Origin of the sequence: Bacillus sp. NSP9.1 (assembly GCF_000465465.2) — a bacterium.
GTDB classification, from domain to species: Bacteria; Bacillota; Bacilli; order Bacillales; family Bacillaceae; genus Bacillus; species Bacillus sonorensis_A.
Window position 1 is genome coordinate 3,388,210 of the sequence record NZ_CP048273.1, and the last position, 57,671, is coordinate 3,445,880.

General features: G+C 47.0%; 53 protein-coding genes, 1 pseudogene and 1 other annotated feature. Of the genes and pseudogenes, 9 read left to right on the top strand and 45 right to left on the bottom strand.

Annotation, left to right across the window (positions count from 1 at the left end; all coding sequences use genetic code 11):
* Positions 1–5: 5 nt before the first annotated feature.
* The 3 genes from pheT to M654_RS17700 form a co-directional block, all read right to left on the bottom strand.
* Positions 6–2,420 (bottom strand): phenylalanine--tRNA ligase subunit beta, encoded by a 2,415-nt coding sequence (gene pheT, locus M654_RS17690; RefSeq protein WP_026588186.1) that lies wholly within the window; start codon positions 2,418–2,420, stop codon positions 6–8.
* Between the two features lie 15 nt (positions 2,421–2,435).
* Complete coding sequence (gene pheS, locus M654_RS17695) at positions 2,436–3,470, bottom strand: phenylalanine--tRNA ligase subunit alpha (RefSeq protein ID WP_026588187.1); 1,035 nt, start codon at positions 3,468–3,470, stop codon at positions 2,436–2,438.
* A gap of 364 nt (positions 3,471–3,834) precedes the next feature.
* Entirely contained in the window at positions 3,835–4,581 is a 747-nt protein-coding gene (locus M654_RS17700; RefSeq protein ID WP_026588188.1) for a TrmH family RNA methyltransferase, read from the bottom strand.
* Positions 4,582–4,698: 117 nt separating this feature from the next.
* Here M654_RS17700 and sspI point away from each other — a divergent pair, with 117 nt between their 5' ends.
* Positions 4,699–4,911: a small acid-soluble spore protein SspI gene (gene sspI / locus M654_RS17705; protein WP_026588189.1), complete on the top strand. Its 213-nt coding sequence runs from the start codon at positions 4,699–4,701 to the stop codon at positions 4,909–4,911.
* A 35-nt stretch (positions 4,912–4,946) separates the two neighbouring features.
* On the opposite strand, the gene cstA is transcribed toward sspI, so the two are convergent.
* Positions 4,947–6,743 carry a carbon starvation protein CstA gene (cstA, locus tag M654_RS17710; protein ID WP_026588190.1) on the bottom strand — a complete coding sequence of 599 codons (1,797 nt, stop codon included), beginning with the start codon at positions 6,741–6,743 and terminating at the stop codon, positions 4,947–4,949.
* A 164-nt stretch (positions 6,744–6,907) separates the two neighbouring features.
* Here cstA and M654_RS17715 point away from each other — a divergent pair, with 164 nt between their 5' ends.
* Genes M654_RS17715 through M654_RS17725 form a run of 3 tightly spaced genes read left to right on the top strand, consistent with a single transcriptional unit; the run spans position 6,908 to position 9,426 of the window.
* Entirely contained in the window at positions 6,908–7,504 is a 597-nt protein-coding gene (locus tag M654_RS17715; protein ID WP_026588191.1) for a TetR/AcrR family transcriptional regulator, read from the top strand.
* Positions 7,505–7,514: 10 nt separating this feature from the next.
* Positions 7,515–7,994, top strand: coding sequence for a PH domain-containing protein (locus M654_RS17720; RefSeq protein WP_026588192.1), 480 nt, complete (start codon positions 7,515–7,517; stop codon positions 7,992–7,994).
* Entirely contained in the window at positions 7,981–9,426 is a 1,446-nt protein-coding gene (locus M654_RS17725; RefSeq protein ID WP_026588193.1) for a PH domain-containing protein, read from the top strand. The genes M654_RS17720 and M654_RS17725 overlap by 14 nt, the downstream gene beginning before the upstream one ends.
* Before the next feature lie 139 nt (positions 9,427–9,565).
* Here M654_RS17725 and M654_RS17730 read toward each other — a convergent pair whose 3' ends face one another.
* From M654_RS17730 to M654_RS17780, 11 genes are all read right to left on the bottom strand, one after another.
* Positions 9,566–9,838, bottom strand: coding sequence for a hypothetical protein (locus M654_RS17730; protein ID WP_026588194.1), 273 nt, complete (start codon positions 9,836–9,838; stop codon positions 9,566–9,568).
* Positions 9,839–9,933: 95 nt separating this feature from the next.
* Positions 9,934–11,442, bottom strand: coding sequence for an arabinosylfuranosidase ArfA (gene arfA / locus M654_RS17735; RefSeq protein WP_026588195.1), 1,509 nt, complete (start codon positions 11,440–11,442; stop codon positions 9,934–9,936).
* Between the two features lie 35 nt (positions 11,443–11,477).
* A complete protein-coding gene (locus tag M654_RS17740) occupies positions 11,478–12,320 on the bottom strand; it encodes a carbohydrate ABC transporter permease (protein WP_026588196.1) in 843 nt (280 codons plus the stop codon).
* Positions 12,320–13,264, bottom strand: a complete 945-nt coding sequence (locus M654_RS17745; RefSeq protein WP_026588197.1) for an arabinooligosaccharides ABC transporter permease AraP — start codon at positions 13,262–13,264, stop codon at positions 12,320–12,322. Before M654_RS17745 ends, M654_RS17740 begins: the two co-directional genes overlap by 1 nt.
* 31 nt (positions 13,265–13,295) lie before the next feature.
* Entirely contained in the window at positions 13,296–14,576 is a 1,281-nt protein-coding gene (locus M654_RS17750; protein ID WP_372709695.1) for an arabinooligosaccharides ABC transporter substrate-binding protein AraN, read from the bottom strand.
* Positions 14,577–14,606: 30 nt separating this feature from the next.
* Positions 14,607–15,797 (bottom strand): sn-glycerol-1-phosphate dehydrogenase, encoded by a 1,191-nt coding sequence (locus M654_RS17755; protein WP_026588199.1) that lies wholly within the window; start codon positions 15,795–15,797, stop codon positions 14,607–14,609.
* 16 nt (positions 15,798–15,813) lie between these two features.
* Positions 15,814–16,500, bottom strand: coding sequence for an L-ribulose-5-phosphate 4-epimerase (gene araD, locus M654_RS17760; RefSeq protein WP_026588200.1), 687 nt, complete (start codon positions 16,498–16,500; stop codon positions 15,814–15,816).
* Between the two features lie 27 nt (positions 16,501–16,527).
* The gene (gene araB / locus M654_RS17765) at positions 16,528–18,207 is read right to left on the bottom strand and encodes a ribulokinase (RefSeq protein ID WP_026588201.1); all 1,680 of its coding nucleotides are present in this window, start codon (positions 18,205–18,207) and stop codon (positions 16,528–16,530) included.
* Positions 18,208–18,218: 11 nt separating this feature from the next.
* A complete protein-coding gene (gene araA, locus M654_RS17770; RefSeq protein ID WP_026588202.1) occupies positions 18,219–19,700 on the bottom strand; it encodes an L-arabinose isomerase in 1,482 nt (493 codons plus the stop codon).
* Between the two features lie 272 nt (positions 19,701–19,972).
* Positions 19,973–20,896, bottom strand: coding sequence for an arabinan endo-1,5-alpha-L-arabinosidase AbnA (locus M654_RS17775; protein WP_152520992.1), 924 nt, complete (start codon positions 20,894–20,896; stop codon positions 19,973–19,975).
* Between the two features lie 192 nt (positions 20,897–21,088).
* A complete protein-coding gene (locus tag M654_RS17780; RefSeq protein WP_026588204.1) occupies positions 21,089–22,174 on the bottom strand; it encodes a M42 family metallopeptidase in 1,086 nt (361 codons plus the stop codon).
* 171 nt (positions 22,175–22,345) lie between these two features.
* Between M654_RS17780 and M654_RS17785 the strand changes: the two genes are divergently transcribed.
* Positions 22,346–22,747 (top strand): hypothetical protein, encoded by a 402-nt coding sequence (locus M654_RS17785; protein ID WP_026588205.1) that lies wholly within the window; start codon positions 22,346–22,348, stop codon positions 22,745–22,747.
* Between the two features lie 13 nt (positions 22,748–22,760).
* Here the strand turns inward: M654_RS17785 and M654_RS17790 are convergent, their stop codons facing one another.
* From M654_RS17790 to M654_RS24440, 5 genes and pseudogenes are all read right to left on the bottom strand, one after another.
* The gene (locus M654_RS17790) at positions 22,761–23,027 is read right to left on the bottom strand and encodes a DUF1294 domain-containing protein (protein WP_026588206.1); all 267 of its coding nucleotides are present in this window, start codon (positions 23,025–23,027) and stop codon (positions 22,761–22,763) included.
* A 100-nt stretch (positions 23,028–23,127) separates the two neighbouring features.
* Positions 23,128–23,487 carry a 50S ribosomal protein L20 gene (rplT, locus tag M654_RS17795; RefSeq protein ID WP_003222420.1) on the bottom strand — a complete coding sequence of 120 codons (360 nt, stop codon included), beginning with the start codon at positions 23,485–23,487 and terminating at the stop codon, positions 23,128–23,130.
* Between the two features lie 33 nt (positions 23,488–23,520).
* Positions 23,521–23,721, bottom strand: coding sequence for a 50S ribosomal protein L35 (gene rpmI / locus M654_RS17800; protein ID WP_003184267.1), 201 nt, complete (start codon positions 23,719–23,721; stop codon positions 23,521–23,523).
* A gap of 17 nt (positions 23,722–23,738) precedes the next feature.
* Positions 23,739–24,257 carry a translation initiation factor IF-3 gene (gene infC / locus M654_RS17805; RefSeq protein ID WP_111304963.1) on the bottom strand — a complete coding sequence of 173 codons (519 nt, stop codon included), beginning with the start codon at positions 24,255–24,257 and terminating at the stop codon, positions 23,739–23,741.
* A 68-nt stretch (positions 24,258–24,325) separates the two neighbouring features.
* Positions 24,326–24,457 (bottom strand) — a sequence feature (ribosomal protein L20 leader region).
* A 140-nt stretch (positions 24,458–24,597) separates the two neighbouring features.
* A pseudogene (locus tag M654_RS24440) lies at positions 24,598–24,752 on the bottom strand (LrgB family protein); the annotation flags it as partial.
* A 238-nt stretch (positions 24,753–24,990) separates the two neighbouring features.
* Between M654_RS24440 and M654_RS17810 the strand changes: the two are divergent.
* Positions 24,991–26,544, top strand: a complete 1,554-nt coding sequence (locus tag M654_RS17810; RefSeq protein ID WP_026588208.1) for an alkaline phosphatase D family protein — start codon at positions 24,991–24,993, stop codon at positions 26,542–26,544.
* Between the two features lie 177 nt (positions 26,545–26,721).
* Here the strand turns inward: M654_RS17810 and M654_RS17815 are convergent, their stop codons facing one another.
* Positions 26,722–26,874 carry a hypothetical protein gene (locus M654_RS17815; RefSeq protein ID WP_163170537.1) on the bottom strand — a complete coding sequence of 51 codons (153 nt, stop codon included), beginning with the start codon at positions 26,872–26,874 and terminating at the stop codon, positions 26,722–26,724.
* Positions 26,875–27,005: 131 nt separating this feature from the next.
* Between M654_RS17815 and M654_RS17820 the strand changes: the two genes are divergently transcribed.
* On the top strand, positions 27,006–27,803 hold the full coding sequence (locus M654_RS17820) for an HAD family hydrolase (protein ID WP_026588209.1): 798 nt from the start codon (positions 27,006–27,008) through the stop codon (positions 27,801–27,803).
* A gap of 46 nt (positions 27,804–27,849) precedes the next feature.
* Here the strand turns inward: M654_RS17820 and thrS are convergent, their stop codons facing one another.
* The 9 genes from thrS to M654_RS17865 all read right to left on the bottom strand — a co-directional run bounded on the left by thrS (position 27,850) and on the right by M654_RS17865 (position 36,833).
* The gene (gene thrS, locus M654_RS17825; protein ID WP_026588210.1) at positions 27,850–29,781 is read right to left on the bottom strand and encodes a threonine--tRNA ligase; all 1,932 of its coding nucleotides are present in this window, start codon (positions 29,779–29,781) and stop codon (positions 27,850–27,852) included.
* A 345-nt stretch (positions 29,782–30,126) separates the two neighbouring features.
* Positions 30,127–30,969, bottom strand: a complete 843-nt coding sequence (gene ytxC, locus M654_RS17830; RefSeq protein WP_026588211.1) for a putative sporulation protein YtxC — start codon at positions 30,967–30,969, stop codon at positions 30,127–30,129.
* A gap of 78 nt (positions 30,970–31,047) precedes the next feature.
* Positions 31,048–31,680 carry a TVP38/TMEM64 family protein gene (locus M654_RS17835; RefSeq protein WP_026588212.1) on the bottom strand — a complete coding sequence of 211 codons (633 nt, stop codon included), beginning with the start codon at positions 31,678–31,680 and terminating at the stop codon, positions 31,048–31,050.
* Between the two features lie 22 nt (positions 31,681–31,702).
* Positions 31,703–32,632 carry a primosomal protein DnaI gene (gene dnaI / locus M654_RS17840; RefSeq protein ID WP_026588213.1) on the bottom strand — a complete coding sequence of 310 codons (930 nt, stop codon included), beginning with the start codon at positions 32,630–32,632 and terminating at the stop codon, positions 31,703–31,705.
* Positions 32,633–32,650: 18 nt separating this feature from the next.
* The gene (locus tag M654_RS17845) at positions 32,651–34,072 is read right to left on the bottom strand and encodes a replicative helicase loading/DNA remodeling protein DnaB (RefSeq protein WP_026588214.1); all 1,422 of its coding nucleotides are present in this window, start codon (positions 34,070–34,072) and stop codon (positions 32,651–32,653) included.
* Positions 34,073–34,169: 97 nt separating this feature from the next.
* Positions 34,170–34,628: a transcriptional regulator NrdR gene (nrdR, locus tag M654_RS17850; protein ID WP_026588215.1), complete on the bottom strand. Its 459-nt coding sequence runs from the start codon at positions 34,626–34,628 to the stop codon at positions 34,170–34,172.
* A gap of 16 nt (positions 34,629–34,644) precedes the next feature.
* Positions 34,645–35,034, bottom strand: coding sequence for a hypothetical protein (locus M654_RS17855; RefSeq protein WP_026588216.1), 390 nt, complete (start codon positions 35,032–35,034; stop codon positions 34,645–34,647).
* Between the two features lie 158 nt (positions 35,035–35,192).
* Positions 35,193–35,579 carry an adenosylmethionine decarboxylase gene (gene speD / locus M654_RS17860; RefSeq protein ID WP_026588217.1) on the bottom strand — a complete coding sequence of 129 codons (387 nt, stop codon included), beginning with the start codon at positions 35,577–35,579 and terminating at the stop codon, positions 35,193–35,195.
* Between the two features lie 231 nt (positions 35,580–35,810).
* Entirely contained in the window at positions 35,811–36,833 is a 1,023-nt protein-coding gene (locus M654_RS17865; protein ID WP_026588218.1) for a glyceraldehyde-3-phosphate dehydrogenase, read from the bottom strand.
* A 254-nt stretch (positions 36,834–37,087) separates the two neighbouring features.
* Here M654_RS17865 and M654_RS17870 point away from each other — a divergent pair, with 254 nt between their 5' ends.
* Positions 37,088–38,572, top strand: coding sequence for a pectate lyase family protein (locus M654_RS17870; RefSeq protein ID WP_026588219.1), 1,485 nt, complete (start codon positions 37,088–37,090; stop codon positions 38,570–38,572).
* A 29-nt stretch (positions 38,573–38,601) separates the two neighbouring features.
* Here the strand turns inward: M654_RS17870 and coaE are convergent, their stop codons facing one another.
* The 10 genes from coaE to M654_RS17920 all read right to left on the bottom strand — a co-directional run bounded on the left by coaE (position 38,602) and on the right by M654_RS17920 (position 51,035).
* The gene (gene coaE, locus M654_RS17875; protein WP_026588220.1) at positions 38,602–39,198 is read right to left on the bottom strand and encodes a dephospho-CoA kinase; all 597 of its coding nucleotides are present in this window, start codon (positions 39,196–39,198) and stop codon (positions 38,602–38,604) included.
* A gap of 18 nt (positions 39,199–39,216) precedes the next feature.
* Positions 39,217–39,849, bottom strand: coding sequence for a sporulation membrane protein YtaF (ytaF, locus tag M654_RS17880; RefSeq protein ID WP_026588221.1), 633 nt, complete (start codon positions 39,847–39,849; stop codon positions 39,217–39,219).
* A 188-nt stretch (positions 39,850–40,037) separates the two neighbouring features.
* On the bottom strand, positions 40,038–40,865 hold the full coding sequence (mutM, locus tag M654_RS17885) for a DNA-formamidopyrimidine glycosylase (RefSeq protein WP_026588222.1): 828 nt from the start codon (positions 40,863–40,865) through the stop codon (positions 40,038–40,040).
* A gap of 17 nt (positions 40,866–40,882) precedes the next feature.
* Complete coding sequence (gene polA, locus M654_RS17890) at positions 40,883–43,522, bottom strand: DNA polymerase I (RefSeq protein ID WP_026588223.1); 2,640 nt, start codon at positions 43,520–43,522, stop codon at positions 40,883–40,885.
* 254 nt (positions 43,523–43,776) lie between these two features.
* On the bottom strand, positions 43,777–45,534 hold the full coding sequence (pnpS, locus tag M654_RS17895; RefSeq protein WP_026588224.1) for a two-component system histidine kinase PnpS: 1,758 nt from the start codon (positions 45,532–45,534) through the stop codon (positions 43,777–43,779).
* Entirely contained in the window at positions 45,527–46,249 is a 723-nt protein-coding gene (locus tag M654_RS17900) for a response regulator transcription factor (RefSeq protein ID WP_026588225.1), read from the bottom strand. The genes pnpS and M654_RS17900 overlap by 8 nt, the downstream gene beginning before the upstream one ends.
* Before the next feature lie 337 nt (positions 46,250–46,586).
* Entirely contained in the window at positions 46,587–47,525 is a 939-nt protein-coding gene (gene mdh, locus M654_RS17905; protein WP_026588226.1) for a malate dehydrogenase, read from the bottom strand.
* Positions 47,526–47,576: 51 nt separating this feature from the next.
* Positions 47,577–48,848, bottom strand: a complete 1,272-nt coding sequence (gene icd, locus M654_RS17910; protein WP_026588227.1) for an NADP-dependent isocitrate dehydrogenase — start codon at positions 48,846–48,848, stop codon at positions 47,577–47,579.
* 154 nt (positions 48,849–49,002) lie between these two features.
* Positions 49,003–50,121, bottom strand: coding sequence for a citrate synthase (citZ, locus tag M654_RS17915; protein WP_026588228.1), 1,119 nt, complete (start codon positions 50,119–50,121; stop codon positions 49,003–49,005).
* Positions 50,122–50,570: 449 nt separating this feature from the next.
* Entirely contained in the window at positions 50,571–51,035 is a 465-nt protein-coding gene (locus M654_RS17920; RefSeq protein ID WP_026588229.1) for a DUF441 domain-containing protein, read from the bottom strand.
* A gap of 98 nt (positions 51,036–51,133) precedes the next feature.
* Between M654_RS17920 and ytvI the strand changes: the two genes are divergently transcribed.
* Entirely contained in the window at positions 51,134–52,252 is a 1,119-nt protein-coding gene (gene ytvI / locus M654_RS17925; RefSeq protein ID WP_026588230.1) for a sporulation integral membrane protein YtvI, read from the top strand.
* Positions 52,253–52,292: 40 nt separating this feature from the next.
* Here the strand turns inward: ytvI and M654_RS17930 are convergent, their stop codons facing one another.
* The 5 genes from M654_RS17930 to accD all read right to left on the bottom strand — a co-directional run bounded on the left by M654_RS17930 (position 52,293) and on the right by accD (position 57,620).
* On the bottom strand, positions 52,293–52,679 hold the full coding sequence (locus M654_RS17930; RefSeq protein ID WP_026588231.1) for an FxsA family protein: 387 nt from the start codon (positions 52,677–52,679) through the stop codon (positions 52,293–52,295).
* Positions 52,680–52,800: 121 nt separating this feature from the next.
* On the bottom strand, positions 52,801–54,558 hold the full coding sequence (gene pyk, locus M654_RS17935; protein WP_026588232.1) for a pyruvate kinase: 1,758 nt from the start codon (positions 54,556–54,558) through the stop codon (positions 52,801–52,803).
* A 23-nt stretch (positions 54,559–54,581) separates the two neighbouring features.
* On the bottom strand, positions 54,582–55,541 hold the full coding sequence (gene pfkA, locus M654_RS17940) for a 6-phosphofructokinase (RefSeq protein ID WP_026588233.1): 960 nt from the start codon (positions 55,539–55,541) through the stop codon (positions 54,582–54,584).
* Between the two features lie 241 nt (positions 55,542–55,782).
* Positions 55,783–56,760 carry an acetyl-CoA carboxylase carboxyl transferase subunit alpha gene (gene accA / locus M654_RS17945; RefSeq protein ID WP_026588234.1) on the bottom strand — a complete coding sequence of 326 codons (978 nt, stop codon included), beginning with the start codon at positions 56,758–56,760 and terminating at the stop codon, positions 55,783–55,785.
* The gene (accD, locus tag M654_RS17950) at positions 56,745–57,620 is read right to left on the bottom strand and encodes an acetyl-CoA carboxylase, carboxyltransferase subunit beta (protein ID WP_026588235.1); all 876 of its coding nucleotides are present in this window, start codon (positions 57,618–57,620) and stop codon (positions 56,745–56,747) included. The genes accA and accD overlap by 16 nt, the downstream gene beginning before the upstream one ends.
* Between the last annotated feature and the right edge of the window lie 51 nt (positions 57,621–57,671).

Genomic DNA, 57,671 nt, shown 5'->3' on the forward strand with positions numbered 1-57,671 from the left:
GTATTTTATCCTCTCAGCACAGCCTGATGTGTTTCCTCCAGCGCTTTCAACACTGTGTCGTGAACTTTCGTCACTTCTTCTTCAGTAAGCGTCTGTTCAGGATTCAAATATTGCAGGCTGAAGGCGACGGATTTTTTGCCTTCTTCCATGTGCTCACCTTCATAGACGTCAAAGACGTGCACTTCCTTCAACAATGCGCCGCCGGCTTTTCGAATGACATCCTCAAGCTGGCCGCTGGCGATGTCTTTGTCTACGACCAGCGCGATATCGCGGGTGACGGACGGGTATTTCGGAATGGCCGTATACGTAATCTCCGGCACATCAACCGCGAAGAGCTCATGGAGATCAAGCTCGAATACATAAGTCTCATGGAGATCAATCTCTTTTTCAACCGATGGATGAAGCTGGCCGATGAAGCCGATTAAAGAGCCGTTGTACAGAATGTTGGCCGTTCTCCCCGGATGGAGCTCTTTTCTTTCAGACTGGACGAACTCAACGCCCTCTTTGATGCCGAGCTTGTCAAATAAGCCTTCGACTATGCCTTTTACAACAAAGAAATCGACCGGCTTTTTCTCCCCTTGCCAGAGGTTTTTGTGCCACAGACCTGTCACAGCTCCGGCGACGTGTTCTTTTTCGACCGGTTTTGTCTGTTCTTCGGCTTTTAAGAAAACCGAACCGATTTCATAAAATGCTGCTGAATCGGTTTGTCTTGCCAGGTTGTAGGATAACGAATCAAGCAGATTCGGCAGCAGGCTGTGCCTCAAGACGCTTCTTTCCTCACTCATCGGCAGTGAAAGGATCGTTTTAAACGATTTCTCCAGCGCGTATGCGGTCGCTTTTTTGTCGCTTGTCAGTGAGTAAGTGATCGCCTGAGAAAGCCCGGCTCCCTCCAGGAAGCGTCTGACTTTTCTCCGTTTTTCCTGATAAGGGGTCAATCCGCCGCTAAAGCCGGTCAGTTCAGGCAGTGATGACGGAATGTTGTCATATCCGTACAATCTTGCAACCTCTTCAATCAAATCTTCTTCGATCGTGATATCGCCTCTTCTTGAAGGGACGGTGACGATCAGCTCGCCGCCCGTTTCTTCAACGGAAAACCCGAGTCTTTGAAAAATGCGGACCATTTCCTCTTCACTGATGGACATCCCGAGAACTTTTGTGACTTTTTCAGCGGACAGGCTGATGACTCTGTCTTTCACGTCAAGGTGTTTTTCCTGAACCGTGCCCTCTAAAACGGTGCCCCCCGCATAGCGGCTGATCAGGTGTGCTGCACGTTCTGCGGCAGGGAGAACACGAGCTGGATCGATGCCTTTTTCAAAGCGGACGCTTGATTCACTGCGCAGTCCAAGATCTTTGGAAGCTTTGCGGACAGTCTGTCCGTTAAAATATGCCGCTTCCAGCAAAATCGTCACCGTATCTTCGCGGACTTCGGAATCCGCTCCCCCCATGACCCCTGCGACGGCTTGCGGAAGAGAGCCGTTTGTAATGACGAGATGGTCGGCTGATAGAGTTCTTTCTTCATCATCAAGCGTGACCATTTTTTCATTTTCCTCCGCTTTGCGGACGACGACCTCTTTTGAGCCGAAGCGGTCATAATCAAAAGCGTGCAGCGGCTGGCCGTATTCCAAGAGCACAAAGTTGGTAATGTCGACGACATTGTTGTGCGGCCTGATTCCGGCGTTGATCAGCTTCGTCTGCATCCACAGCGGGGACGGCCCGATTTTGACGTCTTTAATGATTTTCGCCGCGTATAAAGGATTGGCTTCTGGATCTTCAATTTTGACGGAAATATAGTCTGCCGCTTTTTCGGCGCCTGCTTGATAAGCCGTCTCAGGGAGCTTGACTTCGCGGCCGAGAATCGCAGCCACTTCATAAGCGACACCGAGCATATTCATGGCGTCGGCGCGGTTTGGCGTCAGTCCCAGCTCCAGCACCGCATCATCGAGCGCAAGGCTGGTGAGCGCATCCGTGCCGATCTCGGCATCGCTCGGAAATACGAAAATACCTTCCGCATATTCTTTTGGTACAAGCTTTCCTTGAATGCCGAGCTCCTCTAAAGAGCAGATCATGCCGTTTGAAGCTTCGCCGCGAAGCTTCGCTTTTTTGATTTTAAAATTGTCCGGCAAAACCGCGCCGACCGTTGCGACGGCTACTTTTTGCCCTCTGTCCACATTCGGGGCTCCGCAGATGATTTGCACCGGCTCCTCCGCGCCGATATCGACAAGACATTTATTTAATTTATCGGCGTTCGGATGCTGCTCGCGTTCGAGAACATGCCCGATGACAACACCTTTGATTCCTTCCCCTTTATATTCAACGCCTTCCACTTCAATCCCGCTTCTTGTGATCTTTTCAGCGAGAATATCCGGCGTCATTCCGTCTAAATCCACGTATTCCTGCAACCATTTATATGAAACAAACATCACGCGTCCTCCTCTTTAAGCCTGTTTAAATTGAGATAAAAATCTGACATCGTTTGTATAGAAATGGCGGATATCATCAATTCCGTACTTCAGCATCGCGATCCGCTCAACACCCATTCCAAAAGCGAAACCCTGATATTGTTTGGAATCGAAACCGGCCATTTCAAGCACGTTCGGATGCACCATTCCCGCGCCGAGGATTTCAATCCAGCCGGTCTGCTTGCAGACTGAGCAGCCTTTTCCTCCGCATTTGAAGCAGGAGACATCGACTTCGACAGACGGTTCTGTGAACGGGAAAAAGCTTGGTCGAAGTCTGATTTCGCGATCTTCGCCAAACATTTTCTTCGCTACGGTTTCAAGCGTGCCCTTCAAATCGCTCATGCTGATGTCGCGATCGACGCAAAGCCCTTCAATCTGCATAAATTGGTGGGAGTGTGTCGCATCATCATTGTCGCGGCGGTATACTTTTCCCGGACAGATGATTTTGACCGGGCCTTTCCCTTCATGCTTCTCCATCGTACGCGTCTGAACAGGAGAGGTCTGTGTTCTCATCAGCGTATCTTCGGTGATGTAAAAGCTGTCCTGCATATCCCGGGCCGGGTGCTCCTTCGGAAGGTTGAGCGCTTCAAAGTTGTAGTAGTCCGTTTCCACTTCCGGTCCTTCTTCAACTGAATACCCCATGCTGATAAACAGGTCTTCAATATCCTCGATGACGATCGTTAACGGATGGCGCGCACCCGTTTTGACCGGACTTCCCGGAAGCGTGACATCAATCGTCTGTTCTTTCAGCTTTCTTGCCACTTCTTCTTCTTCAAGACGGGCATTTTTTTCAGCGATCGCGCTTGCAATCGTCTCCCTCACTTCGTTTGCCAAAGCGCCCATTTTCGGTCTTTCTTCAGCAGACAGCTTTCCCATCCCGCGAAGCACTTCTGTAATCGGTCCTTTTTTTCCGAGATATTGAACGCGGACATCGTTGACTTCCTTTAATGATCCTGCGGCTGCGACTTTTTCAACCGCTTCTTTTTCAAGCCGTTTCAGCTCTTCCTGCATCTTAATAATTCCTCCTTTTATGTAGCTCACATTGTTTCGCTGCAATAAAAAAAGCCCCTTTCTTCATGAAAGGGACGACTTGTGGCCCGTGGTACCACCCTTTTTTAAACAAAGCGAAAAAAAGCTTTGTTACTCACTTCATTGGCATAACGGATTTGAATCCGGTTCACCTTTACACACCTTTTAAGAAAGATGTGGTCCCGGTGACAACTCAAGAGGTGAAGCGTTTTGACACCGGCCATAAAAATGCTTTCAGTCTAAGGCATTTTCTCCCTTGATGGCGGAGTGGTCAAAACAGTCCTCTGTCACTGTTTTTAAACATATTAAATTCATTATAGTGAATTCCTTTTTCTTGTGCAACCGGTTATCCGCGGAGATGGTATAACAGCACCGCTGCGGCGGCTGCCACATTCAAGGACTCCGCTTTCCCGTAAATGGGAATGTAAAGATTTCTGTCCGTCTGTGCGAGCAGTTCGGGATCAACCCCAGAACCCTCATTTCCGATCAGCAGCGCAAACGAGTCTGACGGCTCTGCTTCTTTAAATGGAACGGCATGTTGCAGCGCAGTTCCATAGACGGGGATTTGTTTTTCCTTCAACTCTTTCATCAGCCCTGAAAGCTCAGCTTTGATAATCGGAATATGAAAATGTGATCCTTGCGCAGATCTGAGCGTTTTGGCGTTATAAGGATCAACCGTCCCATGGCCGACAACCACGGCATCGATTCCCGCGGCATCGGCCGTGCGGATGATCGTTCCTAAATTGCCGGGGTCTTGGATAGCATCTGCAAGGAGCAGTTTTTCATACTGAAAAGGACCGCTGTCGGGCATTCGGCAGACTGCGGCGACAGACTGGGGAGTCTCGGTTTCTGAAATGGCAAGAAACGCGTCGCGGCTGACAAGATAGCAGGCTATATCCGGATCCAGCCCGTCCGGCATATCAGCTTCATCTAAAATGATGATTTCCTTGACAGTGCCCGGTGTTTTCAGCGCTTCTTCAAGAAGATGCTCCCCTTCTATTAAGAAAGTATTGGTTTTTGTTCGTTCTTTTTTCGTGTGAAGTTTTTTCCAATCCTTCACTTTTTGGTTTTTGGCTGATTCAATATGTTTCAAATCGGTTTGGCTCCTTTTGTTTCGCGAATAGTCACATTATATCTCATGAATGGTACATAATAAACCCGATAGTGAGGCAGAATATAGAAAACCAGAAGATGAAATGGAGTGAAAAAGATGGATTTGAATTTGCGCCATGCGGTGATTGCCAATGTATCAGGAAATTCACAGGATGAGCTTGAACATACGATTGTCGATGCGATTCAAAGCGGTGAAGAGAAAATGCTTCCCGGTTTGGGCGTATTGTTCGAGGTCATTTGGCAGAACGCATCAGAAACAGACAAAACCGAAATGCTTGAAATGTTGGAGCAAGGGTTGAAGACGAAATAAACCGGACGGCCGAACAGGCCTCCGGTTTATTTTGATCAGCCGGGAATGGAAGGCTCCATCCTTAAGGAAGGATCGCGCCAAATCTCCGTCCACTTTTTAATGGCGGCCGCCATAATCACCAATCCCAAAACGAGCATCACAATCGATAAAATGCCGTTCAACACGCTGTAGCCGCCGGCTTCTGCATTGAAGTAAACGTGTCTGATCATCCAGTACCCCGCATAATTGACGGTCACATACAAATAGGCGAGCGGAATAAGACACGTCAGCATATATCTTCGTTTATCCGCGATTTTTAAAATGACGGTCGCCCCGATGATCAGTCCGACGGATGCCATTAGCTGATTGGATACGCCAAACAGCGCCCAAATGGAGCTGATGTCCCCGGAATAAAGCAAATACCCCCACATGAAGCAGGCAAGAGCGCTTGCTATTACTGACCCCGGCAGCCAATCCGTTTTTTTGAGCGGTTTGTACACTTCACCGAAAAAGTCTTGAATCAAATAGCGGGCCACCCTTGTTCCGGCATCAATCGCCGTTAAGATAAAGACCGCCTCAAACATAATCACAAATTGAAAGAAATATGAGGCCAAATGGCTGAAAAACGGGATATCTGTAAAGATATAAGCCATGCCGACGGCGAGCGTAACAGCTCCGCCCGTTCTTCCTTCCAAATCAAGCCCGATCTCCCGGCTGAGCTCCGGCAGATGGACGGTATCCATGCCAAGCGTCCGAAAAACCTCAGGTGCGCTGTTGATCGCAAAATAATCGCCTGGCTGCAATGCAGTCGCCGCGATCAACGCCATAATCCCGACGAGACATTCGACAAGCATGGCGCCAAAGCCGACAAATTTCATATCGCTCCATTTGTCGAGCATTTTCGGCGTTGTGCCGGAACCGACAAAGGCGTGAAAGCCGGAAATGGCTCCGCAGGCAATCGTAATCGAAATAAACGGCCACACTGGTCCCGGCGAAACGGGGCCTCCCCCGCCCGTAAACTCGGTGAATGCCGGAAACGGGATCGCCGGATTCACGATGAATACACCGGCTATCAAAGCAATGAATACACCGATTTTCATAAAGCTGCTCAAATAGTCGCGCGGTGCGAGCAGCAGCCAGACAGGCAGGGCCGCTGCGAAAAACGCGTAGACCGGAAGCGCGATGGAGAGCGTTTTCATATCAAGCGTCAAGGCCTCTCCCAGCGGCGTATTGGCGACTGACGGTCCGATGAACACGCCGGCCATAAGCAGAATAAACCCGACCGTTGACGCGAGCTTCAGGTTTCCTGTCTTTTTATAAAATAAACCGACACCCATGGCGATCGGTATCGTGATCGCGACCGAGAACGTCCCCCACGGATTGCGCTCAAGCGCGTGGAGGACAACCATCGACAGTCCCGCCATCGTGATCGTAATAATAAACAGCATCGCCAGGCCCGTACAAAACCCGGCGACAGGTCCGAGTTCTTCTTTAGCGACTTCTGAAAGCGATTTACCATTCCTCCGCATCGACGCGAATAAAACGACAATATCGTGGACGGCTCCCCCGATGACCGCCCCGATCAACAGCCACAACAGCCCCGGCAAATAGCCGAACTGCGCAGCCAAAATCGGCCCGACGAGCGGCCCCGCGGCCGCGATCGCTGCAAAATGATGACCGAAAGACACCCATTTGTTTGTCGGCACATAATCTTTGCCGTCTTTTTGGAGATGGGCAGGAGTCGGTTTGTCGTCATCCACCTTCAGCACTTTCACCATCATAAACGTTCCGTACAAACGGTAGGCGATCGCCAATATACAGATGGAAGCGATCACAATCGTAATGGCATTCATCCAATTCCTCCCTCCTTGTTGTCCTTTTTAACATAGCTTATATTTTTTGTAAGCGCAATCATCTTTTTTTCAAAAAAGACCTCCCCTCATTCTTCGATTTATATAACAGTTAAAAATGGATGTTTTAGATTGACGCTTTAGCACGATCGTACTAAAATGAGGTCATGAATACAAAAACACAAAAAAGGCGACTGCAAATTATTGAAGATGCTATTCAAGTGCTTGTGGAAGAAGGTTATGCGAATGCCTCTATCGGCAATATCGCAAAAAAGGGGGGAATCAGCAAAGGGGTTGTAACGTATCATTTTCCAAATAAATTACAGCTTATGAAGGCTGTTGTGGAGCATTCCTATGGACTTGCAGCACCTTATATGGAAAAATTCATGGACGGTTTAGACAGTGCTCCGGCCACACTCCGCGCGTATATTGAATCAAATCTCAGATTCATGTATGAACATCGAAAATACGTGACCGCAATCATTGAAGTGGTTTCCAACTTACGAACAGAAAGCGGTGATCTGTTTTATCAGAATGAAGATGAATCAATATATGAGCCGCTGATTGAAATTTTTAAGTGGGGACAGGAAATAGAAGGGAGTTTCAGAGAGTTTTCCCCGCAAATTATGGCTAGAACCGTGCGAAGCGTCATCGATTCATTGGGACCCAAAATCGCAAATCATGATATATCAGATATAGAGTGCACGATATCTGAAATTGCAGATACGTTCGATTATGCAACGAGAAAAACACCTAAATTATAGGGGGGCTATCGTGATTACTGACGAATTTAAGAAAATAGACGAAAAAATTGTTGTCGTAAGGAAGCTTGAAGGTATGATCACATTATGCGTCTATGCATGCACAATCCTTGTAGTGCTTTACTTTACTTTAACATTCGGCTGGCCGAAATGGATATTGGCTGTCATCACATGTTTCGCTATAGTCTCTGTACCGTTTGAACTTTATTTTTTACCGAAGTGGAAATATGAATTTTGGCGATATCGTCTAAGTGACTTAAGCATCCAAATCCATAAAGGAATCATTTTCAAGCGAAAAATATTAGTTCCTGTGGGGAAAGTCCAGCATGTCGAAGCAAAACAAGGTCCTATTTTAAAAAAGTACAACTTATATACAGTGACGTTATCCACGGCAGCCGGCAGCCACGAAATTTTGGGATTAGCCGAAAAAACAGCCGATTCCGTACGTAAGGATATTGAAACATATGCGAGGTTAAGCGATGAACAAGTCTGAAAAATTAATAAAACATCTCCATCCCATTTCGATTCTTTATTTTATGATGAAGGCGGGCAAGGAATCTTTATCATTTATTTGGTTATACCCGCTGCTCATTTTATTGATTCATAAACAGTTAGGCAGCCAAATTCCCGCTTTGATCATCGGCGTCTTTCTCGTTATTTTTCTCATGATGGTATTGATCATGATTGGTGTATTAAGGTGGCGGGCATTCACCTACCAGATACGCGAGAAATCGATATATATAGAATATGGTTTGTTTATAGTCAAGAAAAGATGGGTGCAGCCGGACCGCATTCAGTCCATTGATTCTACGGTCCGTCTATATGACCATTTATTTTCTACACGAACTTTAACGATTGAACTTGCCGGAGGAGATGAATCCAGCAACACACTCAGTTGTATTTCAAGAGAAGAAGAACAGCGCATTCGAACGGTTTTAAATGCAGAGTCAAAAAGCAAGCCGATCGAGCATGGCGGAGCGTCAATGTTTCAATTGTATAAAAAAGATCTCATTTTACACAGTCTGCTTTCCCCTAAATTCGGGATTGTGCTTTCATTATTATCACTAGGATTATTGAAATATTTGGATATATCGAAAGAAACAGATCGATCCGCTTTATTTACTAACTTATCAAGCTGGTTCGGTTCTAACTGGATCATCGTCGTGATGGTCATCATCGTACTTCTCTCGTTTGCACTTTCATTGTTATTAACATTTGTAAGTGATTATCATTTCACATTAAAGAGGAACAGCAAAGGCGAACTCGAAATCGAACAAGGCCTGTTTGAGAAGAAAAAACGAACGATCGACGAAAACAGGATACAGGCCATTCTAATCATCGAGCATCCGCTTCACCGCCTCCTGGGATTTGCATCAATCAAAGCTGTTGTGATTCGTAATCGGCCAAATGAACAAAGCAGTAAAACGATCACCCTCCTTCCTTTTGTTAAAAAAGAAAAAGTCTGTTCCATTCTTGAAACGTATACCGGCTACCGGAAAGGCAACCATTTGCACATGCTCACAAAGGAAGCCAAACATTATTATATGGTTCTGCCATTTATAGCAGGTTGTGTTCTTGCCATACCGCTATGGATGTTTGTGCCCGGTTACTATCATTATCTGGCTGCGGTTCTGCCGCCTGGATTATTATGTCTGGGGACGATGGTATATCGAATGATTGGCTGGCATCAAAGCCGCTATTTTTTCACTTTGCAATATGGCTCCTTATCCCGCAAAACGGCACTTATTAAACGCGGGCGCATTCAATGGGCATCATTAGGCCAAACATCTGTACAAGAGAGAAAGAATTTGGCATCCATTAAGCTGGCCGTTGCTTCAGGAAAAGAAAATGTGAAGTTTTCGATAACCCACATCCCAATAGAGGATGCAACAATGATTTATCAACATGCCCTTAAAACAAGCTGAGGATGTTTCAAAACGTTTAGCACATGATAAAACCAAGTTGACAAATATGAATAATAAGAATAAAATGACATTAAACTTCACCTCCTGTCTCAATAGACGGATTTAGCGGGGATCATCTGATCTCCGCCCTTTTTTGCTTTCAGCATAACGGAACGACATAAAAATGAATGGCCATGACAAGAAGAAACGCAGCGATTCCCGTGATACGACTGCTGTTTGTTTTTACGAGCGAAGCTTTGAGATGATAAACGAGGGATGAAAACAAAAGCATGCCGATAAAGATGGCGCCTCCCTTTAAAAATGAGTTGGTAAAAGGGGAGCGATCAATCACTTCCGTCATAAACAAAAGCAAAAGGTATGCTAAAAATCCGTACATCAAAAAGCAGTGAGCAGCTGACATAAACGTCTTCATATATCCTCCTCCCCTTGTTGATCTTATTCTCCGGCATGAATGTGTAAACCTTTTTACACCTGAAAAAAACCGGCACAGCGGCCGGTTTTTTAAAATCATTGTTTCTTCAGTCTGATTACATTCCAGGAAAGTTTCGGAAGATGAGCTGTCAGTCTGCCGTCACATACTTTGGCGTCTCCGCCGCAGTGAGGGACGACATTGTTTTTGTCTTTCTCATTTGTCGCTTTATTGTCTTCGTGCTCAAGGACGATATGCTCTGTCACAGTGTATCCCTCAAAGCTTCTCATATCAGCCTCCATTTCCAGGACGCCGTCTGTCGCGCGGTTTACAGCAAACACCGTTAGTTCCTCTGCTTCTTCATTGAAAACAGAAACGGACTCCAAATACGGAACATCTGTGAAGTCTTTACTGTCATACTTCGGTGATGAAACTGCCGTCTGCAATACGGTTCCCCGGCCGTAAACAGAGGCGTGCATGAACGGATAGAAGATCGTTTGCCGCCATGCTTCACCGCCTTTGTCTGTCATGATCGGCGCGATGACATTGACGAGCTGGGCGAGGCAGGCGATTTTGACGCGGTCGGCGTGCTTCAGCATCGTGATCAGCATGCAGCCGACAAGCAGCGCATCTTCGAAGTTATAGATATCTTCGAGGAGGTGCGGCGCTTTCGCCCAGCGCTCGGCTTCTTTGTCTTTTTCATTGGAATGATACCAGACATTCCATTCATCGTAGGAAAGATGAATCGTCTTTTTGCTGCGTTTTTTCGCCTTCATATAATCACAGACAGAGACAACCGTTTTGATGAAGTGATCCATATCAAGCGATCTCGCTAAATAGTTCGGCAGGTCATTGTCGCGATTGCCGTAGTACGAATGAAGCGAAATATACTCAACATGCTCATACGTATGGTCAAGCACTGTTGTTTCCCAGTCGATGAATGTCGCCATGCCGCTTCCGGAGCTGCCGCAGGCGACAAGCTCGATCGATGGGTCCGTCCATTTCATGACTTTTGCTGCTTCAGCGGCAATCCTTCCGTATTCTTCGGCTGTCTTGTGGTCGATTTGCCACGGACCGTCCATCTCATTGCCGAGGCACCAAGTTTTGATCTTATGCGGCTCTTTATAACCGTGCGATTTTCTCAAATCGCTGTAGTAAGAACCTGACGGGTGATTGCAATATTCAACAAGATTGCGGGCCGCATCAATTCCTCTCGTACCGAGGTTGACGGCCATATTGACTTCGGCGCCGACAAGCTTCGCCCAATCCATGAATTCATTCGTACCGATCAGATTCGGTTCTGTCGTCGCCCATGCCAAATCAAGCCTTGTCGGCCGGTTTTCAACCGGACCGACGCCATCCTCCCAATTATACCCGGATACAAAGTTGCCGCCGGGGTACCTGATAAATGGAACCTTCAGCTCTTTGACCAGTTTGATGACATCCTTGCGGAAACCCGATTCATCAGCCTCAGGGTGGTCCGGTTCATAGATTCCTTCATATACCGCTCTGCCAAGATGCTCGATAAACGAACCGTATATCCGTTTGTCAATTTCTGCAACCTTCAATTCTTTGTCAATCGTCATTTTCGCCTTTTTTTCCGTCATTAAAAAATCATTCCTTTCAAATTAAATATGTTGAATCAGCCTTTGATTCCGCCTGCGGTCAGCCCTGATACAAAATACTTCTGGAAGAACAGGAATATCAAAATCACAGGCAAAATCGCCAGCACCGACCCCGAGATCAGCATGTCGTAGTTATTTCCATAAGGACTAAGCAAAGCGGACAGCCCGATTGGAAGCGTAAACATTTCTTTTGACCGTAAAACGATCAGCGGCCATAAAAAATTGTTCCAGCTGTTTAATGACTGCAGGATGACCATCGCCCCGAACGCCGGTTTCATAAGCGGCGCCATAATCCGGAAAAAAATGCCGAATTCGGTGCAGCCGTCCATTCGCGCCGAGTCAAGCAAATCTCTCGGCAGACCGAGCGCATACTGTCTGAAAAAAAATACGGCGACAGGCGACACGATAAACGGGAGTATCACACCGGCATATGTGTCGACAATGTGCAAAGAAACCGTCATTTTAAATAAAGGCAGCATTAAAATTTCGATCGGCACCATCATGATCAAGAGCACAAACACAAACATCAGGTTTTTCCCTTTAAAATCGTATACGGCAAGACCGTAGCCGACCATCGAAGAAAACAGAAGCGTCAAAACAGTTGAAATGACAACGAGGATCAGGCTGTTCGAAAACCATTTAAAATAAATGCTTCCACCGTTAAATAAATAAGTATAGTTGTCAAGGCTCAGGATGTCAGGACTCAGCTTTAAATTCAGCCCGAAGCGCAGCAGCTCCGAAGATGGCTTAAGCGAGCCGAGCACAAGGCATAAAAGCGGGAACACAAACAAAAAGCCCAAAATAGCAAACAGCAGAAATAAAGCGATTTTTGCGATGTTTAAGCCTCTGGCAGGACGCATTAATAGCCCTCCTTTTTAAATGATCCAGACAGCTTTAATGAAATAAGGCTGGCGATGAAAATAATGATCAAGAGCACGATGCCGAGCGCCGCGCCGTAGCCCATGTTGTTGTAGGCAAGCCCCTGCTGGTAAATGTATCCGACCATCGTCAGGCCGATATTGCCAGGCGAGTTGTTCTGCCACAGCACATAGCTTTCTTCAAACATCCGAAAGCCGCCGATGATGCTGATCGTCAGCACGTAGACGGTGACCGGTTTGAGGAACGGAAGCGTGATATGAAAAAACTTTTTAAACGTGCCGGCGCCGTCGATTTCCGCCGCTTCATACAACTCTTTGGGCACGTTTTGCAAGCCGGCCAAAAAGTAAAGCACATTGATGCCCATCCATCTCCACGATGCGAGCATGACCATTAAAAACATTCCGGTATGCTCATTGTTCAGCCAGTTTTGCGGTGCAGCCCCTAGCTTCGTCAAAATCGAATTCGCCAGTGATGTATCCATTTCCCCGAAAATCAGCCGGAAAATGATGCCCGCCACAATCGTTGAAGTGAGAGCCGGGATGAATAATGCGGATTTAAACACGTTTTTAAACTTCACCAGCTTCGAATCCAAAAAGACGGCAAGGATAAGCGGAACCGGTATTAAAATCAACAATGTCCAAAAGGTATATTTCATGGTGTTAAAAAGTGCAGTATAGAAAGTAGGATTGTTTAATGCTTTATAGTTCTCCACCCCGATGAAGCGGATGTCGCCGGGGAGAATGCTTTGAAAGCTCATGATGACGACGCTGATAAGCGGATAAAGAAAAAATATGCAAAAGGAGAGTACGAAAGGTGCTGTGAAAATATAGGGTGCGGCTTTTGCTGAATATAGCAAATTTCTGATCTTTCTTTTTCTCGCTACCGGCGGAAACGAATGCACTGTATCTGTTTTAACAGTCTTCAAGTTATCGCCTCGCTTTAACAGTAATGAAAGACTATGGCCCCTTCACTTCAGCGGCTGCTTTGTCCAATGCTTCTTTCGGCGTTTTACTTCCGGTTTTCAGCGCTTCATATAATACATTTTTGTTCACCAAGTCGGAAGTTTTCGCATAATCCTCGTGTAAATAAAGCGGGTTGATTTCATCTTTAATGTCAAGAAGCATCGAAAAAATATCGCTGCCGTTTTGAAAATATTTCGTGTATTGATTCGGTTTTTTCAATTCTTTAGAATCCCACACATCCCATCTGAGCGGATCGAATCCGAGCACTGTCCACAGTTTGATATTGCCTTCTTTTGATGCTTTCGCGAACTTTAAAAAGTCCTTGGCCAAATCGACGTGTTTCGCTTGTTTCGGAATGGCGGTGGCTGTGCCCCCCATGCCAGCCGACCGGTCTCCTCCTTCTTCGAAGGCAGGAAGCGGTCTGATCGCGATTTTCCCTTTTAAGTCAGGCATATAATCCAAAAACCTGCCCATATACCAGATCGGCATTAAGACGGATGCCGCCCCGCCCTGGTTCATAAATCCGTAGTATTCCTCGCTGTGATGGTTACCTCCAGGCGTGGTGATCGCGATTTTATCTTTTTCGATAAGCTCTTTCAAAAATTCAAGTGTTCTCACATTTGTTTCATTATTTAATGTCAAATTTCCGTTTTGATCAAAGTATCCTGAACCTTGCTGGGTTAGCAGCGGCAAAAAGGAATTCGGATCGGTTGTTTCGATCGTCGTCATCGGTTTGCCGACGGCTTTGACAACCTTTTTGCCCGCTTCCCTGTAATCCTCCCAGGTTTTAATGTCGTCCGGATCGACCCCGGCTTTGTTTAAAATGTCCATGTTGTAGTACATCACGGTCGTTCCGACATGCGTGCCAAGTCCATACAGCTTTTCATCCTTGCTGTAGAGGGTCAGCCTCGCTTCAACGAACTTGTCGCGCTCCTTCTCAACCAAGGAAGTTAAATCTGTCAGAGGAATATCCGATCCTTTCAAAAAATTGGAGAATCGTCCGAGTTCAATATCGGCGAGATCTGGGACGCCTTTCCCCGCCAGCAGTGAAATTGACAGGTTGTCATGCATTTGTCCATATGGATACACAACCGTATTCAGCTTAATTTTGCGCTTAGGGTATTTCTTGTTCCATTCTTTCACCATTTCTGCGTAAAACTGTTCATGGAGCCCATTAAACGTCCAAAAAGTCAGCTCGGTGGCATCCTGTGTTTGCTCAGAGGCAGGGCTTGCCCTGCACCCCGTCAAAAGCAAACTTGCGGAAAGCGTCAGCATCAGAACATATGAAAGGAACTTTTTCACGTTTTACCCCCTTTCATGGAATGGCCTCAACTCAGGTAAAAGGCCGTATTGATTGATGATTTTGAGTCCCGTATACCGATCTCTGAGGTGGTGGGCGTTCTTCAGCGCTTCATTAAGCAGATGCTGATCGACATCCAGTTCTTGAAATGATACGGGCCCGCCGATTCGCCTCATCCAGTCGGCCATTTTGTCACCGGCGGGAAGGTTTTGATAAGCAGAGGAAACGGCTTTCCCGACTTGTTCATCATCCCATGTGAGATCTTTAAGGGATCGATAAACATCGGCCAGCATAATGGCGGCGCAGCCCACTTTTGCACCGTGAAGCAACTGCCGCTTCCCATCTTCAAGCGCTTTCATTTCCAGGTAATGTGAAAGGTGATGCTCGCCGCCAGATGCCGGTCTTGAATGATCAAGCACCAGCATGACAAGGCCGGAAATAACGAGCGATTCCATCAGTTTTTCAATGCCTGCGCGCGTTTTTGCCGCAATCTCATCTATACTGGACAGACACTGTTCAAGCGCTTCTTTTGTGGCGGCGCAAGCGGCCGGACAGTGGGGCTCATCTGCAAGCAGACGGGAAATGTCCCAGTCTGCAAGCGATGTCACTTTGCCGAGCATATCGCCGAACCCCGCAGCGATCATTTTCTGCGGAGCATTTCGCAAAATCTCAAGGTCGGCAAATAATGCAAGCGGCGCAACCGTTTGAATCGTCTGCTTCTTCCCCTTCAAAATCAGCGGCGCACCGGCTGAAGTAAACCCGTCAACCGATGGCGCCGTCGGCACGGAAATAAACGGAATCCCGCGCTGGCAGGCGCAAAATCTGACGATGTCATGGATCGTGCCGGAGCCGGCGGCGATCAGCACATCCGTGTCCATCGGCACGCTGATCAGCGCACTGACCAACGTTGTTTCATCTGCCGTGACATCGCCGGCTTCATTCGCCTTCAGCTTGACCGGGACGGTTCTCACTGTGCTCTTCAGAAGATGCAGCAGCCTTTTTCCGGCGATTTGCTCAGTCGTTTCGTCGCAGATGATGGCAGCTTTTTGAAAGCCAGCCGATTTCACGTATTCCGGGAGCTCCTCGTCGACGGCATGTCCGCCAATGGCCATTTTTTCGACTGTCAGCGGATGATGAACAGATCCGCACTCGCATGAACCTAAAGTATTGTTGATATAAGAAATCAGGTCCTTCATTGAACAGTTGCCTCCTCTATTGGCCGTAATACGCGTCAGCTCCATGCTTCCGGAAAAAATGCCGATCCTGTAAAGCACTGCTGATCGGGTGAAGAGACGGATTCAGCATCAGAGAGTGATAGGCCATTTTGGCCACCTCTTCTAGAACAACGGCGTTGTGGACGGCTGTCAAAGCATCCTCCCCCCAGCAAAACGGCCCGTGGTTGTTGACGAGAACCCCCGGAACATCGCGATAATCAAGGTGCTGAAATGTTTCCGCAATCACCTTTCCCGTATTCAATTCGTATTGGCCGGAGATTTCCTCGGCGTACATCTCCCTTGTACATGGAATATCACCGTAGTAATAGTCGGCATGTGTCGTACCCAATGACGGAATATCCCTGCCGGATTGCGCCCAGCTCGTCGCCCACGGGGAATGGGTATGGACAATACCGCCTATCGTCGCAAATTGTTTGTAAAGATAAAGGTGTGTCGGTGTATCGGAAGACGGCTTCAGTTTGCCTTCTACGACCTCGCCTTCCAAGTTCAAAACGACTAAATCTTCCGCTTTTAACTCGCTGTATTTCACACCGCTCGGCTTAATAACCACCAGCCCTTTCTCGCGGTCGACGCCGCTCACATTCCCCCATGTAAATGTGACGAGGCGGTGCTCCTCAAGCTGTAAATTCGCTTTTAAAACCTGTTCTTTTAACGCTTCCAGCACAAGTTTCCCCCTCCTTTTAATGATCGTTTAGCGGACGGCCGGGCTGACGGACTGGATGTTTTTCAGTTTTTTGAGACGCTTCATGACATCGTTTTGTTTTCCGAAATACGTATACAGCGCCTTGTATTCCTCATATAGCTGATCATACAATGCGACGTTTGCCGGTATCGGTTTGTACGTATGCTCTTTGATTTTGCCCATATGTCTGACAGCATCTTCGATATGATCATACCCGCCGTTTTCGCTTCCGGCAGCAAGGGCTCCGAATATCGCAGATCCTAAAGCGGGAGCCTGCGGAGAGCCGGAAATTTTGATTTCCATGTTTGTCACATCAGCGTAGATCTGCATGATGAACGGATTTTTTTCGGCAATTCCGCCCGCGGCATACAGCTCTTCGATCGGTACGCCGCTTTGTCTGAACGTTTCAATGATAATTCTCGTGCCGTAGGCGGTCGCTTCCACCAATGCCCGGTATATGTCTTCCGGCTTTGTGGCGAGCGTCATCCCCAGCATCATTCCCGTCAAGTCCGCATCGACCAGTGTCGAACGGTTGCCGTTCCACCAGTCCAATGCAAGCAGCCCGCTTTCGCCAATGCGCAGCTTGTCGGCTTTTTCGCTCAACAGCTCAAAAATCGTGATCCCTTTTGCTTCCGCTTCTTTCATATAGGATTCCGGTACAAAGTGCTCAATCATCCAGTGAAAATGATCGCCGACACAGGACTGACCCGCTTCATAGCCGACATATCCCGGGAGAATGCCGTTTTCAACGACACCGCACATGCCCGGCACCATCCGGATATCCTCGCCGAGCAGCACATGGCAAGTGGATGTCCCCATGATCATCAGCATTTTTCCCGGTTCCGTGATTCCGACGGCCGGCACTGAAACGTGGGCGTCGACATTTGCGACGGCAACCGCCGTTCCCGGTAAAAGACCTGTTTTGGCCGCCATTTCCGCAGTCAATCCGCCAGCTTTTTCTCCAACCGAATAAATGTCTTCCGCTAATTTTTCCTGAACGATTGTTTCCAGCTTCGGATGCAAAGCCGCGAAAAAGTCGCCGGATGGATAGCCGGTCTTATTGTTCCAGATCGCTTTATAACCGGCTGTACAGTTGTTTCGTTTTCTGTTTCCGCAAAGGGTGAAGACGATCCAGTCGGCCGCTTCCATCATTTCGGCCGCCGCGTCATAAATGTCAGGCGCTTCTTCTGCGATTTGCATCACTTTCGGCACAAGCCATTCAGAAGAAATTTTCCCGCCGTATCTTTTCAGAAAATCTTCATTTCTCTCCTCTGCGATTTGATTGAGCCGGTTTGCGTGCTCCTGTGCAGCATGGTGCTTCCAAAGCTTCACATAGCTGTGAGGTTCTGCGGCGTATTCAGCCCTCATGCATAGCGGTGTCCCGGCTTCATCAACCGGCAGAATCGTGCATGCGGTAAAATCGATGCCGATGCCGATGATGTCTTCCGGAGCCGTTTTCGATTGCGCCAAAAGGCTTGGAATCGTTTCTTCCAGCACTTCAATATAGTCCGCCGGGTGCTGAAGCGCCCAGTCCCTCGGAAGCTTCCGTTTTGTTCCGGGCAGTTCATGGTCAATCACGCCGTGCGTGTACTCTTTTACAGCAGTCGCAACCTCCTCACCGGTCCTGACATCGACCAAGACAGCTCTCCCCGATAACGTTCCAAAGTCAACCCCGATTGTGTATGACATATGCTCACCCCTTAAAACATGCGAAGCCGATGTGCAGCTTCACTCCATTTGAGTTCGTTCCGCAGGTTTGGAATCGTTGTGCCGCGATTGATCAAAACTGCTTCAATACCTGACATTTCAGCCCAGTCGAGCAATTGTTCAGCGGTCAGCTGATAAGAAAGGCATGTATGATGCGCTCCACCTGCCAAAATCCAGGCCTCCGCAGACGTTCTGAGAGACGGCTCCGGCTTCCAAAGGACGCGGGCCACCGGAAGATTCGGCATATCATGCTCCACTTTTTGAGCTTCCACTTCATTAATCACGAGCCGGAAGCGCCCGCCCAAGTCGACGAGAGAGGCATTAACAGCGGAACCCGCGATTCCGTCAAACACGAGCCGGGCCGGATCATCTTTGCCACCCATTGACAGAGGATGGACTTCAATTCTCGGCTTGCTGTCGGCAATTGAAGGACATACCTCAAGCATGTGCGAGCCAAGAATCATTTCATTGCCCGGTTCAAAGTGATAAGTGTAATCTTCCATGAATGATGTCTCTTTTCCGTCTGCCATCACTTTCATCATGCGGACGAGAGCCGCCGTTTTCCAATCTCCTTCTCCTCCGAAGCCGTAGCCCTCAGCCATGAGCCTTTGGACAGCCAAACCCGGCAGCTGCTTCATGCCGTACAGATCTTCAAAGGTCGTCGTAAAGGCGGTGTAGCCGCCGCCTTCGAGAAAGCGCTTTAATCCAAGCTCAATCCGGGCCTGCTCTTTCACGGATTCACGGACGCCATCTCTTTTCGGCCAGTCGTAGAGCTCCTCATATTCGGCCAGCAGCTCGCTTAAGCTTTGTTCTGATACCGCGTCGATCTCCCGGACGAGATCGCCGATTCCATAGCCGTCAACAGTCCAGCCGAACTGAATTTGTGCTTCGATTTTATCCCCTTCCGTCACAGCAACATTGCGCATGTTGTCGCCGAAACGGGCCACTTTGATATGACGGCTTTCAATGTAAGCCACCGCAGCGCTCATCCAGCGATCGATCGACCGTTTCACATCCTCGTCTTCCCAGTAGCCGGCAATGACCTTACGCGGAATGCCCAGTCTTGTTCCGATAAAGCCATATTCGCGGTCGCCGTGGGCAGATTGATTGATATTCATGAAGTCCATATCGATTTGGTCCCATGGAATGTCCCTGTTGAACTGTGTATGAAAATGAAGGAGCGGTTTATTCAGCTCAGAAAGGCCCGGAATCCACATTTTTGCCGGTGAAAATGTGTGCATCCATGTGATGACGCCGGCGCATGTCTCATCCCTGTTAGCCTCTTCAAAGAGCTTTCTGATGCCATCAAGCGAGGTCGCAACCGCCTTGTACTTGATGTTGAACTTCAATTGGCCGTCATTTAATCCTTTGCAGATGATGTTTGAATGATCTTCAACTTCCCTTACGGCCTCTTCTCCATATAAATGCTGACTGCCCGTCACAAACCAAAATTCATGCGTTTTTGACTGAATCAAGATGTTGCCTCCTTTGCATTTAAGGTATTGTGGAACATTAGTAAACTATTAAAACGCTTACATAAACATCTGGCCAATCTATTCGGTACCGATGATGATGATTCTATATGTACGTACAATTAATAATAAAAAATGTATTTGTACGAACAAGTTTATTATATTAATAAGACCACATACTGTCAATTTAATTTCCGGTTTGTTTGGCAATTTTTTTTGACAATTCGCAAACAAAAAACGCCAAGCAGCAGAATACCGCTTGGCTCTAAGAACGATTAATACCTCGGCCACCCTTGGGAATCCCAGTACAAATCGTTGATCAGCAATTTGGAAACCCCATTGTCAAGAGCGTCATAGCCGTGTCTGACAATAATGGAGTTGTTCAGCACATCCTGATGTCCAGGTCCTTTCCAGCGTTCGTTTCCGGCGTCCAATATCGTCCCCCCGCCGTTCAGCATGTTTCGGCCGCTCTTGTCATAATAAGGCCCCGTAATATTTTTCGAACGGCCGTAGGCAATTTTATACGTGCTGTCGATCCCCTGGCAGCAACGGTCAAATGAAACGAATAAATAATAGTAGCCGTCTTTGTACGTAATGTTCGGAGCTTCAACAGCTCCGCCATTATTCGGCCTTGAAGCGATCGAATACAGCTCCCCCGTTGGCTTCATCGTATTTTTATCAAGCTTTGTCAACTTGATGCCGCTCCAAAACGAACCGAAGGAAAGCCATGGATTCCCGTCTTTATCAATCACCAAGTCTCCATCTATCGCATTATAATTGTTTGCAGAAGTCGACCTGATGACAAGCCCGTCATCGCGCCACTGGCCGGAAGCGATCCGGTCTGTTGAAGCCAGCCCGATCGCAGAAGTGTTTGAGCCGAATGAAGAAACGGAATAGTAAAGCCAATACCGCCCGTTATAGTAACTGATATCAGGCGCCCATTGATGCGCTTCGTGATTTGGTACGTACATCTTCCACCATGACAATGGAGTTGGAAAGATGCTCGGCGCTGCGCTCCATGTGATTCCGTCAGCTGATTTGATGACGCGCAGTCCGCTGCCAAGACCGGTTCCAAAGGTGTACCATGTATTCCCTTCTTTAATGATGGAAGGGTCATGAATAAAGTTGTCTCCTTTCGTATCCCAAAATGCAGCCGAAGCTGCTTGAGGCGTTGAAAAAGCCGTGATCAAACCAATCATCAAAGCCGCCGTCAAAGAAATTCCTTTCAAAACGCGCTTCACTAAACCACACTCCTATCCATCATATTGCACGACAAAAACAAACGGTCCCCCTCCCTTGTAATTTTTTGGAACATTGTTATATATGTAAGCGTTTTCTAAAATATTCTAAAAAAAGCAGACAGCTTACAAAACTGTCTGCTTAATCACCATTCAATCAAATGTAATATGTTGAACTGTTTCTTTGTCTAACCTTTTGACGACTTCGGTAATTAATTTCACCGCATTTTCATAATCATCGCGATGGAGCATAGCCGCATGTGTGTGGATATAGCGGGTCGCAATCGTAATCGACAGAGCGGGCACTCCGTTTGCTGTCAGGTGGATTGAACCCGAATCGGTTCCTCCGCCTGAAAGAGCGTCAAATTGATATGGAATCCCGGCTTCGTCCGCTACTTTTGTGACAAAATCGCGAAGCCCTTTATGCGATACCATTGAGGCATCGTACAAAATGATCTGCGGTCCTTCGCCCATTTTACTAGTCGACTCTTTTTCTGTAATTCCCGGTGTGTCCCCGGCGATTCCGACGTCAACACCAAAGGCGATATCAGGCTTGATTGTGTGTGCGGCCGTTTTTGCGCCGCGCAGTCCGACTTCTTCCTGAACGGTGCCGACACCATAGACCACATTCGGGTGATCGGCTCCTTTCAAATTTTTCAAGACGTCGATGGCAATCGCACAGCCGATGCGGTTGTCCCATGCTTTGGCAAGCAGCATTTTCTCATTGTTCATGACCGTAAATTCGAAGTAAGGCACAATTTGGTCTCCCGGAAGAACGCCCCATTCCATCGCTTCCTCACGGCTTGAAGCGCCGATATCGATGAACATGTCTTTGATGTCGACCGGTTTTTTGCGCGCGTCAGGCGACAGGACATGCGGCGGTTTTGAACCGATCACACCGGTGATGTCCCCTTTTTTGGTTACGATCGTTACGCGCTGTGCCAGCATGACCTGGGACCACCAGCCACCTACCGTTTGAAACCGGAGATAGCCTCTGTCATCTATGCGTGTCACCATAAAACCGACTTCATCAAGATGACCGGCGATCATGATTTTCGGCCCGTCAGCTTGTCCGGTTTTTTTCGCAATCAGGCTTCCCAGTCTGTCTGTCGTTACCTCGTCTGCAAACGGCTCTATGTATGACCTCATCACTTTTCTCGGTTCTTTTTCATTTGCCGGTATTCCTTTTGCATCTGTTAATTCCTTTAGCATGGCCAGTGTTTCATCGAGTTTTGCCATCAATACATTGCCTCCTTTATTAACCCTCATTACTATTATACAAAAACATGCCTTTTCAATACGGTCAATATTGCCTCAAGCTTTTTTCATAAAAAATGAAACCTTATGTTAATCGGGTCGTATATATTCAGATATACTCATTTTCTTTCAAAAGGGAGGGCTTTTTTAAATATGTTGGTGATCATGATAAGGCTCGCTTTGCTGGCGCTTTTGATTTATGCCGTATACAGGATCGTTCAGTTTTTAGGAAGTCCGGACCGGAGATTGAAAACAGCACAGGCAAAAAAACATTTTTACTTTTTTGATGAACGAAAAAACACGCGCAAAAATTTCAGATTAACCTTTAAAGGCGTGCTTTTCGAAGGAGAAAAACACATTCCGTCCAAAGACCATCCGTTGTTTATTCACACGGTTTTCGTCTGGACCGAAAGCCCTGAAGAAAAGCTCGGCGCATTTACAGCCGCGGATTTCAGCGAATTGGAAGAAAAGATTAAACAGCGCTTCCCCGACTGTAAAATCGATTGGGATTCGTCCATCCTAAAGTGGCGAAACAAACAGGCAGAGCAGCAATAGCTTCTCTGCCTGTTTAGTTAAAAGTATAAAAGCCCGTCAAAACAACGTGCGCAATCAGCAAAAGAGGAACCCCGATCTTGAAGGAAAGGTGTTTCGTCTTATGCCTGAACAGGAGCATGCCGCCCCAGACACCCAGGGAGCCGAAAACAGCCGCTGTCAGCCAGATCCGGCGTTCAGACACCCTCCATTTGTTTTTGACGGCTCTTTGCTTATCGCTTTTCATCAATAAAAAACCGTATCCGTTGATGAGGATTACGTATATCAGCAAAATCGTATTCATTTTTTGACTGCTCCTTCATGTTCTTAAGAAAGACGGGACATTCGCCGCGGAAACGCCCCCCCTGAAAGCATAAGAAAAAGGCCGAAACCGGCCTTTTTCATTATTTATTCAGTTGCGCTTTAGCAGCATCAGCAAGCTGATTGAATGCAGTAAGATCGTTTACAGCAAGGTCAGCAAGCATTTTGCGGTTCACTTCAATGCCGGACAGTTTAAGACCGTGCATTAAACGGCTGTAAGAAAGACCGTTCATACGTGCTGCAGCATTGATACGAGTGATCCAAAGTTTGCGGAAATCGCGCTTTTTCTGACGACGGTCGCGGAAAGCGTAGTTTCCTGACTTCATAACCTGCTGGTTAGCTACTTTATATAATGTATGTTTTGAACCAAAATAACCTTTTGCTAATTTGAGAACCTTTTTACGACGTTTGCGTGTAACAGTTCCGCCTTTTACTCTTGGCATTTGATTTCCCTCCTAATTATACCTTTTCCGAAATTACTTAATGTTGGCAAGCTGCTGCTTGATGCGTTTGAAATCGCCGGCGCTGACGACTGCGCTTTTGCGAAGCTTGCGTTTTTGTTTTTGAGATTTATTTGCGAACAAGTGACTTGTATATGCATGAGAACGTTTCAGTTTCCCGGAACCTGTCTTTTTAAAACGTTTCGCAGATCCGCGGTGAGTTTTCATTTTTGGCATGGATGTTTCCTCCTTAATTACTTTTCAGTTTTAGGTGCGAGCACCAGGAACATGCTGCGGCCGTCCATTTTCGGCTTCGTTTCAACAGTCGCCACTTCCGCACAGGCTTCTGAAAAACGGTCAAGCACGCGCTGTCCGATTTCTTTATGCGTGATCGCACGGCCTTTGAAACGGATGGACGCTTTCACTTTGTCCCCTTTTTGCAGGAACTTGATGGCGTTGCGAAGCTTTGTATTGAAGTCGTGTTCTTCAATACCAGGGCTCAGCCGAACTTCTTTTAAGTTAATGATTTTTTGATTTTTGCGTGCTTCTTTTTCCTTCTTCTGCTGCTCGAATCTGTACTTTCCGTAGTCCATGATCCGGCATACAGGCGGTTTTGCATTCGCTGCAACCAACACAAGGTCAAGATTTGCGCGACCCGCAATTTCCAGTGCTTCCTGGCGGGATTTGATCCCAAGCTGATCGCCATTTTGTCCGATCAAACGGACTTCACGCGCACGGATACCCTCATTAACCAATTGATCTTTGCTAATAATGAGCCACCTCCATAGAATCTTTGAATTGATTTCACAACTCATTTTGACCGTTTCTTTGCATTTCCACAGGCAAACAAAAAGTGTGGGCATAAAACACCCACACTGCGAACATCTGCATAAAAAATAAGAAATGTACGTTTAACCTGCCAACTACAAGAATGTGTCAATCAGGTGAGAAGCGGGTGCTTCTGCTTGTTGATATATATTCAATTCATTATCCATCTTACATAAACAAATCCTGCAAGTCAAGATATAAAATTTATCACAACATTTGCTATTATAACAGGCCGGTTTTGAAATAGCAACGGTGATTTTCATATTTTTCATTCTAACCGGCGATCTGGACGAACAGCGGAATCGCAAATCCGATTGTCGCCGGCTTTAAAAAGACTTCATGATGTCCCCTTCGCTTTTGTCATCCTCATATGTAAAACCGCCTGCTCTCGGAAAGGCGATCCCGGGAATCACAGCGACGAACAAAGGTGTAACCAGAAAAGCCCGTTCGTTTTTTTCTGCTCACTTCTTTTGGCTTGCCGGCTTCATTGTATTCAAAACGATTTTACCGGCACTTGCAGGATATCGGGGCCTGCTGCAGAAAAGAGGCGCTGAAATACAAAATAGCGGAAAGTGAGATCTTTTCGCACGGCAATCAATTCCAATATGTGCTAATTAGCCAATATCAATCGTATAGTGATTAATGTGAACCACATGATGAATAAAGGAGTGGCAGTCAATGAATGATGGAAGACAGCATTTTATTCCTGCTGCGGCATTCAGCTCATCCGTCAAGCGCGGTTTGCTGCCGGAAGACGCTTCTCTTGCCGCCGAAGCGCCGAGATTTGCGGATCATCCGTTTAAGCTCGCCGTTGCCTCAGGGGACCCGCACCCGGACGGATTTGTGTTATGGACGAGGCTTGCGCCTGATCCGCTCGCTGAAGACGGCTTAGGAGGGATGCCGAGCCGGAATGTCCCGGTTCGCTGGGAGGTAGCTGAAGACGAACACTTTCACCGGATCGTCAAACGAGGAACAGCAGCCGCACTCCCTGAGCTTGCCCACTCAGTTCATGTTGAAGTACACGGTTTAAAACCGGGTCGATATTACTGGTACAGATTTAAAGCAGGCCCCGAGATCAGCCGCACAGGCAGGACAAAAACAGCGCCTTCCCCATTTGAAAATCTCAAAGGCATGTCGTTTTCTCTTGCCTCATGCCAGGCATGGTATCACGGATATTTCACCGCCTATCGGCATATGGCAAAAGACCATCCGGACGTTGTCTTTTTCCTGGGCGACTATATTTACGAATATCCCATCAATGCCAAGAACCTTTACCGGGATGTCGAACTGTCGAGCGCACACAACGCCAAAACGGTCACATTAAGCCAATACCGGCTGCGGTATTCCCTCTTCAAAACAGATCCCGACCTTCAGATGATCCATGCGTTGGCGCCTTGGATCGTCACGCCGGATGACCATGAAGTGGAAAATAATTATGCCGGCCCACATTCGCAATACAATACATCACCCGAAGCGTTTCTCCGTCAGCGCGCTTCTGCCTACCAAGCATTTTATGAAAACATTCCGATCCGCGCCGCCTCGATTCCGAACGGTCCTGATATGCTGTTGTACCGGCGGTTCTGCTACGGAAATCTGGCGGAATTTAATGTCCTCGACACCCGGCAGCACCGCGACAACTATCCGGCAAATGAAGAGGAGCGGCTTGATCCAAAAAGGTCGATCCTTGGAAGCGCCCAAGAGCGGTGGCTTTTTGACGGTCTCAGCAAGTCAGATGCGATCTGGAACCTGCTGGCACAGCAAGTCGTCGTCGCGCAAATCGATCGCGACACAGGGCCCGGGGTCGAATACAGTACCGATCAGTGGGACGGATTTCCCGCCTGCCGCGACAGGCTTTTCTCCGCATACAAAGCGTACGGCATCAAAAACCCGGTCGTATTGACGGGAGATATTCACAGACATGCAGCCGCAGACTTAAAAGCCGACTTCAATGATATTCAATCTGAGACGATCGGTACTGAATTGATCACAACATCGATCGCTTCTGACGCCGACGGGTCGGAGACGGATTCTCTGGCGCCGATCTGGCTCGGAAATCCCCATGTCAAATTGTACAATGCCCAGCGGGGGTATGTCCGCTGCACGATGACCCGGTCACACATACAAGCCGACTTTCAGGTTCTTCCTTATATCACCCGGCCAGGCGCTTCAGCCTCAACATATGCCAGCTTTGTCATTGAAGCGGGCCGTCCTGGACTGGAACGAGTACTGTAATACCGTCTGCTTCATAGCAAATGAAGCAGTTTTCAGCTCTTTTGCATAGGTGCGGCTGACCGAACCATTGAACCTTCTTTCACGAAGAGATTATGTCTCGAATGAAGGCGGTCACCAAAAAACCTTGGACTCTCTATTTGCTCCAGAGCGGCCAATGTATGATGGACGGCAGCTCTCTCATTCAGCCTCTGGCGGAAAAAAGGGGGACGTCTGAGCAGCGATTGACAGCACCCGATAGGTCTGCACAGCCTTTGCCTGCTCTTCTTTCCGAATAAAAGATTGGATGAGCGACAGAAAGATAGGCTCATTCCATTTGATCACCATCGGCAAACCGAGGCGTCCCCTTGCTTTCCTTTGATACTGCGTTACATCACAATCCTAAAATCACCGCTTTCACATCCTATTTATCTATTGTAAAATAAATGAGAGAATTCTATAAACTAAAGGCAGAGGAGAAGATCATGAAAGCCGTATTTTTTGATTTAGACGATACATTGCTCTGGGATGAAAAAAGCGTCAGTACTGCATTTTCCAAAACATGTCATAAAGCCGAAGAAAAATACGGAATCAATGCGGCTGAATTTGAAGCAGCCGTCCGCCAGGCTGCGCGCGATCTTTACACGTCTTATGAAACATATCCTTACACGGTGATGATCGGCATCAACCCGTTCGAAGGACTGTGGTCGAACTTCAGCGAACCGATCAGCGAAGGGTTTCAAAAGCTCAACAAAATCGTTCCTGAATACAGAAAGAACGCCTGGACAAACGGATTAAAGGTGTTTGGCATCGACGATCCCGCCTTCGGGGAAGAACTCGGCGAATATTTTGCGGCAGTTCGCCGAAAAAGCCCTTTTGTGTATGAAGAAACATTTGCCGTTTTGGATGAGCTGAAAGGAAACGTTGAGCTTCTGTTACTGACAAACGGCGATCCGAGCCTGCAAAAAGAAAAATTGGCTGGTGTACCGGAACTTGCTCCTTATTTTAATGAAATCGTCATTTCCGGTGATTTCGGCAAAGGAAAGCCGGACCCGAGCATTTTCGAACACTGCCTCGGTCTTCTCGGCATTACAAAGGATGAAACAGTGATGGTCGGAGATAACTTGAACACCGATATTCTCGGCGCTTCAAGAGCGGGAATTCAAACCGTCTGGGTCAACCGCAAAGGCAAAGTCAATGAAACCGATGTGAAGCCGGATTATGAAATCAGTGATTTACATGAACTGTTTGACATCCTCGCCGAAAAACAGCAGTCAAGATAAACGAAAAAAGCATGACTCCGAATGGAATCATGCTTTTTTTCATGTGTTATTTTTTCGCTTCAGCGACGGCTTTTTTCACGAAATCCTCAAGTGAAACCGTTTCTGATTTTTGCTCACCGTATTTGCGGACATTGACCGCTTCATTTTCGACTTCCTGATCCCCCACGACAAGCATGTAAGGGATCTTTTGCATCTGCGCCTCACGGATTTTGTAGCCGATTTTTTCGTCGCGGCTGTCGACTTCAACGCGCAAACCTTCACGCTGCAGGCGTTCCTGCACTTTTTTTGCATAGTCGAGGTGTGCGGACGGCGACACAGGGATGACCTGGAACTGCACCGGAGCAAGCCATGTCGGCAGCGCTCCTTTATGCTCTTCAATCAAGAAGGCGACAAAGCGTTCCATTGTCGATACGACACCTCTGTGAATGACGACCGGACGGTGCGGTTTTCCGTCTTCTCCGACATATGTCAGATCGAATTTTTCAGGTAGCAGGAAGTCAAGCTGAACAGTTGACAGTGTTTCTTCTTTGCCGATTGCTGTTTTGACCTGCACATCAAGCTTCGGTCCGTAGAACGCCGCCTCGCCTTCAGCTTCGTAATAATCATGGCCGATCTCGTCCATCGCTTCCTTCAGCATCGATTGTGCTTTGTTCCACATTTCATCGTCATCATAGTACTTCTCCGTATCCTCCGGATCGCGGTAAGACAGGCGGAATGAATACTGTTCAAGACCGAAGTCTTCATACACTTCCTGAATCAGGCGGACCGTGCGGATGAATTCGTCTTTGATTTGATCAGGGCGGACGAAAATGTGGGCATCATTCAACGTCATCCCGCGGACGCGTTGCAGACCTGAAAGAGCGCCTGACATTTCATAGCGGTGCATCGTCCCGAGCTCTGCGATCCGAATCGGCAGCTCACGGTAGCTGTGAATGTCATTTTTATAAATCATCATATGGTGCGGACAGTTCATCGGACGAAGCGTCAATGTTTCATTGTCCATTTCAATCGGCGGGAACATTGTGTCCTGGTAATGATCCCAATGTCCTGATGTTTCGTAAAGCTCTTTGCTGCCAAGCACAGGCGTATAGACATGCTCATAACCGAGAGCGAGCTCTTTATCCACAATATAGCGCTCGATGACGCGTCTGATGGTCGCGCCCTTCGGCAGCCAAAGCGGCAGCCCTTGTCCGACCTTTTGTGAAATCGCAAACAGCTTCAATTCTTTGCCCAGTTTTCTATGGTCGCGCTCTTTCGCTTCTTCCAACAGCCGGAGATGCTCTTCAAGCTCGGCTTTTTTGAAGAAAGCCGTCCCATAGATGCGCTGCAGCATCTTGTTGTTGCTGTCCCCGCGCCAGTATGCTCCCGCAAGGCTCAGCAGCTTAAATTCCTTGATTTTTCCAGTCGAAGGAACATGAACACCGCGACACAGATCGAAGAATTCGCCCTGCTCATAGATCGATACCGTCTCGCCTTCCGGAATCGCGTCAAGCAGTTCCAGTTTCAAGTCATCGCCGATTGCGGCAAACCGCTCTTTCGCTTCTTCGCGGCTGACTTCTTTTCTTTCGATCGGCAGATTTTCGCCGACGATTTTTTTCATTTCCTTTTCAATCTTTGGAAGGTCTTCCGGAGTCAGCGCTTCCTCCAGATCGACGTCATAGTAGAAGCCGTTTTCGATCACCGGACCGACGCCAAGCTTGACGTTTTTATACAGTCGCTTGATCGCCTGAGCCATTAAATGCGCGGTGCTGTGGCGCATGATGTCAAGCGCTTCTTCGCTGCCTTCCGTAATGATTTCGATGGCGCCATCCTCAAGGATCGGTGCGCGCAGATCGATTTCTTTGTCGTTTAATTTTCCGGCAATCGCTTTTTTCTTTAAGCCGGGACTGATTGATGCCGCGATATCTTCTGTCGTCGTCGCTTTGGGAAACTCCTTAACCGCTCCGTCAGGAAATTTGATTTTTACCATATCTGACATCCTAGTCACTCCTTTTTTTTACAAAATAAAAAATCCCCGTCTCCCTGTGAAAGGGACGAGGATTTGATAAACGGAATTCGTGGTTCCACCCTTTTTCCCGAAAAGCGCAAAAAACCCTTGGGCGCTTTCGGCTTTAGGTTCTGTAACGGGAAGTCCCGTCAGCCATTACTTGACATTTCGTCTTTCACAACTGATGTTCAAAGGCGGTAAAAAAATGATCCTTGGTTTAAGAGACTTGCAGCCTTGGTCTCCCTCTCTGTCAAACCGGTGTTCATCTTTTCATGTCCTTATCAACACATAGATCTTTAAGTTTATACCGTATTATAAATCGTTTTTCATGCAAAATCAAGAATGCTCTTCAAAAATGTTCTCCTCAGGATGAAAGGAATCAAGTGATAAAATCCGCACCCGCTCCTGGAAAATATTTTGAATCGTCTGCACCATAGCATGCTCTCGATTCTCTGTATAAAGGTCGATTTTCCTCGGAGCTATCGATACGAGCGGCGCCAGCAGGCGGGAATCAATATACATCGGGTGTTCTCTTATGAATCGTCTGTCTATGTATTTTTTTTGTTCCCGTTCTGAAACAAATTTTAGCTCCCACAATACAAAATAATCATCATGGACAATATGAACTCGCTCAATCATCGGCTCCTTCGCCATGACATACTCTCTCAGCGACTGAATAAACGTCTGGTATTCCTGTTCCATTTTATATTCATCGATCGCCGCTTCGACATAGCCTCTCAGGCGCTCATAATATTTGCCGAGCCGAAACGTCATAAAGGAGCGGATCGACAAGACGTTTTCTTCAAGACAGATCGTTTTGAGCTCCTGGATGATGTAATGCTCACGAGGGGTATCGTCCTGATTGAGAGGCAGCCCCTCCAGTTCACCCTCCATAATGCTGTGGGCCAATTGAAGAATTTGCTGCTGCTCATCCCGATCCAAAAAGTAATAATCACCTTCAATGACCGAAAGCATATATTCATCTTCCTTGCATTCTGTAAAAAACCTCGTCAAAATCGGCTGAATAAAAGCCTGGATACTGACAGAGGAATGGGTTTTTTCAATTCCGATCTTTCCTGGCGCTTTGTGAACCTTGATATGCCGGCTTTGATCCGCATTGCGAAGCAGATGCAAAAACGCGGCTGTATCATAATCATCTTCAAATGTAATTTCGAGCATGTTTGTCCCCCCTAACAACATCTGATACATGTATATGGGCGGGACAAAAAAAATAGACTTAAAAAAAGGACTCCGTGTTCAATCAAACAGCTCCTGCACCTTTTTTCTGAACAACAAGGGAACGGTAATGAACAAAAGATAGATGGCGGCGATGATCACAATCGCGGCGATGTCTCCGGACAAGAGGCTTGACCCGAGCGCATTTAAAATAACCGTACCAGGAATGATCCCCGCGGCAGTGGCCGCCAAAAAAGCGAGAGGCTTGACTTTCGAGACGCCGGCCGCATAGCTGACCGCATCAAAATGAATCGGTGCGAGCCGCAAGAGGAGGATGCAGAAAAAACCGTTCTTTTGCAAAAGAGCCCGAAAACTTTCAAGTTTCAGAGGCGCTTTTTTCATACCGCCGCCAAGCCTGTAAGCGAGGGCGAATGATAAAAAAGCCCCGCCGGCGGCTCCAATAAACGAATATAAAGATCCGAACAGCGGACCGAATGCCAAACCGCCGCCGACGGCAAAAACCGAGGCGGGAAGCAGCAAAAACGGCCGGATCATTAATAAACCGATGTAGATCAGCGGGGCAAAAACGCCGAAGGATAAGACGGCTTCCCTGATATGGCGCGGGCTGAGATTCAAATACTTTGTATTAAACCATATTCCGGCGGCAAGAAGCGCGGTGATCACCGCCCATTTGCCCAAGCCTTTTTTTTGCATGCTCTTCATCTCCCTGTCGTCACTAACGGCGGTTTTTCCCATTCAGCCGGACGGGTGTAGCCAAATACCGCACCCTTTCCATCAGCCTTGCCGCCTTCACGTCCTCTTTTTCTCCCCTTTGGGAATATGTGAAATGATGCTTCAGCTCGTCCGGGTCAAAATTTGATGAAAAGAACGTCGGCAGCTGCCGGCTCATTCTGTGCTGAAGGATCGTGCCGAACACTTCATCCCTGACCCAGCTGGACATCGATTCTGCTCCGATGTCATCGAGCATGAGAACCGGCGTCGATTTGACCATATCGAGTTTTTCCTCCAATGACTGATCGTGAATTGCGTTTTTCAGCTCCCTGACAAATTCGGGAACATAGACAAGGATGGACGGGTGATCCTTTGCCGCAAGTTCATTGGCGATGGCCGCCAGCATAAAGGTTTTTCCAACGCCGAACTGCCCGTGGACATAAATTCCTTTTCCTTTTCCTGTCTCGTTGTAGTCATGAAAGAATTCAGTCGCCAGCTGAATCACCTTCAACCGGCTCGGGTCGTCACCGTCAATGTCGGCAAATGTGGCATCCAGAAGATCCTCCTGAATATAGATGCTTTTGATGAGCGACCGCTGTCTCTCCCTTTCATCAGCTTTTCGTTTTTCCGGACAGGTGTCATACTGGACATCGATCGTTTTCCCGTTCAGCACAAGCTTCGGATGGTATCCCTGGATCAGGTTTTTGCATTCCATTAAACTTGGGCAGTCCCCGCAGGCTTTGCTTTGCTGTGTATACTCGTAAAGCTTGTTTAAGCTTCTCTCGATCATACGATCATCCACTACAGCCTGATGCTGGTCGATAAATTGCCGAACATCTTTGTCAGAGAGAACCTTTTCTTTCATATCTTCCAGGCGTTTCTTAAAGTCAGGCCTTTTCGTCACACCTTCGAGTGCGCGTTTAATCGGCTCCATATTCGTTCACCTCACATGTTAAAGGGCGGAATGTTTCCTCAGTTTCTTCACTTCTTCAAGCAGCTTCTGCTTCTCCAGTTCAAAATCTTCCATGCTTGCCGCAGTCTGCATTGTTGGCTCAGACGAATCCTCAGCTTTGCTTTCCTTGAGCCAATCCGGCAGTTTTTCCTCTCTGATGACTTTTTTGTTCCGTGAGGTCTGCTTTTTCTTGCCTTCCGCCCACTCAAGATATTGGCGGTTTTCTGCTTTGGCGAGCTGCATGGCTTCCCTTACCGTCCGCACTTTTTTTCTGGCCCAGTGGGAAGCGATTTTTTGAATGTAGTTTTTGGAAAGCTTCATATCGGTTTTCAGCATCGCATAGTAGATCAAAACATTGATGACGCCAGGCTCCAGTTTTTGGTCAAGCATGATTTCCTCTATGATTTTCAAATCGGCTTTCGACGGCTCAGCGCCTCCCCCGATATCCTGAAGCAGCTTCCTTGGCGATACTTGTTCAAGCAGAGAGATTAAGTGATCTTCCTTCGAATTGTTGGACGGCTGTTCATTTGGATGTTCACGGAGCTTGAGAGGCTGCACTTTGTCAACAAGTTCAGGAAGCAAACCGTTTCTTTCGATTTGATACCAGTCGCTCGCCGCTTTTCTGAGCGCTTCCGATGTAATGGCATCATGCTCATCTACGGCTGACATGACAACGTTCTGCATATCGAGCGGGTCGATTCCGTATAGAAAGGCCAGTTTTTTTATCGTTTCCTTTACCTGATCTGTCAGCGCTTTTCTCGGTATAAGCGTTTCCGATAAACCGGCCAGAAACAATTGAAAATCGAATTCATCTTCAGTGACTGTGACAGACCGGCCTGTTCCCTCTTTCATGAATTCCTGTTCATCGCCAAGCTTCATCGCCTCGGCCATATCTTCTGACATCTTCCACTCATTCGGCTGAACGGATGCAAAAACTTCGTTGAACGAACGGGTAATGTCACGGGCATCTTCAGGGACTGATGCATGTACGAAATATTCTTTCAGCTGCTGATACCTCGTCTTTCCGACGCGGTTGTATAGGAACACATTCAGCATTCCGTCCTGGAAAAACTCATCCGGCCTTAAAGGCGGGATCAATTCATATATAAATAAACGTTCCTCATCTGTTTCTTTCATATATGTCTTTAACAGTCCGATTCCTTCAAGCTTTTCCTTTTCGGCGTGAATCATCTTCAGATTGGCCTGCATCGCTCCCATCAGCTGTCTGTGGGTCGAGCTTTTTCCCCATACCCTGTTTTGTTCCAGCTCTCCCCAAAGCGTAAAAAACAAGCTGAGTGAAAAGGAGCCGATTAAAGGCTGATACAATAGCGTGATAATTTGCCGGTCTAAATCCTGAAGCATGCCATAGCTTTTGACCATGTAAGGATCGACAGGAAGCAAATCTTTCCAATAATTACTCATATTTTATGTCAACCTTCCACTTTGTTTCTTGTCCTCATTTTACACCTTTTCCCGATGTTTTTGTCATGAGAAAAGAGCTGGATATATTTACAGCTCTTTACCGTTCTTTCTTTATTAAATCTTTCAGCTCGTCGATAAATACGTTGATATCTTTAAACTGACGATATACTGAAGCAAAGCGGACATATGCGACCTCATCGATTTTCGCCAAACGATCCATCACCATTTCTCCGATCATTTCGCTTTTCACTTCAGAGACGCCTTGATTTCTAAGCTCTTTTTCAATTGCAAAACAAATATCTTCAAGCTCTTTTAAAGCGACAGGCCTTTTTTCACAGGCTTTGATCAGGCCGCGGAGCATTTTCTCCCGGCTGAATTCTTCGCGTATTCCTTCTTTTTTGACGACGATCAGCGGAATTTCTTCCACTTTTTCAAATGTCGTAAACCGATAATTGCATGATTCGCATTCGCGCCTTCTGCGAATGGATCTGCCTTCGTCAACCGGGCGGGAGTCCAAAACCCTCGTCCCATTATGCTGACATGCTGGACATTTCATTTTTTCAGCTCCCTATTCAGTTGTTTGGTTTTGCCTTGGTCAGCTTTCGGTCCAGTTCCTTATAAAACGTTGAAACCATGCCGCGGCTTGAGCCAAAATCGGTCGGCAAAAACGTTTCCGTCGATACATTAAAATCGACCGCTGTTTCAAATGGACGGACGGAAACGACTGTCGCGACCACAAAAGACTTTCTCGGTTTTTTGGCTTCCGCGTTTACTTCTCCTCTTTCCTCCGACACCGAGATCACGGTGCAGCCGTCAAGCCCTTCCAGCGTGTCTAAAACAGCTTCGAGCGCCTGTTTTGCCGTCGCTTTGTAATAGCGGCTTTTCAGCTCGTCGACGGGATGGCGGTCAGATGTCTCGGCATGGGTTGAAAAAAATCCCTGAATTTTTTGCAGAACACTCATTTCCTTTGTCCCCTTTGCCTTTCTTCTCTATATTTTATTAAAAAAACAGTCCATTTCCAAGGGAAAATCAAACAGCCTGAAAATGCAGGAAAAAATCATGAAGGGAAAGAAAAAGGAGCGGATGTTCAAGCGATATCCGCTTTTTCATCCAGCTCCCTTTAAAGTGCCTGTGCTTTGGCTTTAGCCTGTTTGATTTGAACAGGCCCCATGCCTCTCGGTATTTCAATGTTCTCTCTTGTTTCCGCTTTTAACTCTTCTGCGATATAATCCGCAGCTACGTTCGGATCTAGATCTCCGCAAGTATAAACATCAATGCTGGCATACCCGTGTTCAGGAAAACTGTGAATGGTCAGGTGAGATTCGGAAATGATCACGACCCCGCTTACACCTTGCGGAGCAAACTTATGAAAAGCAACCTCACGGACCTCAGCACCTGATTTGAGTGCCGCATTTACAAACGTTTTCTCAATAAAATCCATGTCATTCAGCTTATCAAAATCGCATCCCCACAGCTCGGAGATGACGTGACGCCCCATTGTTTCCATAGCATGGACCCCCCTTAACAAGAATTAAAAAAGTGAATTTCCAAGCAACTGAACCGGTCAATTACCACGGGGGAAAGTTAGTCCGGAGAGGTCCTAACCCTTTAAGTAATGCCGAAGCGCTCACGAACTAGAAGTTCACGAAAAATAGTATACTTTGTTTGAATATTTTTTGCAAGGCGGTTTTATCAATTGGTGGTTAAGGGGTTTTTTTTATCCGTCCATGCTTTTATTTTATACAGCTGATGGATGTTTCATTCTTGAAGCGACAAATCTGACAAGGTCAACGACCCTGCAGGAGTATCCCCATTCATTGTCATACCATGCAAGCACTTTCATTTTTCTGTTTTCAAGAACCATTGTTGAAAGGCTGTCAATGACGGCGGAATATGGATTTGTGTTAAAATCCGCTGACACGAGAGGTTCATCGCATACATCAATGATGCCGGACATGGAGCCTGCCGCAGCCGTGCGGAACGCTTCATTGATATCCTCTGCCGATACATCGCATTTTACATCGGCGACAAGGTCAACGAGTGAAACATTTGAAACAGGAACACGCAAAGCCAATCCGTGCATTCTTCCTTTTAAATGCGGCATGACGAGAGACAACGCTTTCGCTGCGCCAGTCGTCGTCGGAATGATCGAAGATCCGCAGGCGCGCGCCCTTCTCAAGTCTTTGTGCGGATTGTCAATATTTTTTTGATCGTTTGTAAATGCGTGAACGGTCGTGACAAGCCCGTTTTCGATTCCGAATGCATCATCAAGCACTTTTGCCACAGGGGCAAGACAGTTTGTTGTACACGATGCATTTGAAATAATTGCGTGGCGCTCCGCATCGAATTGGTGTTCATTCACACCCATCACGATCGTAATATCTTCATTTTTACCGGGAGCCGTTAAAATGACCTTTTTTGCACCCGCTTCAAGATGAGCTTCCGCTTTTTCCTTCGAATTAAACTTGCCCGTCGCCTCGACGACAATGTCTATTCCATAATCGGCCCACGGAAGAAGCTTCGGTTCCCTTTGATTGGTGAGCATGACCTTTTTCCCGTTGACCAGCAAATGGTCTTCCCCTGCTTTGACATCCAGTTCATAGCGTCCGTGATTTGTGTCATACTTTATTAAATGAGCGAGTGTTTCCGCAGGATAGCTCGCATTGATCACCGCAATGTCAATCTGTTCATCAAGCATCGCTTTTCTAAATACCATTCTGCCGATGCGGCCGAATCCGTTTATGGCAACTTTCACCTTCATTAAACATACACCCCTTGTTTTTTATGTCATTCCACATCATGTTTTATTCAAAATAAGTATAACACATTATTTTAAATTAGCCATACCATTTATACCTTTTACAGCAAATTTACGCATCGTTGTGAAAAAGTGAACAAAAGACTAAAAAAAATCATCCTTAAAGCATATATTTCAAATACATCTTAAGTGCTACAATTTCCAACAGCGCTAAATTTTCACACGACAGAAGGCAGTGTCTTCAAGGAAGGACAAACATGAAACTGATCAAAAACGCATCTTTCATCATTTCTTTTTTAGCTGCGGCTGGCATTTCTTTTTTATTAGGGACAGAGGCCGCGTCTGCGGCAAGCGAAGATTATCCGAAACAGATGATCAGGCTGGAAAGCTCATCAGGCTTAAACATCACACCCGCCGGGAATCAGGACAACGCGCCGCTTACAACGAAACAAACGAGCGGGGAAAAAGAAGAAAGGTGGAGGCTTGATACATCTGACGGCAAACAATTCAAAATCAGAAACATGGATAACGGCAAAATTATCATTCCCGCCCATTATGCCCTGTCAGACAACAATCCCGCTGTGGTTTACTATGACAATTCACGGAAGGAAGAGTTGTGGAACATCATTGGGGCTGACAAAGATGCGAACGGGGATTTTATGACGTATAAAATCGTCAGCGCAGAAAACAACAACCTGGCACTGACACGGGACGGAAGCGGAGTGAAGCTTGGCAAATATACGGGAAGCTCCCTCCAAAAGTGGAAGCTTCCAAGCGATGGGCTCGAAGGTTTCGCCGGCTATGCGAAGGAAACGAGCGGCAGGCAGAAAACAGGCACGACCGGCGGGCTGCTCGGAAAAGTCGTCTACGTCAACAACCTGGGCGAACTGAAGGCCAATATTGAAGATTCAACACCGCGCACCGTTGTCGTCTCCAGCAATATCGGTGCTTCAGCCAAAACGGTATTGACGGTGGGCGCCAATAAAACGATTGTCGGCTCGTTTGAAAAACATAAGCTGAACAATGTTTACTTTAAAACAAAAGCGGAGTCTGGCAACGTCATTTTCAAAAACCTGGTCATTGCCCATGATCAATCGATTCACGAAAACAATGACATCCCTGTTTATATTACAGATTCGCGAAACTACTGGATTGACCATGTTACATTCCAGGGCCACAGCTATTCGGCAAACGGCCACGATCTCGACAAGCTCTTATACGTCGGCGCCAAAGCCGATTACATCACACTGTCTCACAGCATGTTCACAGACCACAGGTACGGCCTGATTCTCGGCTGGCCTCAAGATGACAAGCAGTACCACAGTATCTATAATGGATATCCGAGAATGACGATCAGCCACAATCGGTTCGAGAATCTCTACGTCAGGGCGCCCGGGTTGATGCGTTACGGTTATTTTCACGTAAAAAACAATTATATTAACAATTTCCATCTCGGCTTCACGATTACGACATTGGCCAAAATATATTCTGAAGCCAATTACTTTGGCACGGGCAACGAGAAAGGCATATTGGATGATTACGGAGACGGTGCGTTTAAAGATGTCGGGTCATACCCGGCGATAAAGGGGCAGAAATCACCCGAGACAAGCTGGAAACCTTCATCCAATTACAGCTATCGAACGATGAAGGCGGGTAATGCCAAAGCTTTTGCCGAACGGTACGCAGGTGCGCAAAATTCCGCATTGTATTACGCGAATTTCAGCCAGTTCAAGCAATATTGAACAAAAAAATGAGTGCGGTTTTCCCGCACTCATTTTGACCATCTCTCCAGAAGGTCTTGAAGCTGTTTTTCCGTGTCCTTCAGGCTGCCGCTGTTATCTATGACCGCGTCGGCCTTTTTCTTTTTTTCATCAAGGGGAAGCTGGGCTTGAATTCGACTGAGCGCCTCTTTTTCATTGAACTTGTTTCTTTTCATCAGCCGCTTTAGCTGAAGCTCTTTTGGGACCCAGACGACGATCACTTTGTCTGTCAAATGTTCAAGCCCGCTTTCATATAAAAGCGGAATATCAAGAACAACAAATTGTTCTCCGGCCGAAACGGCGTCATCGCGTTGTTTGATCATCGCTTTTCTCACTTCCGGATGGACGATCTCGTTTAATTGCACCCTTTTTTCTTCGTTCGTAAATACAAGCTCTCCGAGTTTTTTCCGATCGATATCGCCTGTCTCAAGCAGGATGCCATCGCCAAATGCCTCGACGATTTTCCAATATGCCGGCATTCCCTTTTCGACGGCTTCTTTTGCGATGACATCGGCATCAACCACTGTGATGCCGGCCTGCTGAAACATTTGCGCGACAGTGCTTTTTCCGCTGGCGATGCCTCCGGTTAAACCGATGACCAATGTCACGTGCTTAGCACCCCCTTCTTACAGTTTCCAAATTCCGATCATGATCAGCAATATACCGGGAAGGAAAGTCAGTTTATCCATCCAGTTCCATTTTGATAAAAAACGGCCTGACTTCATGCCAAAAAAGACAAATAATGAACTCATCACGGCTACGGTTATGCTCATCGGAACCGGTGAAAAACCGAGTGCCGCTGCTCCGATCCCTGCGCCAAAGGCGTCAATCGATAAAGCGAAGCCGAGCAGTACCGCTTCCATGCCGGTAATGATTCCCGATTTATCAATATCGGCGCTTGTCGGCGTTCTTAAAATATGAATGACGATTCCCAGGGATTTCAATTCAAGGTTCAACAAGGTTTTTTTCGAAATGGCAACTTCCTGCTCTTTCTCCGGCCTGAAAAATTGGTACAGCACCCAAGCGCCGATCCCCATTAAAATAACGGCGCCGAGCCTTTCCGTTACAACAACGGGGAGGAACTTCTCCAAAAGCGATCCGATCATCATAGCAGTCAGCATAACGGCGCCCGAACAAAAAGCGATGATCAATATCGCTTTAAAAGGAATTTTCAGCTTTCGCAAACCATAGGTTAATCCGACTGAAAAACTGTCCAGGCTGACGGCAAATGCCAGAAGCAAGAAAGATGCAAATATCATATCCGGTCTTCCTTTCTGTTGATGCAGCGGTGCAAGTTTTTAACCTTAGGCATATTTTTTAGGCTTCTTATATATATGAGAAAAGAAAACCATCTGTGTATTGTTCATTCTAAAAAGCAACAATACCTAAGGGTTGCACCGAAAGGATTAAACAAGGATACGACTCGATTTGCCTTTATCCGCTACTGTCATTTTTTTTGGCATTTCACACAGTAATGTGTACCTCTTCCTCCAACGACCGTTTTTTCAATTTCAGATCCGCATGTTTTACAAGGTTCACCTTTTCGTCCGTAGACGTACAGCTTGAGCTGGAACATGCCGATTTCCCCTTGTGAATTAATGTAGGATCTGACTGTGCTCCCTCCGGCTTCAACAGCTTCTTTTAACGTCTGGACGATTTCTTTATGGAGGAGAACCGTCTGTTTTTTCGTCAGCCTGCTCGCAGGTGTTTCCGGATGGATTCCCGCTCTGAACAGCGCTTCATCCACGTAAATATTCCCCAATCCGACGACCGTCCGCTGGTCGAGAAGCGCGGTTTTCACCGAGCGGTTTGTTTTCATCAAGCGCTCTCTTAAATATCCGGCTGTAAATTCGCTGCTGAACGGCTCCGGGCCGAGCTGCCTGAGCGGCAGCTCTGTCTGTTCTTCACCCGGCTTAAACAAATGCATCGTGCCAAACTTCCTGACATCCCGATAGCGCAGCTCCGTTCCGTCCGTGAACTTGAAAATGACATGCACATGTTTATCAAGGGGCTCTCCGTTTTGATGGAGACCGTACTTCCCTTCCATTCTCAAATGGGAAACCATGACGCAGTGATCAAGATGAAACAATAAAAACTTTCCTCTTCTGTCTATCGACTGAATCGTCTGACCGGCAAGAAGTCTGGCGAATTCTTCAGGTTCCGCCGGACGTTTAATGATGTTCGTCCATCTAATATCAACCGCATCTATTGTTTTTCCTTTGACAAGTCCGGCAAGAGTGCGCCGGACCGTTTCAACTTCCGGCAATTCCGGCACATGATCACTTCCTTTTTTTATTTTGCGTCATACCATGATGGGCCTGAAGAACAATCCACTTTCAACGGAACATCGAGCTCCAATGCGCTCTCCATTACTTCAGGGACCAGCTTTTCAAGCTCTTTAATCTCTTCTTCAGGCGCTTCAAAGATCAATTCATCATGCACCTGCAGCAACAATTTGGCCTGAAGGCCTTTTTCTTTCAGCTTTTTCGCCATTTGGATCATCGCTTTTTTAATAATGTCAGCGGCGCTTCCCTGGATCGGCGTATTCATCGCCGTCCGCTCGGCAAAGCTGCGGAGGTTGAAGTTCCGGCTCGTCAATTCCGGAATGTATCTTCTCCTGCTTAAAAGCGTTGTGACATAGCCTTTCTGCTTGGCTTCCTGAACGGTTTCTTCCATGTATTCCTTGACTCCCTGGAAGCTGTTGAAATAGCGTTCGATAAACGCGGCGGCTTCCTTCCTTGTAATGCCCAGGTTTTGCGAAAGCCCGTAGTCGCTGATGCCATAGACGATGCCGAAATTGACGGCTTTCGCCTGCCTTCTCATCGCCGATGTGACTTCTTCTTCAGCCACATGAAAAACATCCATCGCCGTTTTCGTGTGAACGTCCATGTCATTTGTAAAAGCTTCGATCAGGTTTTTATCCTTCGAGATGTGTGCGAGGACCCTCAGTTCGATCTGCGAATAATCCGCGGCGAACATCAGCCAGCCTTTTTGAGACGGAACAAACGCCTGCCGGATCTTCCGGCCTTCTTCAAGACGGATTGGAATATTTTGCAGGTTTGGATCTGTCGAGCTCAGCCTCCCGGTCTGTGTTAAAGCCTGATTGAAGCGCGTGTGCACCTTATGGCTGTCTTTGCGGATGACTTTTAAAAGCCCTTCAACATATGTGGACTGCAGCTTGCCGATTTGCCTGTAATGCAGGATGTCTTCGATAATGACGTGTTTGTCGCGCAGCTTTTCCAACACATCCGCCGATGTGGAATAGCCCGTTTTTGTTTTTTTGATGACAGGCAGGCCGAGTTTTTCGAACAATATCACGCCGAGCTGCTTCGGCGAGTTGATGTTAAAGGTCTCTCCAGCCGACTCATGGATTTTCTTTTCATACTCTTTTAATTTTCCTGAAAGCTCTTCACCCATTTTTTTCAGCCTGTCCACATCGACCTGGACGCCGATGGATTCCATTTCACCGAGAATATGGGCCAGCGGCATTTCGAGATCTTCAAACAGCTCGAGCTGTTCGTTCTCTTCCAATTCATCAAGCAGTTTGTCGCGGAGCAGGGAAATCGCCTTTCCTTTTCTGGCCAAATGATCGGCAAGTTCCTGTTCAGCGGGAACCGCCTGTTTGGCACCTTTTCCATAGACCGCTTCATCGGAGGATACAATGCTCAGCTGATGGGTCTTTGCAACGCTTGCGACATCATCGTACGAGTGGCCCGGATTGATGATGTAAGCCGCGAGGAGAACGTCAAATTCCGCGCCTTTCAGTTCAACCCCCTGCCAGCGCAAAGCGACCGCCGCACGCTTTACATCAAATACCCATTTCTTTTTCGAGTCGTCCTGAGCCCATTCTTTAAAACGTTCGGAAGCAATGGCCGTCTCTTTCGGGATAAAGAAAGCGCCGTTTTCATTCACGATCGAAAAACCGAGTATCGGGGCCTCGTGATAATTGTCTCCAAGCTGTTCGACAACGAATGAAGCCGGTGACGCAAACAATTCCTCAGTGATCTCATTTGTGATCTTGACGTCGAGCTCCTCGAACTGTTCCTCTTCTTTTTCTGCGGTGTCTTCCCCGAGCCTTTCAAGCAGCGAATGAAAGCCGAGGTCCTTAAAGAGCTTAATGACGGCTTCCCTGTCAAAGCCTTCATAGCCAAGGGCGTCCAATGTAATCTCAAGGGGAGCTTCAGTGGTGATCGTCGCGAGCTCTTTGCTCATCAAAGCCTGGTCTTTAAATTCCTCAAGCTTTTCTTTCAGTTTTTTTCCGCTGACCTCGTCGATTGACGATAAAAGCTTTTCGACCGTATGGAACTGCTTTAGGAGCTTAATCGCCGTTTTTTCACCGACGCCGGGAACGCCGGGAATATTGTCTGAGGCGTCGCCCATCAGTCCTTTCATGTCGATGATTTGCGGAGGTGTGAGCCCGTATTTTTCCCGGACGTGTTCAGGCGTATAATATTCAACATCTGTGATGCCTTTTTTCGTGATCGCCACCGTTGTTCCTTCCGTCGCCAGCTGTGTCAAATCTTTATCACCGGAGAAGATCTTGACCTCAAAGCCGTCTGTTTCGGCTGATTTAGCCAGCGTTCCGATGATATCGTCGGCCTCGTAATTTTCAAGCTCATACCTGGAGACCCGGTAGGCATCGAGAAGCTCCTGAATAAACGGCATTTGCTCGGAAAGTTCGGGCGGCGTTTTTTGCCGGCCTCCTTTATATTCTTTAAACGTTTTATGCCTGAACGTCGTTTTTCCCGCATCAAAAGCGACCAGCATGTGGGTCGGCTTTTCTTCTTCAAGCATTTTCATCAGGATCATCGTAAAACCGTACACGGCATTTGTATGTATTCCTTTTTCATTGCTGAGAAGAGGCAGTGCGAAAAACGCACGGTATGCCAGGCTGTTTCCGTCAACCAACACTAATTTTTTTCGTTCTGTCATCTTGATCCTCCTAAGAAGCCGTGATTTTCCAGCTTCCATTCAACTTCATACACATATTTGCTTATTTTATTTTAGCAAAGTTCATTTTGAAAGGAAAATCAGAGTCCTTTTTTTAGAAAGAAAACAAAAAAAGGGACGCGCTTGATGATCGCGTCCGTCCATATGGCTCCTTGGATGAAGGGGTTCACTAATGATCCTATCAGCCAAGTTTTAAACGTGTTTATCAAAGTTGTAAAGCCTTTGTAAAGTTTCTTTTATTCCTCACCGTTTGCAGCAGCTCGTGTTAAGCGGACCGTAAACACAGTGCCTTTTCCCCGCTCGCTTTCGACATCGATTTCTCCGTGATGCGCTTCGATCAAATGCTTGACGATGGCAAGGCCGAGACCTGTTCCCCCCGAATTCCTGCTTCTGTCTTTGTCAATCCGGTAGAACCGTTCAAAAATCCTCGGGATTTCCGAGCGCTTGATGCCGATCCCCGTATCTTTTACTTTGACCTGAACCGCATCTTCCAGCACTTCCGCATGAATCGTCACACTGCCTTTTTCCGGTGTGTATGTGATCGCATTGTTAACCAAATTCAAAAAAACCTGCTTTAGTCTGTGCGGATCTCCGGAAGCAACGGCAGGCACTGCCGGTTTTTCCAGGGTCAGCGCAATTCCTTTTTCCTCCGCTTTATTCTTTAACAGCATCTCGATCTCTTCGAGAATTTCGCCGATGTCACATTTTTGAATATTTAAGGTGAAGTTCTGCTGTTCGATTTTCGAAAGGTCCAATAGATCCTGAATGAGATTTTGCAGGCGGCCGCTTTCTTTTAAAATGATCGAGAGAAACTGCAAAAGGGTTTCCCGTTCGTTCATGGCTCCGTCCAACAGCGTCTCTGTGAATCCTTTGATCGAGGTAATTGGTGTTTTCAGCTCATGAGAAACATTCGCGACAAAGTCCTTCCTCATTTCTTCAAGCTTCTTTCTCTCCGTCATATCATGAAAAACGAGGACGATGCCTTTCCATTCATCATTGATGCCGATAATCGGAACACCGTCGACTTCAAAATATCTTCTCTCGATTTTGATCGGCAGCTTAAACATCTTGCGGACCTTTGTTTCCGTCATAAAGATTTCTTCGATGAGATTGATGATCTCTTCATGTTCAAGCACTTCATGGTAGAAGTGGTAGAGAAGCTGGTCGGCTTCTACATGGAACTGCTTTTGATAGGCCCGGTTTACAAGATGGATATAGCCTTTGCCATCGATTAAAATCAGGCCTGAATCGATATTTTCAATCACGGTTTGCAGCCGGTCCCGCTGCATTTCCTGCGCTCTTGTCATGTCCTGCAAATTTTGGGCGAGCATATTGATGGACTGGCTCAGCATCGTTTCATCTTCATTGAACGTCCTTGCTTTATAGTTTCCTTTCGCAAGCTCAATGGCAACTTGTGTCGCGGATTCAATCGGATTCGTGTATTGGGACGTAATTCTCGCCCCAAGCCCGGCAATGATTAAAAAAGCCGTTCCCAGGCTGACACCTAGAAGAATCCAAATTTTTTGATTGATATCCTGCAGAGAATCGACCGGAGAGCTGATCAGAATATAGCCTTGCAGCTCCCCCGCCTCTTTGAGCGGCTGGACATAGCGGAACACAGACTCATCACTCGGCCTGATTCTGAAGCCTCCGCCTTCGCCATCCAAATCGGTTTCAACCGCTTGTTTGATGACGGACTTGTTTGCCGCATGCTCTCCAAAATGAAAAAGAACCTGACCTTTTGTATCAATCAGTGATACATCACTGTCCAGTTCACGGCTTGCTTTCTCTAAAATTGCGCCTTGTTCAGAAGACTTAAGGTTTCCGGCATCCGTCAGCGAGGCTAGCAAGCCGGCCTCTTTTTCAATGTGGCTGCTTAATTTTGCATTGTAAGAGGAGTGGAACAAGTGAACAAGCAGAAAACCGAGTGAAGCAAATACGAGAATCAACAGCGTCAGCAGGGCAGCTAAAAGCCTGGTCCGGAATTTAATCATTCAGTTTCGGCTCCTCCATTTTGTAGCCAAGACCTCTAATCGTTTTAATGTATTCCGGTTTTTTCGTGTTTTTTTCGATTTTATCGCGAAGATGGCTGATATGGACGTCGACGATGCGCGTGTCTCCGGCAAAGTCGTAATTCCAGACAGCGTTCAAGAGAAGATCCCTTGTCAGCACCCTTCCTTTATGTTTTCCAAGATACAAAAGGAGCTCAAATTCCTTCGGCGTCAGCTCGAGACGCTCATTTTGAAAATACACTTCGTAATGTTCAGGCAGTATTTTTAGGTCGCCGATAATCAATTCACCCGCATCGATTTCTTCAGGTTCTTCGGGCTGAACAGACATCGTCTGTGTTCTTCTTAAAATCGCTTTGACCCTAGCCGTCACTTCTCTCGGGCTGAACGGCTTTGTCATATAATCGTCTGCGCCCAGCTCAAGTCCGAGCACTTTGTCAAATTCATCGTCCTTTGCGGTCAGCATCAAAATCGGATACATCAGCTTTTTCTGCCTAAGTTCCTTGCAGACTTCGATTCCGTCCATTTTCGGAAGCATCAGATCGAGCACGATCAGATCAGGCTTCTCTTCTATCGCCTTTAACAGGCCCGCCTCTCCGTCCATGGCCGTCACAACGTGGTAGCCTGACCTTTCAAGGTTATATTTAAGAAGCGTAACAATTGATTCCTCATCGTCTACAACTAATATCTTTTTGCTCATGACATGCCTCCAGGCTTCATATTTCCCCGACATCTCTATCTCTATTTTTATATGTGCGAAACGTTTTCACTCTTATTTTAACGAAAGCCTTTCTGTTCGACAATTTGATTTTTCATTGTTTTGAATAAAATCTCTTTTTTCTGCCAACATCCGGCCGTTCAATGGTGAAAAGTGAGATGACTGGTTCAAATTCCATTCAAAGACGTAAATGTCCGGGCAGATGATTATGATTAGGTATATGCTGACAGCCACTGTTTATGTCTTTCATTTTCATTTTCCATATTATGTAATCCGAAAAACAGGCAGGCTTTTTATTAAGCCTGCCTGTCTGTTTGTTTTATGAGAGTACTTTCATCACGTTTTTAACCGATTGTACGGATTGATCAAGCTGACTTTTTTCAGACTCGGTCAGATCAAGCTCAATGATCTTTTCAAGACCGTTTCCGCCGATGATCGTCGGTACGCCGAGGTATATACCGCTGTAGCCGTATTCGCCTTCAAGGAAGGCAATGGTCGGCAGCACGCGGCGCTGGTCTTTCAAGATCGCCTCAACCATCTCAGTCAGAGAAGCGGCTGGCGCATAATAGGCGCTTCCGTTTCCTAACAGGTTGACAATTTCTCCCCCGCCTTTTCTCGTCCTTTCGACAATGGCATCGATCCGGTCTTTTGGAAGAAGCGTTTCAAGCGGAACACCGCCTGCATAAGAGTAACGAACGAGCGGTACCATATCGTCGCCATGACCGCCCAGCACAAAACCGGTGATGTCTTTGACAGACAGGTTCAGCTCCTGAGCGACAAACGTTCTGAATCTTGCAGTATCCAGAATTCCGGACTGTCCGATGACCCGCTCTTTCGGAAAGCCCGATTCTTTGTATACGGCGTAAGTCATCGCATCAACAGGGTTTGTCAACACGATGATGATACAGTCAGGCGAATATTTGACAATTTCTCTGGTTACACTTCTCATAATTTTTTCGTTCGTAGCCACGAGGTCGTCCCGGCTCATTCCAGGCTTTCTTGCGATGCCCGCCGTAATGACGACAATATCAGAACCGGCCGTGTCTTCATAGTTCGCCGTCCCTTTCACATCCGCGTCAAATCCTTGGACAGGACTCGCTTCAAGCATATCGAGCGCTTTCCCTTTCGTAGGGTTCTCCAGCTGCGGAATGTCGACCAAAACGACGTCGGCCAATTCTTTTTGAGCCGTTAAGAATGCAGTTGTTGCACCTGTAAAACCCGCTCCGATGACAGATACTTTATTTCGCTTCTTTCCCATTTTTTCTACCCCTTTAATTGTTGTTTTTTTGTTATGAAACCCAGTTGCCGCTTAAGACATGTTTTTGATGAGCTCATCCCCGAACTCAGAGCATTTTACTTCTGTCGCGCCGTCCATCAGGCGGGCAAAATCGTAGGTCACGACTTTGGAAGCGATGGTTTTTTCCATCGATTGAATGATAAGGTCGGCAGCTTCATTCCAGCCTAAATGCTCAAGAAGCAGAACGCCGGAAAGGATGACCGAAGACGGGTTTACTTTGTCCAGTCCGGCATATTTAGGCGCTGTTCCGTGTGTCGCCTCAAAGATGGCATGTCCTGTTTCATAGTTGATGTTTGCTCCAGGTGCGATGCCGATTCCGCCCACTTGTGCTGCAAGGGCGTCTGAGATGTAGTCCCCGTTCAGGTTCATTGTCGCAACGACGTCAAACTCGGCCGGACGCGTCAGAATCTGCTGAAGGAAAATGTCGGCGATGCTGTCTTTAACGATGATTTTTCCGGCTGCTTCAGCTTCGCTTTGCGCTTTGTTAGCCGCGTCTTTGCCGTCTTTTTCGACGATGCGGTCGTATTCGGCCCATGTGAACACTTTATCGCCGAATTCTTTTTCAGCCACTTCATAACCCCAGTTTTTGAAGGCTCCTTCAGTGAATTTCATGATGTTTCCTTTGTGTACGAGTGTGACAGATTTGCGGCCGTGTTCAATCGCATACTCGATCGCCGCTCTGACAAGCCTTGATGTTCCCTCTTCAGAAACAGGCTTGATGCCGATGCCTGATGTTTCAGGGAAGCGGATTTTGTTGACACCCAGCTCGTTTTTCAGGAAAGAAATCAGCTTTTCAACTTCTTCAGAGCCTTTCGCATACTCGATGCCGGCGTAGATATCTTCGGTATTTTCACGGAAGATGACCATGTCTGTATCCTCAGGGCGCTTAACCGGGGATGGTACGCCAGTGAAGTAGCGGACAGGGCGCAGGCATGTAAACAAGTCAAGCTCTTGTCTGAGAGCGACGTTTAATGAACGGATTCCGCCGCCTACAGGAGTTGTTAAAGGACCTTTGATCGCGATGAGGTATTCGCGGATCGCGTCAAGCGTTTCCTCTGGAAGCCATTCACCGGTTTTGTTGTATGCTTTTTCCCCGGCGTAAACTTCTTTCCAGGTAATCTCTTTTTCGCCGTTATAAGCTTTTTCAACGGCTGCTTCCAAAACCCTGGAAGCCGCTCTCCAAATATCAGGACCGGTTCCGTCCCCTTCAATAAACGGGATGATCGGGTTGTTTGGAACGTTTAATACTCCGCCAGAGACTGTAATTTTTTCACCTTGTGCCACAATAAAACCTCCCATAATATGTAATTCATATAGAAAAACATCTGTTTCCCCCGTGAGTGCGGGGGACAAGCATGTTTTTTTCATAGATTCAATGTTTTAGAAAGAACCGTAAGAGGCCGGCCAGACGAGTCGCGGGCAAACCTCTTTACATCGGTCAGCTTCTTTCTTCAATCGGAATGAATGTCTGCATGTCAGGGCCTGTATAATCTGCGCGCGGGCGAATCAGACGGTTGTTTTCATACTGTTCAAGAATATGGGCAAGCCATCCTGATACCCTGCTGATCGCAAAAATAGGCGTGAAAAGATCATGGTCGATTCCTAAGCTATGATAAACCGATGCAGAATAAAAGTCTACGTTCGGCGGGAGCTTTTTTTGAGATGTGACGATTTGCTCAGTCCGCTCGGAAATCTCAAACCATTTGCTTTCACCGGTTAAATTCGTCAGCCGCCTGCTCATTTCCTTCAAATGTTTTGCACGCGGATCTCCCTGACGGTATACGCGGTGGCCGAAGCCCATAATCTTTTCTTTCTTTTCGAACTTGGCTTGAATATATGAATCTACATTTTCCACTTCACCAATCTCTGAAAGCATTTTCATAACAGCTTCGTTTGCTCCCCCGTGAAGCGGGCCTTTCAAGGCGCCGATTGCCGCTGTTATACCTGAGTAGACGTCAGAAAGCGTGGCTACGCATACTCTGGCCGTGAAAGTCGATGCGTTCAGTTCATGATCCGCGTGCAGGATCAAAGCTTTGTCAAACGCTTCCACTTCTATCGGCGAAGGTTCTTTTCCATTCAGCATGTAGAGAAAATTAGCGGCAAAGCCGAGTTCCGGATTTGGCTCGATCGGCTCAAGCCCTTTGCGGATTCTTGAAAATGCGGCGACAAGCGCAGGCATCTTGGCCTGTAGACGGACCGCTTTTCTGTAATTTGCATCCGAATCCATTTGATCTGCTTCTTCGTCGAACAATCCCAGTAAAGAAACGGCTGTGCGCAGTGCTGCCATCGGGTGGACTTTTCCATTTGAGTAGGATTTGAAATGATCAATTACTTCTTTGGGGATACCGGCATTCTCAGAAAGCTGTTTTTTTAGCTCGGTAAGCTCTTCCCTGTTCGGCAGCTTTAAATGCCAAAGCAGATACACAACTTCTTCAAAGCTGGCTTTTTGTGTCAAATCATCGATGTTATACCCTACATATGTAAGGGTGTCATCAATAATTGAACTCACTGATGATGTAGTGGCGACTACCCCTTCTAGGCCGCGTGTTGCTGTCATATACATCTCTCCCTTATTTAAAGATTTCCCCTTTTAAAATTAAACCAAAACCCTGGAGCAAAAACAACGCAGAATGTAAACACCACCTTTTGGCTCAAAAGAAAATGCTTACATAAAATCGTTTTTCAAATAAAACAATCGCGGTGTTTTATATACCATTCAATACTCCGATATGCTTAATGAAGATTAAGCCTATTTATATTATAAACAAATTTCAGACATTTGTTAAATGTTTAACTATAGTTTTTTTTTCTTATTTTTCCCCCCAATCGGCTTTTCTTTACAGATTTCTAGTAGTTTTACAGGCTTTATTTATATTCAATTATGTTTTTTTGAAAAAATACGATGCTGAAATTTTTTCGGTTCCGAAACGTTTTATTCTCTTATCAAACGAAAAAACCCCTTTTTTAAAGGGGTGCATTTTTTCGAGACTGTCTTGCCATGTATGCCTACGGAGTGAAATGCTGTACCGCCTGCATGACAAGATATGCGATGCCGGCGCCGATTAAAGGGCCGACCGCGACACCTTTAAATAAAGCGACGGCTAAAATCGTTCCGAACACAAGGGCGGTTGTAATATGCGGATCTTCCGCAAGCAATGTGATGCCGTTTTTGGCGATCAGCGCTACGAGGATGCCGGCGCCGAGGGCGATCCACGCATAATATGATTTCACCGCTTCACCGAGCTGCTTAAATCCGATCTCGCCTGTTGCAATCGGCACTAAAACGGCGATCGTAATCACCGTCACGCCCCAGTTGATTCCCTTGGATTGTATGGCGGGAAACAGCTTTTGGTCGAGGCCGACCAGCTTGATTAAAAGCAGGACGGATACGGCAATGATTAAAGACTGGTTTTTCGCGACTAAAGCGATCGCCAGCAAAAGTAGCAAAAATAAATTGGCTTGAGTAAACATCTGCTTTCATCTCCATTTTTTATTGACCTTTCTCATAATAACAAGACTCATGAATAAAATGAAATTAGGACACGCTTTCTGATCAGGAGGATTTTGACGTGAATCAATCCCATCTTGCAATTGCACTTCGGGCGGGCTCTGTGCTCATCCTCGCTGCGGCTATCGGAACGCTCGGCTACTACTCTTTCCCGTTAACCTATCCTTTTGTGATTGCCCTTATTCTCGCTGTCATCATCAATCCTTTTGTGGAATGGCTGGAAGAGCGGTCGGGCTTTCCGAGGGGTCTTAATGTCGCCATTGTACTGTCCGCCTTTTTGACAGCGGGGGCCGGTTTTTTAACATTGATCGTCGCCGAAATCGCCTCCGGTGCTGCTTATTTGGCCAAAATACTGCCCGCCCAGCTGAATCGGGCAGCTCTTTATGTCGAGCATTTTTTCACAAACAGAATCATGCCGCTGTACAATCAGCTTGCCGCATATTTTGACGGGCTCGAAGCCGGCCAGCAGGAATCCATCATCACGCAGATCGAACATTTGGGCAGTAAAATCGCCTCAAGCACCGCCTTATTCCTTTCTAAAATTCTTGAAACGGTGCCGCTTTTTTTCGCATTTCTGCCAAATACGGCAGCCGTGCTGATTTTTTCACTGCTGGCCACTTTTTTCATCAGCAAAGATCTTCATAAATTGAAAAAAGGAGCGCAGGCATTTTTACCAGAACGCCTGGTCTCGGGGGCAGCTGCGGTCTATGCTGAATTGAAAAAAGCACTAGCGGGATTTTTAAAGGCTCAGCTTGCACTCGTGACCATCACGATGGTTCTCGTGATGATCGGACTGTTCGTATTAAAGGTCAACCACGCGATCGCCATCGCCTTTTTGATCGCGATTGTCGATCTTCTCCCATATCTCGGGGCGGGGTCTGTGTTTGTCCCATGGATCGTCTATTTAGCGATAACCAAACAGCTGCCGTTTGCGATCGGCCTCGGGGTTTTGTACGTTGTGGTCCTGCTTTTCAGACAGCTTGCCGAACCAAAAATTTTGAGCAAATCGATCGGACTTCACCCTTTAAGCACGTTAATCGCCCTTTTTGCCGGGTTCAAGTTGTTTGGGTTTCTCGGACTGATCATGGGTCCCGCGCTTCTCGTCCTTATTCAAGCGCTCTTTACGACGGGGATTTTAAAAGACATATGGCTATTTATTATAAAAGGAGAGCAAAAATAAACGACAATCCGCATTACAGCAGGCTGCCGCACCAATAAAACTATTTGATGATTTTCACCCGCCTGCCTTCAGACATCCTTTTCAGCTTGCGGGACAAGAATGGCTTCAGACGGTTGCGTGAAGCCGGAAACAGAAGCAGCAATCCGATGATATCCGATAAAAACCCGGGCAAAAGAAGCAGCATGCCGCCAATGAAGATACAGAGCCCGTCTAAAATCGCATCTCCGGGCATCTTTCCGTATTGAAGATCGCGCTGCACCTTGTGGTATACCTCGATCCCTTGTTTTTTTGCGAGAGCTGCACCGAGAAAGCCCGTCAGGATGATCAGCAAAACGGTCGGAAGCACGCCGATCCAATTAGCCGACAATAAAAACAGACCGATTTCACTAGCGGGGAAGATGACGAGAAATAATAAGAAAAACTTCATTGCTTTCACCTCGTGTTCTTAGATAGAAGCGAACGGCCGCTCTTTTTTTGTGCACGTTTTCATAGCTTGCAAAAAAAGAAGGGAAATGGATTCCCCTTCTTTTCCGGAAAATGACAAGATATTAAAGAACGCTTGCACGTCCTCTGTAAACTGCTCCTCTGGCTGAGTCGACCGTAATTTCTTCACCTTGTTTCAAGATGGAAGTGGCATTTTCGACACCGACAATAACAGGAATGCCGAGGCTTAAGCCTACAACAGCCGCATGGCTTGTTAAGCCGCCTTCTTCCGTGATCAAAGCACCCGCTTTTTCGATCGATGCGATCATATCGCGGTCCGTGCATTTTGTCACCAATACGGCGCCGTCTTTCATTTTTTCGCTCGCGTCTTTCGCGTTTTCGGCAATGACCACTTCTCCTATCGCCGATTTACGGCCGATTCCTTGTCCTTTTGCCACCACATCACCGACAACATATACCTTCATCAAGTTCGTTGTACCGGCTTCACCGACAGCACCGGCTGTAATCACAATCAAATCGCCATGGCGGACAAGGCCTGTATCAAGCGACTTTTGCACCGCATTTTCAAGCATCTCATCCGTAGAGCTGTGATTTTGGCCGCTCGTAGCGAAAACGCCGAAGACAAGAGACAGCTTTCTTGAAACGGAGTCATTGACAGTAACGGCAACGATCGGCGCCTGCGGGCGATATTTGGAGATCATTCTCGCTGTATGGCCGCTTTCTGTAGGCGCCACAATCGCCGAAACATCGAGATTAATCGCTGTGTGTGCAACGGACTGGCCGATTGCATCGGTAATCGACATACCGACTTGTTTGCTTCTTGCAGAAAGAATTTTTTTATGGTTGAGCGCTTCTTCTGAGCGGGATGCAATATTGTGCATCGTCTGCACGGCTTCTACCGGATAATTTCCGGCTGCCGTTTCACCTGAAAGCATGATCGCATCTGTGCCGTCAAAGATCGCATTTGCGACATCGCTCGCTTCAGCGCGCGTCGGACGCGGGTTGCGCTGCATGCTGTCCAGCATCTGTGTTGCCGTGATGACAGGCTTGCCGAGCGCATTACATTTTTTGATCAGCTCTTTTTGAACGAGCGGCACCTCTTCCGCCGGGATTTCAACGCCCAAATCGCCGCGGGCAACCATCAGGCCGTCAGACACTTCCAGAATGCGGTCGATATTATCGACACCTTCCTGATTTTCGATTTTCGGGATAATTTGGATGTCTGTTGCGCGATGCTCTTCAAGCAATTCGCGGATTTCAAGAACATCTGACGGGCGGCGCACAAATGACGCAGCGATGAAATCGACGCCTTGTTCAATTCCGAAGACGATATCCTTCGCGTCCTTTTCCGTAATTCCCGGAAGGTTCACACTGACACCCGGCACATTGACGCCTTTTTTATTTTTGAGTGTTCCGCTGTTCATGACTTTCGTCAAAATTTCGCCATTGTCTGCGTTCACTTCGATGACTTCAAGACCGATCAGGCCGTCGTCAAGTAAAATGGTTGAACCTGCTGACACATCATCAATCAAACCGTCATATGTAACAGAAATTTTTTCTGTCGTCCCAATGACTTCCTCCATTGAAACGATCAGCTGTGAACCGGCTTCCAGCTCAATTGCACCATTTTCCATCGTGTGCGTGCGGATTTCCGGCCCTTTTGTATCAAGAAGAATCCCTACATCTTTTCCGAGCTTGGCGGCCGCTTCGCGGATGTTTTTGATCCTTGCGCCGTGCTCTTCAAAATCTCCGTGGGAAAAGTTGAGACGCGCCACGTTCATTCCGGCTTCCATCAGCTGAGTGAGCTTTTCCACACTTTCGCTGGCCGGACCTATTGTACAAACGATTTTAGTCTTTCTCATATTGCTTCCTCCTCGGGTTTACACTAGATTGACAGTTCTTGAGACAGGCGGTACATGCTCTGGTCAACGGTATGTTTCTGATCAAGAATTTCAATGATATCATGATGAACAAGTTTATTATTTTGAATGCCTACACAGCGTCCGCCTTTTCCTTCAAGAAGCAGTTCAACCGCAAAGGCTCCCAGCCGGCTCGCCAATACGCGGTCAGCGGCCGTCGGTGATCCCCCGCGCTGAATGTGTCCAAGAACGGATACTCTAGTTTCGAGATTTGTGGCTTCTTCGATCCGTTTGCCGAATTCAACTCCGCTTCCGACACCTTCTGCAACGATGATAATGCTGTGTTTTTTGCCGCGCTCATGTCCTCTTTGCAGTCTGGCGAGGATCTCTTCCATATCGTAGTCGGCTTCAGGAATCAGAATCGATTCCGCTCCTCCGGCCAGACCTGACCATAGTGCGATATCTCCGGCATGGCGGCCCATTACTTCGATCACATATGTACGTTCATGAGATGTCGCCGTATCCCTGATTTTGTCAATGGCGTCAATCACGGTGTTTAAGGCCGTATCAAAGCCGATCGTCAAATCTGTTCCAGGAATGTCGTTGTCGATCGTTCCCGGTACGCCGACGCAAGGAAAACCGTGTTCTGTCAGCTTCTTGGCTCCCATATAAGAACCGTCTCCGCCGATGACAACTAATCCTTCTATCCCATATTTTTTCAGGTTCGCTATGCCTTTTTCCCGTCCTTCTACCGTTTTAAACTCTGGACATCTTGCTGTATAAAGCTTTGTTCCGCCGCGGTGGATGATATCTCCGACAGAACCGAGTTCTAGCTTTTCTATTTTGCCGTTGATTAAACCTGAATAACCATTATAAATTCCGTAAACTTCCACATTATGGTATATCGCTTTCCTGACAACCGCGCGAACAGCCGCGTTCATTCCAGGGGAATCCCCGCCGCTCGTCAATACTCCGATACGCTTCATCTTTTTCACCTCTAAAACTTATATAATTTACCTTAACACGTACATTGCCGCAAAAACAATGAAAAAGGGATGTAATTTTTCTGAAAATCCCTTATAAAACCTTAATCATTATACAATTAAACAAACAGTTTTTAAATAAATTTTAAACAAACTCTTTGAAAAATCACGGCAAATGACACAATCCTTTCACTTTCTTCGCTCTCATAAAAAATAAACGTGAGCCAAAAGGCCTCACGTTTACTTATTTTACCCCAACATATTGGTTTTCAGTCGAGATTTTTCCAATTGATTTATATTTGTCATATCTTTGCTGGATTAACTCCGTTTGATCCAGTTTCAACAGGGACTTGAGCGCATCTTTCAGCACTTCATCAATATATCCGGCCTGCTTCTTCACATCGCGGTGTGCTCCGCCTCTTACTTCTTTTATAACATGATCGATAATATCTAATTCTTTCAGATCGGGAGCGGTGATTTTCATTGTTTCAGCCGCTTTTTTGGCGAGCCCTGAATCCTTCCAGAGAATCGCTGCCGCGCCTTCTGGAGAGATCACCGAATAAGTTGAGTTTTCCAGCATGAATAAGCGGTTTGCAACGCCGAGCGCAAGGGCTCCCCCGCTTCCTCCTTCGCCGATGACGATGGAGATGACGGGCACGGAGAGTCCTGCCATTTCAAAAAGGTTTTTCGCGATGGCCTCGCTTTGCCCTCTTTCTTCAGCCGCTTTTCCCGGATAAGCTCCTTTTGTATCGATAAAGCAAATGATCGGCCTGTTAAATTTATCAGCTTGATGCATCAGCCTCAGCGCTTTTCGGTATCCTTCCGGATGCGGCATCCCGAAATTGCGGCGGATGTTCTCTTTTGTATCCTTCCCCCGCTGTTGGCCGATGACGGTAACAGGAAGCCCCTTGAACTTGGCGATGCCGCCGACAATCGCTTCATCATCACCGAAATAACGATCCCCGTGGCATTCGAAAAAATCGGTAAAGAGATGTTCGATATAATCGAGCGTTGTCGGACGGTTCGGATGCCTTGCAATCTGGACTCTGTCCCAGGCTTTCAGGTTTGTATAGATATCTTCTTCAAGCCGTTCCAGACGCGCTTCAAGCTTTGTAATTTCAGCGCTTAAATCCATATCCGAATTCTGTGTAAACTTTTTCAGTTCGGCAATCTTATCGCGCAGTTCGATTACCGGCTTTTCAAATTCTAATTCTCCAGCCACTCGAGATCACCTCCAGTTTGGTGCATGCTTAAAATGCTGCCGAGCGTTTTTCTCATGTCGGCTCTGTGAACGACGGAGTCAAGCTGTCCGTGTTTCAGCAGGAATTCTGCCGTCTGAAAATCCTCGGGCAGTTCTTCACGGATCGTTTGTTCAATAATTCTTCTGCCTGCAAAGCCGATCAGGGCGCCTGGCTCGGCGAGATTGTAGTCTCCGAGGGACGCAAAGCTTGCGGACACCCCGCCTGTCGTCGGATGTGTCATCACCGAAATGATCAAGCCTTGTTCTTCGCTGAAGAGCTTCAGTGCGGAGCTTGTTTTCGCCATCTGCATCAAACTGAGAAGGCCTTCCTGCATTCTCGCTCCTCCGGAAGCTGTAAAAATGATGAAAGGAATTTTTTCTTCTCTCGCTTTTTCAATCGCCAGCGTAATTTTTTCACCGACAACAGATCCCATGCTTCCCATTCTGAAGCTTGAGTCCATTACTGCGACGACCGCCGGATGCCCGTCGATCATGCCTTTTCCGGTTACGACAGCCTCGTTTAAAGACGTCTTTTCCTTGTCTTTTTCAAGCTTCTCCAGGTAACCCGGGAATTCGAGCGGATTTTCCGAGACCATATCCTGATTAAATTCTTCAAAAGTCTGGTCGTCAACCAGGCTTTTTATACGCTGCTTCGCGTTCATTTGCAGATGATAGCCGCAGTTCATGCAGACCCTTAAGTTTTTATCGAGCTCTTTTGTGAGCATGATTTTTTTGCAGTTGGGGCATTTGGTCATAATCCCTTCCGGCACATCTTGCTTCGCCTTTTCCGCGGGAACGGAAGCGTATTTCTTTTTCTTTTTAGTGAATATATCTTTTAACAAAAGATTACCTCCCTTTTTGAAGGGTTCTTCATATATGCCTGTCCTGCTCAT

Bases quoted from the DNA above. Each gene is read 5' to 3' on its own strand.
- speD (WP_026588217.1), bottom strand. From the start codon at position 35,579: ATGGAAACAATGGGGCGTCACGTCATCTCCGAGCTGTGGGGATGCGAT.
- M654_RS17775 (WP_152520992.1), bottom strand. From the start codon at position 20,896: ATGATTGGTTTGATCACGGCTTTTTCAACGCCTCAAGCAGCTTCGGCT.
- M654_RS17930 (WP_026588231.1), bottom strand. From the start codon at position 52,679: ATGAAGTTTTTCTTATTATTTCTCGTCATCTTCCCCGCTAGTGAAATC.
- pyk (WP_026588232.1), bottom strand. From the start codon at position 54,558: ATGAGAAAGACTAAAATCGTTTGTACAATAGGTCCGGCCAGCGAAAGT.
- ytaF (WP_026588221.1), bottom strand. From the start codon at position 39,849: ATGATATTTGCATCTTTCTTGCTTCTGGCATTTGCCGTCAGCCTGGAC.
- M654_RS17780 (WP_026588204.1), bottom strand. From the start codon at position 22,174: ATGGCAAAACTCGATGAAACACTGGCCATGCTAAAGGAATTAACAGAT.
- pheT (WP_026588186.1), bottom strand. From the start codon at position 2,420: ATGTTTGTTTCATATAAATGGTTGCAGGAATACGTGGATTTAGACGGA.
- M654_RS17725 (WP_026588193.1), top strand. From the start codon at position 7,981: ATGAACAAGTCTGAAAAATTAATAAAACATCTCCATCCCATTTCGATT.
- M654_RS17835 (WP_026588212.1), bottom strand. From the start codon at position 31,680: ATGCAAAAAAAAGGCTTGGGCAAATGGGCGGTGATCACCGCGCTTCTT.
- M654_RS17785 (WP_026588205.1), top strand. From the start codon at position 22,346: ATGTTGGTGATCATGATAAGGCTCGCTTTGCTGGCGCTTTTGATTTAT.
- cstA (WP_026588190.1), bottom strand. From the start codon at position 6,743: ATGAATGCCATTACGATTGTGATCGCTTCCATCTGTATATTGGCGATC.
- rpmI (WP_003184267.1), bottom strand. From the start codon at position 23,721: ATGCCAAAAATGAAAACTCACCGCGGATCTGCGAAACGTTTTAAAAAG.
- mdh (WP_026588226.1), bottom strand. From the start codon at position 47,525: ATGGGAAAGAAGCGAAATAAAGTATCTGTCATCGGAGCGGGTTTTACA.
- thrS (WP_026588210.1), bottom strand. From the start codon at position 29,781: ATGTCAGATATGGTAAAAATCAAATTTCCTGACGGAGCGGTTAAGGAG.
- M654_RS17870 (WP_026588219.1), top strand. From the start codon at position 37,088: ATGAAACTGATCAAAAACGCATCTTTCATCATTTCTTTTTTAGCTGCG.
- M654_RS17810 (WP_026588208.1), top strand. From the start codon at position 24,991: ATGAATGATGGAAGACAGCATTTTATTCCTGCTGCGGCATTCAGCTCA.
- M654_RS17730 (WP_026588194.1), bottom strand. From the start codon at position 9,838: ATGAAGACGTTTATGTCAGCTGCTCACTGCTTTTTGATGTACGGATTT.
- M654_RS17865 (WP_026588218.1), bottom strand. From the start codon at position 36,833: ATGAAGGTGAAAGTTGCCATAAACGGATTCGGCCGCATCGGCAGAATG.
- M654_RS17900 (WP_026588225.1), bottom strand. From the start codon at position 46,249: ATGAGCAAAAAGATATTAGTTGTAGACGATGAGGAATCAATTGTTACG.
- pheS (WP_026588187.1), bottom strand. From the start codon at position 3,470: ATGCAGGAAGAGCTGAAACGGCTTGAAAAAGAAGCGGTTGAAAAAGTC.
- pnpS (WP_026588224.1), bottom strand. From the start codon at position 45,534: ATGATTAAATTCCGGACCAGGCTTTTAGCTGCCCTGCTGACGCTGTTG.
- nrdR (WP_026588215.1), bottom strand. From the start codon at position 34,628: ATGAAATGTCCAGCATGTCAGCATAATGGGACGAGGGTTTTGGACTCC.
- polA (WP_026588223.1), bottom strand. From the start codon at position 43,522: ATGACAGAACGAAAAAAATTAGTGTTGGTTGACGGAAACAGCCTGGCA.
- M654_RS17715 (WP_026588191.1), top strand. From the start codon at position 6,908: ATGAATACAAAAACACAAAAAAGGCGACTGCAAATTATTGAAGATGCT.
- citZ (WP_026588228.1), bottom strand. From the start codon at position 50,121: ATGACAGCAACACGCGGCCTAGAAGGGGTAGTCGCCACTACATCATCA.
- sspI (WP_026588189.1), top strand. From the start codon at position 4,699: ATGGATTTGAATTTGCGCCATGCGGTGATTGCCAATGTATCAGGAAAT.
- M654_RS17855 (WP_026588216.1), bottom strand. From the start codon at position 35,034: ATGAGTGTTCTGCAAAAAATTCAGGGATTTTTTTCAACCCATGCCGAG.
- ytxC (WP_026588211.1), bottom strand. From the start codon at position 30,969: ATGCTCGAAATTACATTTGAAGATGATTATGATACAGCCGCGTTTTTG.
- arfA (WP_026588195.1), bottom strand. From the start codon at position 11,442: ATGACGGAAAAAAAGGCGAAAATGACGATTGACAAAGAATTGAAGGTT.
- M654_RS17755 (WP_026588199.1), bottom strand. From the start codon at position 15,797: ATGAAGGACCTGATTTCTTATATCAACAATACTTTAGGTTCATGCGAG.
- araB (WP_026588201.1), bottom strand. From the start codon at position 18,207: ATGTCATACACAATCGGGGTTGACTTTGGAACGTTATCGGGGAGAGCT.
- M654_RS17845 (WP_026588214.1), bottom strand. From the start codon at position 34,072: ATGAGTAATTATTGGAAAGATTTGCTTCCTGTCGATCCTTACATGGTC.
- pfkA (WP_026588233.1), bottom strand. From the start codon at position 55,541: ATGAAGCGTATCGGAGTATTGACGAGCGGCGGGGATTCCCCTGGAATG.
- M654_RS17790 (WP_026588206.1), bottom strand. From the start codon at position 23,027: ATGAATACGATTTTGCTGATATACGTAATCCTCATCAACGGATACGGT.
- M654_RS17920 (WP_026588229.1), bottom strand. From the start codon at position 51,035: ATGTTTACTCAAGCCAATTTATTTTTGCTACTTTTGCTGGCGATCGCT.
- dnaI (WP_026588213.1), bottom strand. From the start codon at position 32,632: ATGGAGCCGATTAAACGCGCACTCGAAGGTGTGACGAAAAGGCCTGAC.
- M654_RS17750 (WP_372709695.1), bottom strand. From the start codon at position 14,576: ATGCTGACGCTTTCCGCAAGTTTGCTTTTGACGGGGTGCAGGGCAAGC.
- M654_RS17820 (WP_026588209.1), top strand. From the start codon at position 27,006: ATGAAAGCCGTATTTTTTGATTTAGACGATACATTGCTCTGGGATGAA.
- rplT (WP_003222420.1), bottom strand. From the start codon at position 23,487: ATGCCAAGAGTAAAAGGCGGAACTGTTACACGCAAACGTCGTAAAAAG.
- M654_RS17740 (WP_026588196.1), bottom strand. From the start codon at position 12,320: ATGCGTCCTGCCAGAGGCTTAAACATCGCAAAAATCGCTTTATTTCTG.